This window comes from Streptomyces gilvus, assembly GCF_022513565.1.
Lineage (GTDB): Bacteria > Actinomycetota > Actinomycetes > Streptomycetales > Streptomycetaceae > Streptomyces > Streptomyces gilvus.
In genome coordinates, this window is the sequence record NZ_JAKWBE010000014.1 from 1 (window position 1) to 56,294 (window position 56,294).

At 70.5% G+C, this 56,294-nt stretch carries 51 protein-coding genes and 3 pseudogenes (1 of these 54 running past the window's edge); 21 read left to right on the top strand and 33 right to left on the bottom strand.

Annotation, left to right across the window (positions count from 1 at the left end; genetic code table 11):
- Positions 1-421: 421 nt before the first annotated feature.
- From MKW14_RS21820 to MKW14_RS21840, 5 genes are all read left to right on the top strand, one after another.
- Positions 422-1,666 carry an MFS transporter gene (locus MKW14_RS21820; protein WP_240864746.1) on the top strand — a complete coding sequence of 415 codons (1,245 nt, stop codon included), beginning with the start codon at positions 422-424 and terminating at the stop codon, positions 1,664-1,666.
- A 65-nt stretch (positions 1,667-1,731) separates the two neighbouring features.
- Positions 1,732-2,523, top strand: coding sequence for a M15 family metallopeptidase (locus MKW14_RS21825; RefSeq protein WP_240864747.1), 792 nt, complete (start codon positions 1,732-1,734; stop codon positions 2,521-2,523).
- Positions 2,524-2,641: 118 nt separating this feature from the next.
- Positions 2,642-3,796, top strand: coding sequence for a D-alanine--D-alanine ligase family protein (locus MKW14_RS21830; protein ID WP_240864749.1), 1,155 nt, complete (start codon positions 2,642-2,644; stop codon positions 3,794-3,796).
- The gene (locus tag MKW14_RS21835) at positions 3,793-4,755 is read left to right on the top strand and encodes a LysR family transcriptional regulator (RefSeq protein WP_240864752.1); all 963 of its coding nucleotides are present in this window, start codon (positions 3,793-3,795) and stop codon (positions 4,753-4,755) included. Before MKW14_RS21830 ends, MKW14_RS21835 begins: the two co-directional genes overlap by 4 nt.
- A gap of 106 nt (positions 4,756-4,861) precedes the next feature.
- Positions 4,862-6,367 carry a GMC family oxidoreductase gene (locus MKW14_RS21840; protein ID WP_240864754.1) on the top strand — a complete coding sequence of 502 codons (1,506 nt, stop codon included), beginning with the start codon at positions 4,862-4,864 and terminating at the stop codon, positions 6,365-6,367.
- A 162-nt stretch (positions 6,368-6,529) separates the two neighbouring features.
- Here MKW14_RS21840 and MKW14_RS21845 read toward each other — a convergent pair whose 3' ends face one another.
- The 6 genes from MKW14_RS21845 to MKW14_RS21870 all read right to left on the bottom strand — a co-directional run bounded on the left by MKW14_RS21845 (position 6,530) and on the right by MKW14_RS21870 (position 12,534).
- Positions 6,530-7,792 carry an MFS transporter gene (locus MKW14_RS21845; protein ID WP_240864756.1) on the bottom strand — a complete coding sequence of 421 codons (1,263 nt, stop codon included), beginning with the start codon at positions 7,790-7,792 and terminating at the stop codon, positions 6,530-6,532.
- 294 nt (positions 7,793-8,086) lie between these two features.
- Positions 8,087-8,323: a cytochrome C oxidase subunit IV family protein gene (locus MKW14_RS21850; RefSeq protein WP_240864758.1), complete on the bottom strand. Its 237-nt coding sequence runs from the start codon at positions 8,321-8,323 to the stop codon at positions 8,087-8,089.
- Positions 8,324-8,326: 3 nt separating this feature from the next.
- The gene (locus MKW14_RS21855) at positions 8,327-8,917 is read right to left on the bottom strand and encodes a cytochrome c oxidase subunit 3 (protein WP_240864760.1); all 591 of its coding nucleotides are present in this window, start codon (positions 8,915-8,917) and stop codon (positions 8,327-8,329) included.
- On the bottom strand, positions 8,914-9,630 hold the full coding sequence (locus MKW14_RS21860) for a hypothetical protein (protein ID WP_240864762.1): 717 nt from the start codon (positions 9,628-9,630) through the stop codon (positions 8,914-8,916). Before MKW14_RS21860 ends, MKW14_RS21855 begins: the two co-directional genes overlap by 4 nt.
- Positions 9,631-9,671: 41 nt before the next feature.
- On the bottom strand, positions 9,672-10,676 hold the full coding sequence (locus MKW14_RS21865) for a DUF4331 family protein (RefSeq protein WP_240864763.1): 1,005 nt from the start codon (positions 10,674-10,676) through the stop codon (positions 9,672-9,674).
- A 325-nt stretch (positions 10,677-11,001) separates the two neighbouring features.
- Positions 11,002-12,534, bottom strand: a complete 1,533-nt coding sequence (locus MKW14_RS21870) for a protein kinase domain-containing protein (RefSeq protein WP_240864765.1) — start codon at positions 12,532-12,534, stop codon at positions 11,002-11,004.
- Between the two features lie 388 nt (positions 12,535-12,922).
- On the opposite strand from MKW14_RS21870, the gene MKW14_RS21875 reads away from it, so the two are divergent.
- Positions 12,923-13,465 (top strand): RNA polymerase sigma factor, encoded by a 543-nt coding sequence (locus MKW14_RS21875; RefSeq protein WP_240864766.1) that lies wholly within the window; start codon positions 12,923-12,925, stop codon positions 13,463-13,465.
- Between the two features lie 83 nt (positions 13,466-13,548).
- Here the strand turns inward: MKW14_RS21875 and MKW14_RS21880 are convergent, their stop codons facing one another.
- The gene (locus MKW14_RS21880) at positions 13,549-13,791 is read right to left on the bottom strand and encodes a LysR family transcriptional regulator (protein ID WP_308314618.1); all 243 of its coding nucleotides are present in this window, start codon (positions 13,789-13,791) and stop codon (positions 13,549-13,551) included.
- A gap of 346 nt (positions 13,792-14,137) precedes the next feature.
- On the opposite strand from MKW14_RS21880, the gene MKW14_RS21885 reads away from it, so the two are divergent.
- The 3 genes from MKW14_RS21885 to MKW14_RS21895 all read left to right on the top strand — a co-directional run bounded on the left by MKW14_RS21885 (position 14,138) and on the right by MKW14_RS21895 (position 18,963).
- Positions 14,138-14,791, top strand: a complete 654-nt coding sequence (locus MKW14_RS21885) for a response regulator transcription factor (protein WP_240864767.1) — start codon at positions 14,138-14,140, stop codon at positions 14,789-14,791.
- Positions 14,792-16,481: 1,690 nt separating this feature from the next.
- Positions 16,482-16,784 carry a hypothetical protein gene (locus tag MKW14_RS21890; protein WP_240864768.1) on the top strand — a complete coding sequence of 101 codons (303 nt, stop codon included), beginning with the start codon at positions 16,482-16,484 and terminating at the stop codon, positions 16,782-16,784.
- Positions 16,785-17,685: 901 nt separating this feature from the next.
- Positions 17,686-18,963, top strand: coding sequence for a PucR family transcriptional regulator (locus MKW14_RS21895; RefSeq protein ID WP_502628180.1), 1,278 nt, complete (start codon positions 17,686-17,688; stop codon positions 18,961-18,963).
- 129 nt (positions 18,964-19,092) lie between these two features.
- Here the strand turns inward: MKW14_RS21895 and MKW14_RS21900 are convergent, their stop codons facing one another.
- The 5 genes from MKW14_RS21900 to MKW14_RS21920 all read right to left on the bottom strand — a co-directional run bounded on the left by MKW14_RS21900 (position 19,093) and on the right by MKW14_RS21920 (position 23,573).
- Positions 19,093-19,941 (bottom strand): alpha/beta hydrolase, encoded by an 849-nt coding sequence (locus MKW14_RS21900; protein ID WP_240864770.1) that lies wholly within the window; start codon positions 19,939-19,941, stop codon positions 19,093-19,095.
- 284 nt (positions 19,942-20,225) lie between these two features.
- Positions 20,226-20,600, bottom strand: coding sequence for an STAS domain-containing protein (locus tag MKW14_RS21905; RefSeq protein WP_240864771.1), 375 nt, complete (start codon positions 20,598-20,600; stop codon positions 20,226-20,228).
- 416 nt (positions 20,601-21,016) lie between these two features.
- On the bottom strand, positions 21,017-21,679 hold the full coding sequence (locus tag MKW14_RS21910) for a 3-oxoacid CoA-transferase subunit B (protein WP_240864772.1): 663 nt from the start codon (positions 21,677-21,679) through the stop codon (positions 21,017-21,019).
- A complete protein-coding gene (locus tag MKW14_RS21915) occupies positions 21,676-22,371 on the bottom strand; it encodes a 3-oxoacid CoA-transferase subunit A (RefSeq protein ID WP_240864773.1) in 696 nt (231 codons plus the stop codon). The genes MKW14_RS21910 and MKW14_RS21915 overlap by 4 nt, the downstream gene beginning before the upstream one ends.
- Positions 22,368-23,573 (bottom strand): thiolase family protein, encoded by a 1,206-nt coding sequence (locus MKW14_RS21920; protein WP_240864774.1) that lies wholly within the window; start codon positions 23,571-23,573, stop codon positions 22,368-22,370. The genes MKW14_RS21915 and MKW14_RS21920 overlap by 4 nt, the downstream gene beginning before the upstream one ends.
- A gap of 71 nt (positions 23,574-23,644) precedes the next feature.
- On the opposite strand from MKW14_RS21920, the gene MKW14_RS21925 reads away from it, so the two are divergent.
- Positions 23,645-24,526 (top strand): LysR substrate-binding domain-containing protein, encoded by an 882-nt coding sequence (locus tag MKW14_RS21925; RefSeq protein ID WP_240864775.1) that lies wholly within the window; start codon positions 23,645-23,647, stop codon positions 24,524-24,526.
- 390 nt (positions 24,527-24,916) lie between these two features.
- Positions 24,917-26,137: a metallophosphoesterase gene (locus MKW14_RS21930; RefSeq protein WP_240864776.1), complete on the top strand. Its 1,221-nt coding sequence runs from the start codon at positions 24,917-24,919 to the stop codon at positions 26,135-26,137.
- Positions 26,138-26,240: 103 nt separating this feature from the next.
- Here MKW14_RS21930 and MKW14_RS21935 read toward each other — a convergent pair whose 3' ends face one another.
- The 13 genes and pseudogenes from MKW14_RS21935 to MKW14_RS41310 form a co-directional block, all read right to left on the bottom strand.
- Positions 26,241-26,396, bottom strand: coding sequence for a hypothetical protein (locus tag MKW14_RS21935; protein WP_240864777.1), 156 nt, complete (start codon positions 26,394-26,396; stop codon positions 26,241-26,243).
- Between the two features lie 18 nt (positions 26,397-26,414).
- Positions 26,415-26,603: pseudogene (locus MKW14_RS41305) on the bottom strand (hypothetical protein); the annotation flags it as partial.
- Positions 26,525-27,070 (bottom strand): FG-GAP repeat protein, encoded by a 546-nt coding sequence (locus tag MKW14_RS21945; RefSeq protein WP_240864778.1) that lies wholly within the window; start codon positions 27,068-27,070, stop codon positions 26,525-26,527. The pseudogene MKW14_RS41305 and the gene MKW14_RS21945, both read right to left, overlap by 79 nt.
- A gap of 26 nt (positions 27,071-27,096) precedes the next feature.
- On the bottom strand, positions 27,097-28,977 hold the full coding sequence (locus MKW14_RS21950) for a DUF2264 domain-containing protein (protein ID WP_240864779.1): 1,881 nt from the start codon (positions 28,975-28,977) through the stop codon (positions 27,097-27,099).
- Positions 28,974-29,993 (bottom strand): hydroxyacid dehydrogenase, encoded by a 1,020-nt coding sequence (locus MKW14_RS21955; RefSeq protein ID WP_240864780.1) that lies wholly within the window; start codon positions 29,991-29,993, stop codon positions 28,974-28,976. Before MKW14_RS21955 ends, MKW14_RS21950 begins: the two co-directional genes overlap by 4 nt.
- A gap of 30 nt (positions 29,994-30,023) precedes the next feature.
- Positions 30,024-30,887 carry a carbohydrate ABC transporter permease gene (locus MKW14_RS21960; protein ID WP_240864781.1) on the bottom strand — a complete coding sequence of 288 codons (864 nt, stop codon included), beginning with the start codon at positions 30,885-30,887 and terminating at the stop codon, positions 30,024-30,026.
- A complete protein-coding gene (locus tag MKW14_RS21965) occupies positions 30,884-31,861 on the bottom strand; it encodes a carbohydrate ABC transporter permease (RefSeq protein ID WP_240864782.1) in 978 nt (325 codons plus the stop codon). The genes MKW14_RS21960 and MKW14_RS21965 overlap by 4 nt, the downstream gene beginning before the upstream one ends.
- An 87-nt stretch (positions 31,862-31,948) precedes the next feature.
- Positions 31,949-33,283 carry an ABC transporter substrate-binding protein gene (locus tag MKW14_RS21970; protein WP_240864783.1) on the bottom strand — a complete coding sequence of 445 codons (1,335 nt, stop codon included), beginning with the start codon at positions 33,281-33,283 and terminating at the stop codon, positions 31,949-31,951.
- Positions 33,284-33,439: 156 nt separating this feature from the next.
- Positions 33,440-34,522, bottom strand: coding sequence for a substrate-binding domain-containing protein (locus MKW14_RS21975; protein WP_240864784.1), 1,083 nt, complete (start codon positions 34,520-34,522; stop codon positions 33,440-33,442).
- A 232-nt stretch (positions 34,523-34,754) separates the two neighbouring features.
- Positions 34,755-35,246, bottom strand: coding sequence for a DUF1360 domain-containing protein (locus MKW14_RS21980; RefSeq protein ID WP_240864785.1), 492 nt, complete (start codon positions 35,244-35,246; stop codon positions 34,755-34,757).
- 78 nt (positions 35,247-35,324) lie between these two features.
- Entirely contained in the window at positions 35,325-38,699 is a 3,375-nt protein-coding gene (locus MKW14_RS21985) for a pyruvate carboxylase (protein ID WP_240864995.1), read from the bottom strand.
- 78 nt (positions 38,700-38,777) lie between these two features.
- Positions 38,778-39,137: pseudogene (locus MKW14_RS21990) on the bottom strand ((2Fe-2S)-binding protein); the annotation flags it as partial.
- Between the two features lie 61 nt (positions 39,138-39,198).
- Positions 39,199-39,843 (bottom strand): annotated as a pseudogene (locus MKW14_RS41310) (molybdopterin cofactor-binding domain-containing protein); the annotation flags it as partial.
- Here MKW14_RS41310 and MKW14_RS22000 point away from each other — a divergent pair.
- Together MKW14_RS22000 and MKW14_RS22005 are read left to right on the top strand one after the other, a co-directional pair.
- Entirely contained in the window at positions 39,751-40,110 is a 360-nt protein-coding gene (locus MKW14_RS22000; RefSeq protein WP_240864786.1) for a DUF779 domain-containing protein, read from the top strand. The pseudogene MKW14_RS41310 and the gene MKW14_RS22000 overlap by 93 nt on opposite strands.
- 75 nt (positions 40,111-40,185) lie before the next feature.
- Positions 40,186-41,433: a phosphodiester glycosidase family protein gene (locus MKW14_RS22005; RefSeq protein ID WP_240864787.1), complete on the top strand. Its 1,248-nt coding sequence runs from the start codon at positions 40,186-40,188 to the stop codon at positions 41,431-41,433.
- Between the two features lie 12 nt (positions 41,434-41,445).
- Here MKW14_RS22005 and MKW14_RS22010 read toward each other — a convergent pair whose 3' ends face one another.
- The 6 genes from MKW14_RS22010 to MKW14_RS22035 form a co-directional block, all read right to left on the bottom strand.
- Positions 41,446-41,640, bottom strand: coding sequence for a hypothetical protein (locus tag MKW14_RS22010; protein WP_240864788.1), 195 nt, complete (start codon positions 41,638-41,640; stop codon positions 41,446-41,448).
- Between the two features lie 110 nt (positions 41,641-41,750).
- Positions 41,751-42,614, bottom strand: a complete 864-nt coding sequence (locus tag MKW14_RS22015; RefSeq protein WP_240864789.1) for a phosphatidylinositol-specific phospholipase C/glycerophosphodiester phosphodiesterase family protein — start codon at positions 42,612-42,614, stop codon at positions 41,751-41,753.
- Between the two features lie 171 nt (positions 42,615-42,785).
- Positions 42,786-43,868, bottom strand: a complete 1,083-nt coding sequence (locus tag MKW14_RS22020; RefSeq protein ID WP_240864790.1) for an acyl-CoA dehydrogenase family protein — start codon at positions 43,866-43,868, stop codon at positions 42,786-42,788.
- Positions 43,865-45,046: an acyl-CoA dehydrogenase family protein gene (locus tag MKW14_RS22025; RefSeq protein WP_240864791.1), complete on the bottom strand. Its 1,182-nt coding sequence runs from the start codon at positions 45,044-45,046 to the stop codon at positions 43,865-43,867. Before MKW14_RS22025 ends, MKW14_RS22020 begins: the two co-directional genes overlap by 4 nt.
- Positions 45,043-46,020: an NADPH:quinone oxidoreductase family protein gene (locus MKW14_RS22030; RefSeq protein ID WP_240864792.1), complete on the bottom strand. Its 978-nt coding sequence runs from the start codon at positions 46,018-46,020 to the stop codon at positions 45,043-45,045. Before MKW14_RS22030 ends, MKW14_RS22025 begins: the two co-directional genes overlap by 4 nt.
- A gap of 107 nt (positions 46,021-46,127) precedes the next feature.
- On the bottom strand, positions 46,128-46,718 hold the full coding sequence (locus MKW14_RS22035) for a helix-turn-helix domain-containing protein (protein WP_240864793.1): 591 nt from the start codon (positions 46,716-46,718) through the stop codon (positions 46,128-46,130).
- Positions 46,719-46,797: 79 nt separating this feature from the next.
- Here MKW14_RS22035 and MKW14_RS22040 point away from each other — a divergent pair, with 79 nt between their 5' ends.
- The 5 genes from MKW14_RS22040 (at position 46,798) to MKW14_RS22060 (ending at position 51,549) form a co-directional block, all read left to right on the top strand.
- On the top strand, positions 46,798-47,721 hold the full coding sequence (locus MKW14_RS22040) for an NAD(P)/FAD-dependent oxidoreductase (RefSeq protein ID WP_240864794.1): 924 nt from the start codon (positions 46,798-46,800) through the stop codon (positions 47,719-47,721).
- Positions 47,722-47,813: 92 nt separating this feature from the next.
- A complete protein-coding gene (locus MKW14_RS22045) occupies positions 47,814-49,352 on the top strand; it encodes an ATP-dependent DNA ligase (protein WP_240864795.1) in 1,539 nt (512 codons plus the stop codon).
- Positions 49,349-49,816, top strand: a complete 468-nt coding sequence (locus tag MKW14_RS22050) for an NUDIX hydrolase (RefSeq protein ID WP_240864796.1) — start codon at positions 49,349-49,351, stop codon at positions 49,814-49,816. Before MKW14_RS22045 ends, MKW14_RS22050 begins: the two co-directional genes overlap by 4 nt.
- A 76-nt stretch (positions 49,817-49,892) precedes the next feature.
- Complete coding sequence (locus MKW14_RS22055; RefSeq protein WP_240864797.1) at positions 49,893-51,287, top strand: NADP-dependent succinic semialdehyde dehydrogenase; 1,395 nt, start codon at positions 49,893-49,895, stop codon at positions 51,285-51,287.
- 25 nt (positions 51,288-51,312) lie between these two features.
- A complete protein-coding gene (locus MKW14_RS22060) occupies positions 51,313-51,549 on the top strand; it encodes a DUF6213 family protein (protein WP_240864798.1) in 237 nt (78 codons plus the stop codon).
- A gap of 60 nt (positions 51,550-51,609) precedes the next feature.
- On the opposite strand, the gene MKW14_RS22065 is transcribed toward MKW14_RS22060, so the two are convergent.
- The gene (locus MKW14_RS22065; protein WP_240864799.1) at positions 51,610-52,836 is read right to left on the bottom strand and encodes an acyl-CoA dehydrogenase family protein; all 1,227 of its coding nucleotides are present in this window, start codon (positions 52,834-52,836) and stop codon (positions 51,610-51,612) included.
- Positions 52,837-53,008: 172 nt separating this feature from the next.
- Between MKW14_RS22065 and MKW14_RS22070 the strand changes: the two genes are divergently transcribed.
- A complete protein-coding gene (locus MKW14_RS22070; protein ID WP_240864800.1) occupies positions 53,009-53,653 on the top strand; it encodes a TetR/AcrR family transcriptional regulator in 645 nt (214 codons plus the stop codon).
- Here the strand turns inward: MKW14_RS22070 and def are convergent.
- The gene (def, locus tag MKW14_RS22075; RefSeq protein ID WP_240864801.1) at positions 53,650-54,204 is read right to left on the bottom strand and encodes a peptide deformylase; all 555 of its coding nucleotides are present in this window, start codon (positions 54,202-54,204) and stop codon (positions 53,650-53,652) included. The genes MKW14_RS22070 and def overlap by 4 nt on opposite strands.
- Before the next feature lie 122 nt (positions 54,205-54,326).
- Between def and MKW14_RS22080 the strand changes: the two genes are divergently transcribed.
- Together MKW14_RS22080 and MKW14_RS22085 are read left to right on the top strand one after the other, a co-directional pair.
- Positions 54,327-55,565, top strand: a complete 1,239-nt coding sequence (locus MKW14_RS22080) for a MurT ligase domain-containing protein (RefSeq protein WP_240864802.1) — start codon at positions 54,327-54,329, stop codon at positions 55,563-55,565.
- Positions 55,566-55,583: 18 nt separating this feature from the next.
- On the top strand, positions 55,584-56,294 hold the 5' portion of the coding sequence (locus MKW14_RS22085; protein WP_240864803.1) for a type 1 glutamine amidotransferase. It continues 18 nt past the right edge of the window; 711 of the gene's 729 nt are visible here — the first part of the coding sequence; its start codon is at positions 55,584-55,586; the stop codon falls past the right edge of the window.

Below are 56,294 nucleotides of genomic sequence, written 5' to 3' on the forward strand. Positions count from 1 at the left end.
GGCGCAGAAGGGCAGTTCAGCTGGCTGGTTGGGTCCCGGTGCCGAGGCGGATGCCGACCTGTGCGCCCGGGTGCCGGATAGTACTCGCGGTGGCGAGGTGTCTGTTCGGCCCCTGTCGAGGTCCCGTTGGTACCCGATGCGCTGCGACAGCCGTGAGCGCGTCCACCGGTCCCCTAGCGTGGTCCACGTCGGCCTCCCTCCGATCCCCTCAGAGGGAGGCCGTACCGACGTCCGTCGAGCCGCCCGCAGCGTTGGATCATGGAAAGTGCGGCCCGCCGGTGCGTACCGCACTCTGCGGGCGACCGTGGCCCGTCGCAGGGGCGATGACCACGGAAGACACCTACCGGCCAAGTGACGTGCGTCCTGTGGGTGCCGACCACGTGTTCCCCTTCGCCCCTCCGGTACAGAGAGCCGAACGACGATGCTCGAAGAGCTTCAGATCAAGTCCGAAGCAAGGGTCAGACCGCCCCGCTCGCGGGCCGACGGCGTGGTCACTCGCCGGAGGTCGGCTGTCTTCTTATCCGGCGTTCTCACCACGTTTCTCGTCGCCTCCAGTGCCCCCACCCCGCTCTACCGTGTCTACCGGGCAAGTTGGCACTTTTCCTCCGTCACGGTCACCGTGATCTACGGCGTGTACTGCCTGAGCGTCCTGGTCTCGCTCCTGACCGTCGGTTCGCTCTCCGACCATCTCGGCCGGCGGCCGGTCATCGGCGGCGCGCTCGCCCTCGAGGCACTGTCCATGCTGCTTTTTCTCCAGGCCGGCGACGTGACCTCGCTGATCCTCGCCCGCGCGCTCCAGGGGCTGGCGACAGGTGCCGCGACGAGTGCACTGGGCGCTGCCCTGCTCGACGTGGCCAAGCGGTGGGGCGCCCTGTTCGTCAGCATCGCTCCGCTCCTCGGTATGGCGTTGGGGACGCTCGGCACGAGCCTGCTCATGGACCTGGTTCCTGCTCACCTCGGCAGTGTGTACATCCTGCTGTTCAGCATGATGACCCTGCAGACGTTCGGCCTGGCGTTCCTTCCGGAGTCGAGGCCGCCGAGGCCGGGAGGCATGCCCTCCTTACGACCACGGATCCGCGCCCCCCGGTCGAGTCGCCGGGCACTCCTCGTCACCGCACCCGTGTTCGTGGCTGTCTGGGCCCTGGGCGGCTTCTATCTGTCTCTGGGGCCCGATCTGGTCCAGGGGATCACAGGATCGGGATCGGCGACCGCCGACGGCCTGGTTGTGTCCCTGCTGACCGCCAGCGCGGTCCCCGCCGTGCTGCTGGCCCGGGGCGCCGATGCCGGCCGAACAGCTTTGAGCGGCTCACTGCTTCTGACGTCGGGAGTGGCGGTCACGTTATTGGCCGTGCACCAGGACTCCCGCACTGCCCTGTACGTGGGCACCGCGGTGGCCGGTGCGGGATTCGGACCCGCTTTCCAGGGCGGCGTTCGTCTGGTGACAGCGAACGTACTCGCGACGGAACGGGCAGGGCTGATGTCCGCCATCTACACCATCACCTATACGGCGATGTGCGTCCCCGTCCTGGTCGCGGGCCTGCTCGTCAACGAATACGGCCTCCTGCACTGCACGCTGTTCTTCGGCCTTTTCGTCATTGCGCTCTCGCTGGCACCGTTCGCGGCTCTGGGAAAATTTTCCGCCCACTCATCGCGTAAAGATCTCTAAAAGACAGGTGACATTGTGTTCCGCATCATGTTCAGTTCGGGATCGTGATAATCAACAACGCGCGAATGCGCGTCCCAGTGGTGCTGGCCTTTCTGGTGGCCGTCCTTGCCGCAATGACAAAAGCATCCGTCACCGCGAGAGCCGACACCGAAAACAAGGCGCCCGCAGATTTCGTGGTGCTCCAGGATGTGGCCCCCGCGATTCTGCAGGACATCCGCTACAGCACGGCCCACAACTTCATCGGCACGCCGATAAACGGCTATGTCGAACCGCTGTGCATCGTCACCGCCCCGGCGGCAAAGGCTCTGGCAAAAGCCGAGCGCTACTTCCTCACGCAGGGCTACACGCTAAAGGTGTACGACTGCTACAGACCTCAGCGCGCGGTGGATCAGTTCGTCGAGTGGGCCAAGGACCTGACCGACCTGAAGATGAAGGACGAGTTCTACCCGCAGGTGGACAAGGCCAACCTGTTCACCGACGGGTACATCGCGGCGAAGTCGGGACACAGTCGTGGCAGCACGATCGATCTCACGCTCGTGAGGCTGCCGGCCTACCCGACACGTCCGTACGTTCCCGGGGAGAAGCTCAAGCCGTGCTATGCGCCGGCAGTGCAGCGGTTCCCGGACAACTCGATCGACATGGGCACCGGATTCGACTGCTTCGACACGCTTGCGCACACGCTCGACCCGCGCATCGTCGGAGCACAGCACAGCAACAGACTGCTGCTCAAGAACGAACTCGAGTCTCTCGGATTCGTGAATCTTGCCGAAGAATGGTGGCACTTCACCTTCGCCGCCGAGCCCTACCCGTCCACCTATTTCGACTTCCCCATCTCCCGCTCCTCCCTGACCAGCTGACCAGCTGACGGGACAACCGACGAATTCGGTCCACCGGCGTGCGGCGTCGTCTTTTCGTCCGGAGGGACGTCGCCGTACGCCTGCCGTCAGCAATATCGCCAGCGAAGGAAAAGACACCATGACCCAACAATCCACCCTTCCTCGGTCCGGATCGCGCCGCAGACCGCTCGTGGTGCTCCTCTTCGGCGGCCGGAGTTCCGAGCACGGCATTTCCGTCGTGACGGCGGGGGCCGTACTGCGGGCCATCGACCGGACGAAGTACGACGTGCTGCCCGTCGGGATCACACGGGACGGGCGTTGGGTTCTGACCGCGGACGATCCCGAGCGCATGGCGATGGCTGACCGGCAGCAGCCCACGGTCGAGCAGCTCATCGCTTCGGACCGGAGCACCATCGTCGTCTCCGTCGACCCGACCGATCGCACTGCCGTCAGCAGTGAACGCGGCGCGGAGCCCAAGGTCCTCGGCGAAGTGGACGTGGTCTTCCCCGTACTGCACGGACCGTACGGCGAGGACGGCACGGTGCAGGGTCTGCTGGAACTGTCCGGCATCCCCTATGTCGGCGCCGGCGTTCTTGCCTCGGCGATCGGCCAGGACAAGGAGTACATGAAGAGGGTGTTCAGCTCGTTCGGCCTGGCCGTCGGGCCGTACCTGGTGATCAGGCCCCGGGAGTGGCAGTCCGATCCTGCAGGTGCCCTCACGAGAATCAGCGGTTTCGCGGACGGATACGGCTGGCCGTTGTTCGTGAAACCGGCACGTGCCGGGTCGTCGATCGGTATCACCCGGGTCGACGGCCGAGAGGGGCTGGAGGACGCGATCGCGGAGGCGCACCGGCACGACGCGAAGATCATCGTGGAGGCCCTGGTGCGGGGACGTGAAATCGAGTGCGGCGTGCTCGAGTTCCCCGACGGCCCGCGCGCCAGCGTGCCTGCCGAGATCCCGGCACCCGACGCGAGCTCGTACTACGACTTCGAGGCGAAGTACCTCGACTCCACCCCCGGCATGGTGCCCGCGCCACTGACCGACACCCAGACCAGTGAGGTGCGTCGGCTCGCGCTCAAGGCGTTCGAGGCGGCTTCTTGCGAGGGCCTGGTCCGTGCGGACTTCTTCCTCACGGAGGAGGGACAGTTCGTGATCAACGAGATCAACACCATGCCCGGCTTCACTCCCGTCTCGATGTACCCACAGATGTGGCAAGCCACCGGCATTCGGTACGGAGACCTGGTGGATCGTCTGCTTCAGGCTGCGCTGCGACGGACCACCGGGCTCAGATGACGAAACAGTCCGAAAGGAAAATCGGCAGGGCCAACACTGACGTCATCGATATCGATCTCCGACGTCTGCGCTATTTCGTGACAGTTGCCGAAGAGCTCAGCTTTGTGCGTGCCGCCGAACGACTGGACATGACGCAGCCGGCATTGAGCCGGCAGATCCGCGCTCTTGAGGAGGATCTTCGAGCGTCACTGCTCCAGCGTGGCCCGCTGGGTACGGTGCTCACCCCGGCCGGTGGCCAGTTGCTGGAGGACGCACGGCCGCTGCTCGCTGCAGCGCTGGCTTTGCAGCGGCGGGTTCGCCGCGCAAGCCGTGCGGAACACGACTTTACCATCGGCTTGATGCCAGGCGTCATTGTCACGCCGATCCTCAGGCAATTCCGAGCGTTGGCGCCTGAGATCAATGTGCAGGTGCTGCACACGGCGCTCACCGACCAGGTCGACCACCTGCTCGACGGTCGGGTGGATGTCTGCTTTGTTCGGTTGCCCCTGTTGGTCGACACCTTCGAGATCGTGCCCCTGTTCCCGGAGCCGCGCGTCCTCGCGCTTGCCGACGGCCATCCGCTGGCGCAGGCACAGCTCGTCGACATCGACGAGCTGACGCCCTACCGCCTGCTGCAGGAACCCGGTGACGTACCGGAGTGGCGCGGCAGCGACTTCGACGCGACGCCAGCGCCTCACCGCCCGAAAGCCGGCCTGCCCGTCTCGATCGAGGAGAGCCTGGAAGCCGTCGCGTCCGGCACCGGGTTCATCGTCGTCCCGGCGGGCCTCGCCGACTTCTACCGTCGTCCCGACATCCGTTACGTCCAGCTCACGGGAGTTGCCCCGCGCTTGGTGGCGCTGGCGTACGCCAGGAATCGAAAGATGCCCTCCATCGACAAGTTCGTCAAAATCGTCATCGCGGCGCTCGGTTCGCAATGCTCAGCGGAATACGAAACTCGACTTGACAGAAATACTATTTGACAATGTGTCAGGCACTCAAAGCGTGTCGTCGTGGCTTGCGCTTGCATGACGTCGGAGCAGGACGGAGCCGGAGCTGGGCTTCCGGGCGGCGCTGGGCGGGAGAGAGATGACCGCCTACGACTATGTGGTGGTCGGTGGTGGGACGGCCGGTTGTGTCGTCGCGGCGCGTCTGTCCGAGGACCCGGCGGCTGAGGTGCTGTTGGTGGAGGCGGGCTCGGCGATCGGGCCGCCGGCCCTGCGTCGTCCGGTCGCGCTCCCGCTCCTTCCCGCCAAGGACATCGTCTGGTCGCGTTGGACGACACCACAGTCCGGGACGCTGTCGCGCAGCCACCACTGGCCCGGCGGGCGGGTTCTCGGTGGGTCGAGTTCGATCAACGCGATGATGCATGTGCGCGGGCACCGCGCCGTGTACGACGGTTGGGCGGACGACGGTGCCAAGGGTTGGAGCTACAGCGAGCTGCTGCCGTACTTCCGCCGGACGGAGACGGCGATGGGCCGCAACCCCGCTCTTCGCGGCGTCATCGGGCCGGTGTGGGCGGCGCCGACGACCCGGCTGGATCACGGGTCGTCGACCTTCCTCGACGCGCTCACCGAGGCTGGCCACGAACTCACCGACGACATCAACGGCGAACGCCGGCACGGCGCCTTCTGGTGTGACCTCGCGGGCGCGGGCGGCCGCAGGCAGAGCGCCGCGGACGCCTACCTGGTCCCGGTGCTCGACCGGCCCAACCTGCACCTGGCCACCGAGGCGAGCGTCAACCGCCTGCTCATCGAGCGCGGACGCTGCACGGGCGTGGAATTCACGTCCCTCGGCACGGTGGAACATGCCGAGGCGCGCGGCGAAGTGATCGTGACGGCCGGGACGGTGGCCTCCGCCCACCTGTTGCTGCTCTCCGGAATCGGTCCCGCCGCACACCTGCGGGACGTCGGCGTAGCGGTGCGGGCCGATCTGCCCGGCGTGGGCGCCAACCTGCACGACCACCTGCAGTGTCCCGTGGTCTACGAGACGGGGCGACAGCTGATCACCAGCCATGGCTTCAGCACCGTCAGCGCCCTGACGCACACCGGCGCGACGGCCGCTCCGGACGTTCAGCTGATGCTGCTCGACGCCCCTGCGGACATCGAGGACGTCCAGACGCCCGAGTACGGGCACACGCTCGCCTTCGCCCACACGGCGCCCGCGAGCCGCGGAACGGTTCGGCTCAGGAGCGCGAACCCGGGCCGGCTGCCGTTGATCGACCCGAACTACCTCGCCGACAGCGGCGACGTGTCCGCCATGCTCGCCGCCCTCGGTATCGCGCGAGACATCGGCCGCATGCCCGCCTGGCGTCCATGGGGTGCCCGGGAGACCGCTCCGGGAACGGCCAACGACCTCGTCACCTACATCCGCGGGAATGCAGCGACTTTCCACAACCCCGTCGGCACCTGCCGGATCGGGATGGACGACCTCGCTGTCGTCGACCCGGACCTGAGAGTGCACGGCATCGACGGTCTGCGTGTCGCGGACGCCTCGGTGATGCCGTCCATCCCCAACACCGGGGTAAACGCGACCGTCCTGGCCATCGCCGAACGGGCCGCCGACACCATCCGACGGGACGCGCCACGGCCCTGAGCACCCAATGATGGTCGGGAAGTCATCGACACACCCATCCCAACGCAGCCCCCGGCGCCCCGGTCCTTCGAGGGCCGGCGCAGTGAGTACCCCGGTTTCGGCGTCGGCGGTTGACCGCTCATCGGCGTCGAGGGTTGACCGCTGTCGGTAAAGTTCCTTGCACTACTGCGGGAGAAGCGTGGCGCTCTCGAGCTCCTCGGACGGGTCGCCTTGTCCGCGGAACGACAGCAGGCGTGCGGGGAGAAGCCAGAGACAGGCAAGTGTTCCGCCAACGGCGCCGATCCACAGCGCTGCGGGGATTCCCGCTGTCGCGGCGATGAGGGCGCCGACGACCGAGCCCAGCGGCCGGAGACCGAAACTCACGGTCTGGTACGCACCCCGGGTCTGCGACCGGAGGTGTGGGGGCACCACCAGTGCGAACACGGAGCCGACCGAGATGTCCTGGACGGACTCACCGCCGCCGCCCAGCAGTGTCGAGGCCACGACCAGGGCGAAGACGAGGCCTCCGGTGGTGCCGACGGCGGGGATCACCAGGAGCGGAGCATGCGACAGCACGCAACCGATCAGGAGCATCCGGCCCAGACCGATGCGGCGGGCCAGCCGGGGAGCCACGGCCGCGCCGACGAGTCCGCCGATGGCCTGCGCGGTGAATACGAACCCGATCTCGGCGCTGGTCAGGGACAGCTTGTGGACGTAGTACCAGACGAGAACCGACAAGAAGAGCATGTTGAAGAAGTTGCCGGTGGCGGTGACCGCGAGGGCCGTCCTGATCAGTGGATTCCGCCGGATGAAGGCCAGACCCGGCCGGCGGTCGCGGCTCTGCGGAGCGCTGGGCTCTTGGAGACGCTCGACCGGGCGCAGCCGGAGGAGGAACAGTGCGGCCGCGACGGCGGTGGCCGCGTCCACCCCGATCGCCGCCGGTACACCCGCGAGTTGGACCAGCAGTCCCCCGACGGCAGGTCCGGCCAGGAGCGCGGCGGTCTGCCCGGTGTAGGAGGCCGCCTGTCCAGCCACGTAGAGCTCGGATGGCAGGGTGGTGGCGAACAGGCCGCTCTCGCTGACATTGGACAGCACCGAGCACAGGCCGATGACGGCCAGGATGACGGCCAGCTGAGCAAGGGACAGCACGCCAAGGGCCGTCGCGATCGGCGCGCTGCTCAGGGCGGCGACCCGTAGAAGATTGGCGCCTGCCATGAGGCGGCGATGGTATCCCGTTCGGTCGGCGAAGGAGCCGGCCGGTATGGCCAGGAACAGGCTCGGGAGCCAGATCACGGCCGACAGGACGGCACTTTGTACGGCGTCGGCGCCGAGGACCGTGATCGCGGCCAGCGGCAGGGCGACCGAGGATATGGCATCGCCCAGGGCGGCCAGCGTGGTGGCGGACCAGAGCTTTCTGAACGCGGAGTGGCGCAGCGGCGTCGGCACCGAAGGACGTGGGGCCCGCAAGGTGATTGTTCCTGTTTCTCGCGATGGCGGATATTGCGCGGAATATGCGACCGCTCCGGCCTCAAAAAGACGAGGCCGGAGCGGTCGTTCGATTTACCAGGAGTGCTGCTTCTTCATTTTTTCACCTCCCCCGCTCACGGACTCCTTCCCGTAAGGGAGTCACGGGAAGAATTATTGAGGAACTCGTCGAATATCGCCAATGCCGATGTCGTCGTCACCCATGCCGAATCGGCATTCCACTGAAAGGCATTCCGTGATTCCCTGCGGACGGGATCAGAGGACGAGGTAGAGAGTGAGCAGAGTGGCGCCCGTGATCACGACGTAGATCTCGAAGGCCCCACGGAGGGCCGCCGGAGCGTTGCGCAACTCCATGAAATGCAGGCCGACCAGGCGTACCTTGATCAACGCGATCGCCACGACCGCGCAGCCGATCGAGGTCGACGTGCTGTCTTCGATGCCCAGCAGCCAGCTCGACAGTGTGGCCAGGACGAGTGCCGGAAAGACCCACATGTGTCACGCCACCAGGTAGAAGAGCGGGAAGAGGACGAGCCAGAGCAGATCCACCATGTGCCAGTAAGCGGCCGCCCCCTCGGCGACCAGCAGTTTGCCCCGGCTCAGGGCCGGCCGACGGGACAGGACGATGAGAACCGTCAGCGCGCCGATCCCGATGGCTAGGTGAGCCAGGTGAATGCCGGTGAACACGAAGTAATACATGAAGAAGTCGTTGCTGCTCGGTGTATGCCCGTCATGAATCACGAGCGCGTATTCGATGCCTTTGACGGCAGCGAACCCGAGTGCGCACAGAAGCGCCCATGGCAGTGTCCGTGCGGGTATGCCGGATCGCAGCTGCCGCAGCCCGCGGGCCACCAGCGCTGAGGCGGTCAGCAGGAGCAGTGTGTTCAGCAGCCCCAGGTCTGGATGAAGGGCCCGCTGCGAAGCCCGGAACATCATCGGGTGCCGGCCGTGCAGCACGGCGACGAAGCCGAAGAACACCGAGAACATGACCATGTCGCCGAGGAGAAAGATCCAGAGACCTGGCTCGCCGGGGATGTGGCGGTGGTGCTGGGGTGCCGAGTGCTCCGTCTCGGCCGCGGTGGCGGTCATACCGCGGCTTCGAGGACGGCCGGGGCCCGGTCGTCCTCCACCCGGCTCGCGGCCCGCACCATCAGGAACGTCATGACGAGGAACCAGGCGCCGAACGCGCCGGCTGCGACCCAGAACGAGAGGATGCCGTTCCAGGCGAAGGGACCGGTCTTGAAGAAGGTCAGCAGGATGCTCGGCAGGAAGAGGAAGGCCATCCAGAAGTTCAGGTACGCGGACCAGCGGGGCAGGAGCGGCGTGGGTCGCTTGTCCGCCAGGATCGCCACTCCGGCCACGGTGGCTTGCCCGATGGCTGGAAAGGCGTTCATGACCAGGGTGATCCAGGCCAGGTCGTTGAGCGCCATCGTGATGTCGGGCGAGCGGTCCGGCCGGTAGGCCGTCGCGGTGAAGATCAGGACCGGTACGAAGATCGCGGCCACGTTCGCGGCGCCACAGACGAGTTGTACGGCGGCCAACGGCGCCAGCCGCGAGTCGATACGCCGGATGAGGCTTGCCAGCGCCGCGACGAAAGGTGCGGTCGCCACGGCACCGACGAGCATGACCACGAGGCCGGTACGGATCGAGTTGGCGTGGTCCGTGTAGAAGGCCGCTACCCGTTCCGCCGACCAGCTCGGCGCCATCGGTGGTATCCAATGGGCGATCAACAGGGCTGCGAAGAACAGTGCGATGAACAGGTAACCGAAGCTCGCGCAGGCGATCAGGATTCGGCGGGACATGGTGGAATCTCCAGGTTGCGGAAGAGAGTTTGTCGGTCGCGTCATGCCGGTTCGCTCAGGTACGGGAACTCGGCGCGCAGCGTCCCCGTGGCGTCGCTCGCGTCCAGGGCCATGTCGACAGGAGCGTTCAGCACGATCTCGAACACCGCTTCGGGAGCGGACTCGGTGAGGCCCCTGCCGTTGCGGGCCTTCGCGCCGAAGCCGGCCTCCGTGCCCACCTGGTAGCGCAGGACATCCGGGAAGATGATGTCCCTCGTCGCGGCGCCGTGGCCCTCCGGGTCGGAATGCGTGTCATTGGCGGACACGAGTCCCGCGACCTTCCGGCGCACGAGCTCTCCGTAGTTGACGAGGTCATCACGTGGATCCGTGGCGTTGTAGTCGTCGAAGTCGGCCTCGGTGACATCGAACAACGTGCTGATGAGCGGCTTCGCGCACCGGTTGATCTGCAGCCAGCCGCCGTGGTGGTCGTCCAGCGCGGTGGTGGCCCAGAGACCGATCGTCTCCGATCCGATGAGCTCGTCGGGTACTTCGAGGACGATGGCGGTGACGTTGGTGCCGGCGAACAGGTTCGAGGCCCGTTGCGGGTCGAACGCCGAGAGGTCCACCGGAGCGCCGCTGCGCAGCGCGGTCAGAACCGCGGTGATGACGGTGCCGTCGAGGTAGAACGGGTCTCCGGCCCGGCCGACGAAGGCCTTGACGCCGTCCGGCGTGGTGACGATCTCCTCCGTCCGGCCGGTCGCGACGAGGGTTCCCGAGGCGTCGCGGTCGATGGCCGCGGCACCCGTGAGCCGGTCGAGCACCCAAGCCTGCCGGCCGCCCGGTTCGGCGGTGAGGAATCGGAACCGGAACGTCAGGTCCTGCACCGCGTCGTCGTCGGTGTCGATGTGGAACTCGTACAGCGCCTCGGGATGGAAGCCCTTGTCCGCCGACACCGGGTTGGTGTTCATGACGAAGACAGTGCCGTTGCGCCCCTTGAACACATAGACATCGCTGATGTCCAGGCGGGGATCCTGTTTGGCGGCGGCCGAATCCTGGTGGTGGGACATTGGATGACCTTTCATGAGGGCGAGCAGGGCAAGGCATGGCGATGCCGTGCCGGCTCGGCAGTCGTTGTGTGCAGCGCAATCGGGACATTCGGTTCTGTGAACCTGAGTGGGCTGCTGCGGTACCGGCCACCTCGATCAGTCGAGCGTGGCTCGTGGCGGGGTGACGTTCTGGGCCAGGCACGCCCGGGCCCCTGTGGGTCACGTCGAGCATTCTGACCCGGGCCGATGACACGTCGCCAATGCCTGTCCGGTGCTTCGGGATGCCGGTTCGGCATGACCAACCCCCGGAAAATGCCTGCAGCGGGGCATCACGGAGGGCGACCGGTCAGTGCTGGGTGCCGGCGGACCAGAGGGTGGTGCCCTGGTAGACCACGCTGACGTCGCCGTCGGTCCCGAGGTAGAGATAGGCGCCGTCGTGGCCGGAAGTGACGCTGCTCCAGACACCCCAGGTGTCTTTGTCGTAGACGACGAGGTTGCCGTCGGCCTGCATGATGGCGCGATAGCCGGTGCCCGAGGTGCCCGAGGACCAGCGGCGGTGGTGATCCTCGTCGTAGATGACGAGGTTGCCGTCGGTCTGCATCGTCATGGTCGTCCGGTTGGTCGCCCAGGACTCGCCCGGCATCAGCTGCTGGTCGTGCCGCACGGTCAACGTCGTCCACTTCGGCGAGGCCGACACCACCTTGCCCGAGCCCGAGTCCGAGTCCGAGTCCGTCTCCTTGCTGGAAGGGCCCGCTGTCTGCGTCGCTTTGGCGCCGGCCAGGGTTGAGGAGCTTGACGGCGGCGCGGCGGAACGGGTGGGTGAGGCCGACGAACCGGCCACGGCGGCTGATCGGTGCTTGGGCTGTGAAGCCGAGGCCGTGGTCGTCGCGTGTGGCTCGGCGGTCGTGGTGCTGCCGGCCCCCGCGCGGGGCTTCGTGTCCACTGCGGAGTCCGCGTCGAAGACCCCGCGTGTGGCCAACCCCGCGGTCACGATGACGGCGGTGCCGGCGAGAAGAGCCCCCACTCTCCTTCTGGAGGTGCCCCCGCCGGGTGCCACGGTCCGCAACAGTCGCCTGGGGAAGGTCATGGCATGGGCGGCTTCGAGTGCGTCCGCGAACGCGGTTGCGTTGTCCCAGCGCCGCTCCCGCTCCGGTTCGAGGGCGCGTCGCGTCACCCGCCGGACCGCCGCCGACACCTGGGGGTGCGGCGGCCCGGGCCAGTCGGCTTGCCCCGTGGAGCCCGGCAGGCTGCCGGTCAGCAGTTCGTAGGTGAGTACGCCCAGACCGTAGACGTCGGCCCGCTCGTCGACATCGACCAGGATGTCCTCGGGGACCTGCTCGGGGGCCATGTAGCCGGGTGATCCCACGCCCTGTGTCAGTCCGGAGGCCTGCGCCAGGCTCTTGGCCAGGCCGAGATCGGCCACCAGCAGCCGCTCACGGCCGCCCGACACCGTGTGGAGCAGGATGTTGGACGGCTTGATGTCACGGTGCACGATACCGGCCGCGTGCAGGTCGGCCACCCCCCGTGCGGCCTGCACCGCGAACCGCAGGGCCTGGTCGACGGACATGGGCCCCTGTTGCAGCCGGTCGGCAAGGGTTCCGCCGTCGGCGTAGGTCATGACGAAGTACGGGCGTCCGTCGGGCAGTTCCCCGATGTCATGCACTTGGACGACACGGTCCGACTGGGCCTGGCGCAGAAGCCGGGCCTCGTCGAGGAAACGCTCCCGGAGGTCGAGCCGGTGAACCCACTTCTCCGCCATGACCTTCACTGCGACCGGGGCTTCGAGCAGGTCGTCATAGGCGAGCCAGACCATGCCGAAGCCGCCTTGGCCCAGGAGCCGTTGCAGGCGATGACGTCCGACGGTGACGAGTGTTGACATGAGGGCGGAACTCCAACGCAATTGCCGTTCGACATTCGACCGGCCCGGGGGTGGTTGCGGCGGAGTCGGCACCTGCCAGCTGCGCCGCGCAGGAGCAACTACCGGTTCCGGTCACCGCCTCACACCGTCGAGACGGTGAGGGCACCTTGCCGGACGCCCGTCCGACATGCCGGGTCCTGCGACCGCAGATGCCTATGCGTCAGTGTCGACGCGTGGTGCAGTCGTACGCAATGTGCACAGGCCCAACATGATCTCCATTCTTTGAGCACCGGCCCAACGCCCTTGCCGATAGCGTGCGATGACCGATCACGTGCCTGCGTGCGTGCTGGGGGACGCGCACTGTGCGGCCCCGAGTCGTCCGAGACCCTGAACGCGAGGAATGCCTTCCGTGCCGCTCCCCCCTGACGCCGAACATCTCGCTGTCCTGGCCGTGGGGGGCGACCCGGCCTCGCTGGACGCCCTGTTACAGGCGATCCACCCGGAAGTACTGCGTCGCTGCGGACGGTTCCTGCCCAACCGCCAGGACGCCGAGGAAGCAGCGCAGGATGTGCTGCTGCAAGTGGCCCAGAACATCACCACGTTCGAGAAGCGCAGCCGCTTCAGCACCTGGCTGCACACGGTGGTCACCAACTGTGCTCGTCAGAAGTACCGCGAGCTGAAACGCCGGTGGGCCGAACTGCCCCTGGCCATAGAGGCCGTGTATCCGCCGGAACCGCGCAACACCAGCGTGATCGCCGGCCACCGCGTCGACCTGCTGGAGGCACTCGATCGTCTCGAGCGTGACTATCCTTCTCTGGCTCTGCCGCTGATCTACCGGGACATCTGTCACATGAGCTACGCGGAGATCGCCGAGCGCACCGAGCTGCCCTTGGGCACCGTCAAGTCCCGTATCAGCGCCGCGCGTCGCCATGTGCGCGAGTGGCTCGCCTGACCTGGACGAGACGCGCGGTCGTCCATAGCTTCGCGCCGGCGTTCCAGGCGGCCTGTCCCTGGTAGACGACCATCATGTTGCCGTCATGGCCGAGGCGTGCTGTTCATCTTCGTCCGGTAGTCCTCCAGCAACTGGTGTCCCGCCCGCGTAAGGACGGTGCCCTGCCGGTCCCGCAGGAAGAGGACCACGCCCAGATCCTCCTCCAGCGCCCGGATCTGACGGCTGAGTGCCGGCTGAGTCATGTACAGACGGCTCGCCGCTCGCACGAAGCTGCACTCCTCGGCCACCGCCACGAAGTAGCGCACCCGGCGCATCTCGAGATCCATGGCGGTCATGCTAACGGCGGCCATGACGCCGTATGCCGAAACGGCTTCAGATTCGAACAGATGGGCATTGGCGGGGTCGCCGCCGACCGGTCCACGATGGCCCGACCGGGCGTCGGCGTGGCGCGGGGTGGAGTTGGGCGAGATCTCCCGCGGTCAGACGGATGAAAATCGATGCGAACCAATTGGCTGCCGGCTGCATCCAACTGCGCTGACCCCACAGGTACTTCAATGCAGAAAGCGAGCAGCGATGAGCAGCCTTCCGATGGAAGCTCCGGCACGGCTGGTGCCGATGCAGCGCCAGATCGACACGGACCGGTGTCTTCCCATCGGTCCGATGGATCCGCCGGTGACCCGGTCTCACGCCGGCGCCGTCAGGCAACTTCCCTCCACCTCGGTGTCGGTGGCCGTGGACGCCGCGGACCCCATCACACAGGCCGGCCTGGCGGCCGGTCTGAGCCGCGGACCGAAGCTGGCGCTCACGACGGTGGCAGAGGCGGACGTGGTGGTCGCCGCGGTCCAGACCGCCGACAACTCCACACTGGAGGCCCTGCGGAGTCTGCCCATGCCACCCCCGGCACGCATCGTGCTGGTCGTCAACGACGGCTGGTACGCGGACCTGACGGTCGCGGCCGAAAGGGGAGTACGAGCCGTCCTCTGGCGGGCCGAGACTCAGCCGCAGCCCCTGATCCGCGCCGTACTGGCGGTCGCCGCCGGCGAAGCCCTGCTGCCGTCCGAGGTACAGGGCGAACTGCTCGACCAGGCCGACCGCCTCCAACGCAACGTACTGGTACCCAAGGGCCTGACACCGTCCGGCCTGACCACCCGCGAGATCGACGTGCTGCGACTCGTCGCGCAGGGCCTGGACCTCGCCGAGATAGCCGAGACGATGTGCTACTCCGAACGCAACATCAAAAAGATCCTCTACGGAGTCATCAACCGCCTCGGACTCCGCAACCGCGTGCACGCGGTCTCCTACGCCATCCGCAACAAACTCATATGACCCTGCACCCCGTCCTCTGGCCTCCGAATTCCGGATCGGCCATCGCTGTTGCTCACCCTCTCCCGGGCGCCTCGACAAGCCCCATGTATGTCGTACGCCCCCATTGGGCCGTGCAGTCGACCGATATGCCGTAAGGCAGAAGGCGTTCCTCGAGCCGTGTGATCCTGGCCTGCAACGCTCTGCGAGTCATCGGTTCCGCGGCCGTGCCGAGCATCAGACACAGGTCGTGACAGCACCACGGCCGTGATGCGGAACAGAGGAGGTCGAACAGCACCTGCTGGGAGCGGTGTTGTGGACGGAGCAGGTCGTACTCCCACGGATCCGTCGTCGCCCGCTGCCGTGCGGGCGGCCTCGCATCCAGCCACCGTCGTTCCGCAGCGATTCTGCTGCCGAGCTCTTTGGACGGTGTGTCGCGGGGAACGACGTTGACGGCTCCGGCCGACAGGAGTTCCGCGGGCCCTGTGCGGTCGGGTACGAGCACGACGACGGAGGAAATTCTGCTCAGCACGCGTACACGTTCTGCAAGGCCTTCGCTCCAGCGGCGACTCGGCACGTCCAGGACGGCGAGTGGAGTGCCGGTCTCGTGCAACAGGGCGTCATAAGCGTGTTCGGAGCCCCACACGTGGCTCAGGGGAGGCAGTAGATGCTGACTGCGCATGGCACGGAGCAGGGGCGCCGTCTCTTCTCGCCCGAGCGAGAGAACGACACTCACGGGATAGGTGACGTTCTCCTCGGACAAGGGGGAGCGAGTGGCCGTGTCTCGGATGTCAGCGATGAGCATGGCAGCACCTCCGACACACACGTCTCTCGTGCATTCCGGTCAAGGCGTGCCCACAGGCAGAGCGCTCCGCCCCGGCCGCACCACCCGCCGAGGGGGCAACCGCACCCGAGGGGGTAGGCGTAACCGTTCCTTCCCACATCTCCTTCTGGCCTCCGTCCGACAACTGACCCGGGCTTCGGTGCTCTGTCCGTAACCGGGAACCGCGCGATGCACGCGGCAGGTTCCGCTGCTGGGGACACATGCGTCCGTGCCCCGCCGCGTCAGGGAGACCGCCCGGCGAAGCGCCGGTGACGCCGCGGAACACGATGAACATCAGCCGGCCGCTCTCCACGGGTCCGAAGCCGTGAGCGGCTCGGCGGTCTTCAAGGTGTGGCCTCGTGAGAGGTCCCGCAGTGACCGACGCGAAACACCGTAGGGCGCTGAGCGATGCGATGCGGCTGCGGGAGTCCCGACCGGGCACGGACGGGAGCAATGCCGTCCCTTTTGTGCCCACCCGGTGCCGGTGGTCAGGGATCGCGCCGCCGGCGCTCATCGGTTTGTCCGCGGTCGGTACGAACGGGAAGCCTTGTGGGCCTTTTCCGTGCCTCACCAGCTCGACGACCGGCTTTGACCCATGAGCCCACTCCTAGAGTCGCCGATGGCGCCATCCAGGCAGCCCTTTCAGCGCGCCCCTCTCGGCGGGGCTGACACCACGTGTTTCCCCGTGCATCCCTGTATCTCCGAACCCTCATCAGGAGAACGCGAGGCCGGCCGAACGAGGACGACGGGCAGGAAGCTGCGTGGCCGGCCGCAAGCACGCTGGACGAATGGGAACGGATGACGTCCGGCCCTGAGACGGCGAGCCCGTCCACAACGCCGGTCTCTCCCACCATCGCCGGTCCGTGGGACCGATCTCCCGGACTGATCGTCATGCAGGCGCCCGACAGGCACCGGAAGCATGGGAACTACCCCTTCGTGACCAGGAAAGAGCAAATCAACGTGCGAATGGGCATGGACGAGCGGACAGCACCCCAGGACGACGACGCGGAACCGGAGGAGTCGAAGGAGGCGGTGCGGGCCGCGCTCCTGGACGCCTGGACGGCGGGGTTGACGGAAACGGACGGCCAACGGTGGCTCAACAGCGTCCGGTTCCCCGGCGTCCCCATCGGCGGGCTTCCTCATACAGACCGGCCTCTTTCATCCGTTGACCTGACCGGCCCGCCGCCCAACTGAGTACCGCAAGGACGTCTGGACGTACCTGTGTTCCGTGAAAGAACCGAGTGGCTCTCCTTCGTACCGACGGACATCGAGGCCGGCGGATCGTGAGGCCCCAAGCCGATCCGTTGACGCTGACGCTGACGCTGACGCTGACGGGCATGGTCGTCACCGTCGTATCCGTCTCCGCCACCGCACCGCTCACCGCCTACGCCAGCGCCTCACCGCTCGCCACGACCTTCTGGCGCAACGCACTCGGTTTCGCCACCCTCGGTCCGCTCCTCCTCCTGCTGTTACGTCGCCGCGAAGCACCGGCGGCCGGGCCGATCGGTGATCGTGGTACGTGCAAAATGGAGGGTGAGATGACACCGGCAGGAAGCCGACGGCGAACCGGTGCGCCCTCAGGCCCACCGTCCGCACCCGCTGCACGGCACTCATGGTGATCGCGGCCCAGAGGGCATATGCCGAAACGGCTTCAGAGTCGAACAGATAGGCATTAGCAGGGTCGCCTCTCCCCGAGCCACCATGGTGGGGCCGCTGCGAGGAGCCGAAACGGCCACCGCTGCCCGAGCGGCCAGGCACGACGTCGACACACCAGGACGGTCGGCGAGCGCCCAGAGTCGGAGGTGGGCACAACGTCGTCCTTATGTCATATACACACCATTCGCCGCGAGACCGGCAGCCATCGGAAGCGGTCCGCGACACGGTCACCCGAATGTCCAGCTGCGGAAGCAGGTCCGCGTTTGCGACATCGGCCTCGCATCCGGCCTGCGGGGCCGCCGCGCCCCACGAAAGGAACCATCATGGGATCACGCCGGCACCGGGGCAGGGGCACGTCGTGCACCGAGCACGCCCCGAGCTCCGTGGCACGCGACGGCGCGGCATCGAGCTCGTACCTCCCGGTTCTCGCCGGTACATCATGACCAACCGATCCGAGCGCGCTGCCGTCGAAGCAGCGGCATTGCGCGACACGCTGGAACGTCTCGACGCCGATGCCGTGGCACAGCGAATGCAATACGAACTTCGCCGATCACCTGAATACGTGAGCTTTGCACGGGACTTCGAGCCTTCCGTTCTTCACACGGCGCTGCGCCGGCACGCTCGCCTCATTCTCCGCTGGATGGTGAGCGGCACCCCACCGGACGCCTACGACCTGTCGGAGGTGTACGAGCGGGCGCGGGAGTGGGCCGCCGCAGGGCAGTCGCTGGACGGTGGACTGCTCCTCCATCGCCGGGGCGCGCGCGCCTTCTGGGACGCTGTGCTCGGCCTGACCGCCGAGGAGGGGCGAGCGCGGTTGGCTGACTGGGCCGACACGGGATGGCACCACCTCGACAGCTACCTCGACGTGGTCACGATGGTGTTCACGCAGGCCTACGCGGACCAGGCGGACCTGCCGTCCGCACAGGGCGACCGCCGGGCCCACACCCTCTTCGACCGTCTCTGCGCCCGCCTGCCGATCACCATGGAGGACCAGGAACGTGCCGCCCGGCTGGGCTTCGATCTGACGCCTCCGTACGTGCCTTTCGTCGCGCTGCTCGACACATCCGCCCCCACCGAGCGCGCCGAACTGGCGGGGCGCCTGCGCACCGCCGGGGCCCTGGCCTTCGTCGAGGACGTCCGCGTCACCGGACTCACCGGTCCCGCATTCGACTGGTCCGCGTTCCTGGCCGACAGGCGCCTGCTTTTGGCGCAGGACCTTCCGACCGGACGGACCGGCCTTCAGACGGCAGTCGACAACCTGCGTCTGCTGGTCGCCGTCGCGGCGCGGTCCCATCAGCGCGGAAGCGTCCGGGTCGAGGAATTCCTGCCCCAGCTGCTCCTGGCGAACTCTCCCGAACTGGCCGACGCGGTGACCCGGCGGGTCTTCGGCCCGCTGACGGGCGGGGACAACGGCGAGCTGACGGCCACCCTCACTTGCCTGGCCGAGAACCAGTTCGACAGTGCCTCGACCACAGCCGCCCTTCATATGCACCGCAACACCCTGCGGTACCGGATCAAGCAGATCGAGAAGCTCACCGACCTGGATCTGCAAAGCCACAGGGACCGCGAACTGGTGTGGCTCGCGGTGATCTGGGCGCAGGTCTCCGCCCAACCGCCCGGACCGCGATCCACAGGGAACAACCAGTCCTCGGCGGCATCGAGAGGCGACACCTCCCTCGGGCCCGACCAGTACAGCAAGAAGACAACGATGAGTTGATCCGATGGAAGACTTGCGGAAGGCCCGCCAAAGCGAGTGACCTTAGGTTGTGAGCTCGGCGGCCGGGAGCTTCACGCCTTTGTGCGACCGTGGCGCGCCCAGCTCACCATTGCGAGCGGCAGGCTGCGCTCAGTCCTCGGTGGGCCGCCACAGCCAGCGCAGCGCATCAGGTAGCAGGACGCCACCGTGGTTGGGGCTGTGGCCGCCGTCTCCTAGAACCAGGCGGAAGTCGTAGCCGGCTTCAGCGAGAGCGGCTGCCACGCGCAGGTTTTCGGCGAGCCAGTTCCGCTGCGGCTCGTTCCAGCGCAGGTCGCGGTGGCCGCCTTGCAGGAAGATACGCAGCGGCTTGCGGGGGATGCGTGAGATGAGGTCCGGGAAGGGATTGCCGTCCGGCATCTGCGCGAAGCTGGACAGGTACCCGATGACACGGCGGAACTTGTCCGGACGCAGCCACGCGGCGGTGAAGGCGCAGTTGCCGCCGCTGCTCCCACCGCAGATGCCCCACTGTTCGGGCGACTGGGCGATGGCATAGCGCGTCGCGACCTGCGGGATGATCTCGGTGAGGAGGAAGGTGACGTACCGGTCGTCGAAGGCGTCGTACTCGTTGTTGCGGTTCTTCGGGTTCTCCGCGTCGGGGAAGATGCCGGGCTCGACGAACACGCCGATGGTGACGGGGATGTCGCCGCGGTGCATGAGGTTGTCCAGGACGATCGCGCCGCGTACCTCCCCTGCGGGGTCCAGGTACCACCATCCGTCCTGGAACACCATCAAGGATGCCGGTACCGCTGGGTCGTACTGTGCAGGCACGTGCACCCAGAACTTCCGGAAGGTTCCCGGGTAGACCTCGCTGCTCCTCCACTCGAACTCGACCGTCTCGCCGGCGGGCACACCCGGTTGTGGAACGGAGTCGGGTCCGTGGACGTAGCGCACGTCAGTCTGGTCGAGCGGAAGTGGCTGGTAGGGCATCTCCGTGGTCACGGGGAACAACCGTAGGCCGATCACCACTCCTGACCGCAAGCGGTTTTCGCCCGGACGCTCCACCTCGTGCAACGGGCGTGTGGAGCGGTGTAGGTGACGATGTCGGGCAGCCTCACCGGGCCCGTACCGCCGGCTGCCCGACGAGGTAGTGGACGTCGCCCGCAGCACCGTCGCCCCCATCAACCCGGACGGCGCCCAGCTCCTCGCCCGTGCGACGCCACGTCCCGCGGCGCAGCAGCCCGGCGGCCGTCGGCGCTGCTGTTCGCGCGGTTCTGCCAAGGCGCCTACCCGACCAGGGCGTCCTCGACCGTTGCCCGGACATCCAGCACCTTGTCGGATCCGGTGAGCTCCAGTACGCGCCGCAGCTGCGGCGAGGGCGCAGCCACCCGCAGACTCGTCTGCCGGTGCACGCGCAGCAGCAAGGTCAACAACAGCGAGTCGGCGAACGTGACGCCGGCGGCGTCCAGTACCACGCGCGAATGCTCGCGAGCGGCTGCATGCAGGACGTCGGTCAACGGATCCGAGGTGTTCATGTCGAACTCGCCGCGGGCGACGACCACCGCGGTCTCTCCCAGCTCATACTGGATCACCGTCGCATCCGGCCGGTCGCGGCCGGGCGACGAATCCAGCGATCCAGGCCCGTCCGTCCCACCGGTCATGTGCCCCATTATGTCGGTCCCACCAGCCGGTGATCCATCCACGAAGACCGAAAGCATGGGCCCCGGAGCCCGTAGCCGTCGGTCGCCGGAGCCCGTCTCCCGCTGGGAGGCGAACCCCAGCGGACCCCGGCTCGTCCCCACGACCCACCCGGCGAGCGAGCGCTGGCAGCTGCACCGGTGCCCCGTCCACGAGGGCCCGCCCGAGCGGAGGTGGAGGCCGGTCGGCTCCCCCGTCGGGGGCGATGACCAGGATGCCGCCGGGTGCGGGGATCTGGGCGGGGGTGGTGGACAGCGCCAAGGTCACCGGCACCTACGACCACCGCAAGGTCACCGGCACCACCTACGTCGAGATGGGGTGACACCGAGGCCGTCGGCGACGCGGGGCTGCGCCGGCAGTGCGGGCTGCGCTGAAAGCCCTACGACGGCGTGAGTCCGAGTCGCTCCGTCAGTTCGCGGGCGCCGACGCCGTACGTCTCGCGGATCCGTACACCGCCGGGGCCGACGTCGAAGACCGCGTGGTCGGTGTAGACGCGGCTGACGCAGCCGAGGCCGGTGAGCGGGTAGGCGCACCGCGGTACGAGCTTGGGCTCTCCGGTGCGGGTGAAGAGGGTCATCATCACGTAGACGTCCTTGGCGCCGATGGCGAGGTCCATCGCGCCGCCGACGGCCGGGATGTCGTCGGGCCTGCCCGTGTGCCAGTTGGCGAGGTCGCCGTTGAAGGCGACCTGGTAGGCGCCGAGGACGCAGACGTCGAGGTGTCCGCCGCGCATCATGGCGAAGGAGTCGGCGTGGTGGAAGTACGCCGCTCCGGGCAGCTCGGTCACCGGGACCTTGCCGGCGTTGGTCAGGTCGGGGTCGATCGCGTCGCCCTCGGCCTTCGGGCCCATGTTGAGCATGCCGTTCTCGGTGTGCAGCACCACCCCGGAATCGGCCGGGAGATGGTCGGCGATCTTGGTGGGCTGTCCGATACCGAGGTTGACGAAGGAGCCGGCCGGGATGTCGCGGGCGATGACGGCGGCCAGTTCGTCCATGGAGAGCCGGTGGTCGGCACCGGTCGGCACCCCTGCGTACGTGGTCATCGTGCCCCCTGGACGGTGTACTGACGGGCCGTCACCTGGACGACGCGGTCGACGTAGATGGACGGGGTGACCACGGCCTCCGGATCGAGCGTGCCGGGTTCGACGACCTTGTCCACCTGCACGATCGTCGTCGTGGCGGCCGTGGCCATGACGGGGCCGAAGTTGCGGGCGGTCTTGCGGTAGACCAGGTTGCCCAGGGTGTCCGCGGCATGCGCGGCGATCAGCGCGTAGTCACCCTTGATGGGGTACTCCAGCAGGTAGGTGCGGCCGTCGATCTCCCGCACCTCCTTGCCCTCGGCCAGCGGCGTGCCCACCGCGGTCGGGCAGTAGAACGCGCCGATGCCGGCACCCGCCGCGCGCATCCTCTCGGCGAGGTTGCCCTGCGGCACCACCTCCAGCTCGATCTTCCCCGCGCGGTAGAGGTCGTCGAAGACCCAGGAGTCGGCCTGGCGCGGGAAGGAGCACAGCACCTTGCGCACCCGGCCGGCCGCCAGCAGCGCGGCCAGACCGACATCGCCGTTGCCGGCGTTGTTGGACACGATCGTGAGGTCCTTCGCTCCCTGCCGGATCAACGCGTCGATCAGGTCGAACGGCATTCCGGCCAGGCCGAATCCGCCGACCAGGACGGTGGAGCCGTCCTCGATCCCGGCGACCGCCGCGTCCGCGCTGTCGACGATCTCGGCCCGGCTCACCGGCCCGCTCCCGTCGTGTCGCAGTTCTCGAGGACTACGGCCAGGCCCTGGCCGACCCCGATGCAGATCGTGGCGACGCCGTAGCGCTGCCGCGTCTCCCGGAGCACCTTGGCGAGGGTGGCGAGGATGCGGCCGCCCGAGGCACCGAGCGGGTGGCCGATCGCGATGGCGCCGCCCTTCTGGTTGACGATCGCGGGGTCGATCTTCCAGGCGTCCAGGCAGGCGAGCGACTGCACGGCGAAGGCCTCGTTGAGCTCGACCGCGCCCACCTGGTCCCAGCCGATGCCCGCCCGGGCCAGCGCACGGTTGGCGGCCTCGACCGGGGCGTAACCGAAGGACTGCGGCTCCAGCGCCATCACCCCGCGGCCGGCGATACGGGCGAGCGGGTCGGCTCCGATCGCGGACGCGGCCTTCTCACTGCCCAACAGCACCGCGGAGGCACCGTCGTTGAGCGGGCTGGCGTTGCCCGCGGTGATGGTGCCGCCCTGGTCCGGTGTGCGGAAGACCGGCTTCAGCCCGGCCAGCACCTCGGGGGTGGAACCGGGCCGGATGCCCTCGTCGCGGGTGAGGTCGACGCCCTCGACCGGTGCCACGAGGTCGTCGTAGAAGCCCGACTCCCAGGCAGCGTGGGCGAGTTGGTGGGAGCGGGCGGCGAACTCGTCCTGCCCCTCGCGGGAGATCCCGAAGCGTTCCCGGAGCTGCTCGTTGGACTCGCCGAGGCTGACGGTCCACTCCTTGGGCATCCGGGGGTTGACCAGCCGCCAGCCGAGCGTGGTCGAAACGGCGGTGACATCGCCGGCCGGAAACGGTTTCGCCGACTTCGGCAGCACCCACGGCGCCCGTGTCATCGACTCGACGCCGCCGGTCAGCACCACCTCGGCATCGCCGGACTCGATGGTCCGGCTGGCCGTCATCGCCGCGTCCAGGCTGGAGCCGCACAGGCGGTTGACGGTGGTGCCGGGCACGCTCACCGGAAGCCCGGCGAGCAGCGCGGCCATGCGGCCGACATTGCGGTTCTCCTCGCCGGCGCCGTTGGCGTTGCCCCACACCACGTCGTCGATCGCGGCGGGGTCGAAGCGGGGCACGCGGGCCAGGGTGGAGGTGATCGCGGCGGCGGCGAGGTCATCGGGGCGTACCCCGGCCAACGCCCCGTTGAAGCGGCCGAACGGCGTCCGGGTCGCGGCGTAGAGGAAAGCACTCATGACAACGACGCTAAGCCCGCGGCCCGATATCCTGAAGTACTCATATCCATGACGATTGATATGGACCACATATGGATCTGCGCCACCTGCGGTACTTCGTGGCCGTGGCCGAGGAGCGCCACTTCGGCCGCGCGGCCGAGCGGCTGCACATGGCCCAGCCGCCGCTGTCCCAGCAGATCCGCCAGCTCGAGACGGAGCTGGGCGTCGAACTTCTCCACCGCACCACCCGCCGAGTCGACCTCACCGAGGCCGGCCGCGCCTACCTCGAGCGGGCGCGCGCGATCCTCGCCGACGTCGACGAAGCCGCCCACCACGCACGGCTCGTCGCCGCCGGCTCGGTCGGGCACCTCACCATCGGGTGCGTGGGCTCGGCGACGTACAGCCTCCTGCCCGCGCTCTCGCGCCGGCTCACGGAGGAACTGCCCGGCGTCGACTTCTCCTTCCGCGGTGAGATGCTCGCGCCCGACCAGGTGGAGGCGCTGCGCACCGGCGCGATCGACGTCGCGCTGTTGCGCCCGGTGGCCGCCGACCTCTCCCTCACCGTGCACACCCTGCGCCGGGACCGGCTCGTCGTGGCCGCACCGGTCGACCACCCCCTCGCGCACCGAAAGCGGCTGCGCGCCGCGGATCTCGCGGGTACCGACCTGATCGTCCATTCCGCGGGCCGCCGGTCGGTGATGTACGACGTCGTCCTGGGCCTGTTGCGCGAGGCCGGCGTCGAGCCGCACATCCGCCACGAGGTCGGCGAGACCTCGACGCTGATCACGCTCGTGGCCGGCGGTCTCGGCGTCGCCGTCGTCCCCGAGCCCGTGACCGCGCTGACGCTCGACGGAGTCGCCTATCTACCGCTGACCGGCGCCGACGCACGCGTGGAGCTGGCCGTCGCCCACCGAACCGACCGCGCCGAACCCCACCTGGCCCGGACGGTCAGGATCATCCGGGCGACTCTGTGAGCCGCCGCCCATGCGGCCGGCAGACCGGGCAACCCTGTCCAGTGGCGCATGCGGATGAACTCCGCCGGCTGGAACGCCTCGGGGCCGGCGACCTCCACCCGCCGTCCACAGGTGCGCCGACCGCGGCCGCGGAAGACGATGGGCTGGATCCTGGCGTCGGGCAGACGCACGCTGTCCCCCTCGGTGACACCGTCGGCGAACCCCTCGGCAGCCGGGCACGGCGGGCCGCGGCATGTCACGCTCGTGCCAGGCGTACGGCCGCGGCCATCATGCCGCTCATGGGGGGGGGACCGCAGTCCCGCGTACCGAGGCCGTCGCCCCCGATCACGGTCCATGCGGAGGTCGACCGGATACAGTGCGCGAAAGGGCAGCCCTGTCTGGAGGGGAAGCGTGACCGACACCAGCGACACCCGGCCCGCGGAGGGCGAGGCACAGGCACCGCGGCGGAGCCCGCTGTACCGCCTGATGCGCTACATACCCCTGATCGCCCCCGTCCTGCTGTGGACCGTGCCCTGCTGGGTGCTCCTGTACGCGGGCCAGCACTGGCCGCTGCCCGTCACGCTGACCGGCACCGCCCTGTTCGCCCTCGGCCTGGCCGGTATGCCGCTCGCGATGGTGCGCGGCCACGGCCGGCGCCAGCAGGACCGGATGGCGATCGTCGGGGACACCCTGCTGGGCGGCAGCTGGATCCTGTTCACCTGGTCGGTGCTGCTCGGCGTCCTCCTGCGGCTCGCCCTGACGGTGGCGGGCGTCGGCGAGAGCCAGGACCGGGCCCGGATCGTCACGTGGGCCGTCCTCGCCGTGGCCGCCGTACTGCTCGCCTGGGGGTACGCCGAGGCCCGCCGCGTGCCACGCGTGCGCCGACTCGACGTGCGACTCCCGCGGCTGGGCGCCGGGCTGGACGGGCTCCGGGTCGTCCTCATCACCGACACCCACTACGGCCCGCTCGATCGCGCCCGCTGGTCGGCACGGGTGTGCGAGACGGTGAACGCGCTGGAAGCCGACGTGGTCTGCCACACCGGCGACATCGCGGACGGCACGGCCGAACGCCGCCGCGCCCAGGCCGTCCCCCTGGGCACCGTGAAGGCCACCCGGGCCCGTGTGTACGTCACCGGCAACCACGAGTACTACAGCGAGGCCCAGGGCTGGGTCGACCTGATGGACGAACTGGGCTGGGAGCCGCTGCGCAACCGCCATCTGCTGCTCGAACGCGGAGGCGACACCCTCGTGCTCGCCGGCGTCGACGACGTCACCGCCGAGTCGTCCGGCCTGGCCGGCCACCGCGCGCACCTCGCCGGAGCGCTGGACGGCGCCGACCCCGACCTGCCCGTCCTGCTCCTGGCCCACCAGCCCAAGTTCGTCGACCGGGCGGCAGCCGCCGGTGTCGACCTCCAGCTCTCGGGCCACACCCACGGCGGCCAGATCTGGCCCTTCCACCACCTGGTCCGCCTCGACCAGCCCGCCCTCGCCGGCCTCACCCACCACGGCCCGCGCACCCTCCTCTACACCAGCCGCGGCACCGGCTTCTGGGGCCCACCGTTCCGCGTCTTCGCACCCAGCGAGATCACCCTGCTCGTCCTCCGCTCCCCGCACCGGCCCACCTCGCCGTAGCCGGGAACTGCGACGTCAGTCCGCCCACTGACCGAGTATCACTGTCAGGACGACGTACATGGCGATCCGGCTGGGAGGGCCGGCGGCGGGAACCGCCCCGGTGTCAGCCGCCGAGGGCCGCTCCGAAGGACGCCCCGGCCTCGTCGGCGCGCAGTGAGTCCGGGCCGAAGAGGATCGAGCGGTCGCCGGACGGGCCGTGGGCGCCGCCGTACAGCACGCCGACCGCTCCGACGCCCTTCCACTTGCCCGGAGCGCCCACGGCCAGGTCGGTCGTTCCGTCGCCGTCGTAGTCGCCGAGCGCCAGCGTCGAGCCGAACCGGTCCCCCGTCTCGGCGACGCCGACGACTCCTTCGGTGTCGGGGGAGATCGTCCGCGCCCGGGAGCCGTTCAGCTCGGAGCCGGTGCGTGGAAGGCGATGGCGCGGTGCGACAGGCCGGTCCGCGCGCCGAAGACCACGGTCACCGATCCGGCGCCCCGCACGTCGCCTGCCGTCGCACCGCTCGCGCCGACGACCAGGTCCGCGTGGCCGTCGCCGTCCATGTCGCCGAGCGCGAGGGCGGAACCGAACCGTTCGTGGGCCCGCGGCTCACCGGGGACACCGGGGTACGCCCGGCTGAGGACCTGGTGCCTGGCGACATGGACCCCCGTCTTCGAGCCGAAGGCCAATCCCACGTATCCCGCACCGTCCTTGCCCCGGACAGCCGCGCCCGGCGCCCCGACGGCGAGGTCGTCGTAGCCGTCACCGTCGACGTCGGCGGCCCTGCCGGAGCCCACGGTGGCCGCCGCCACGCTCACCCCGCCCGGCGTTCCCGTCCCCGCCGCCCACTGCCGGATCCCCGCCACGGCGGCCCCCGCGAGCAGGAGCCCCGCGACAAGGGCACGTAACGGGCGTCTGCGCATGTCCACCGCCTCTTCCACGGTCCGTCGTCTCACCGCCCGGGCCTCCGGCCACGGCCCCCCTACTCCACGAGCGACACCCTGAGCGGCTCCCACTCCACGCGTGTCCGCGCCCCGTCACGCGCCCAGGTGACCTCCACCCGGGAGTCGCTGACCTCCACACCGGAAACGGCCTCCCGCAGCGCGACCGGCTCCGTGGCGAGGGCGGCCAGGGACACATGGACGGTCGTACCGCCCGTGCGGCCGGTCAGGCGAGGGACCTGGGCCCAGCGGGTGCAGGCCGTCCCCTGGGGTGCGCGGATCGAGGTGGGCTCCTCGTCCCAGCCGTGCAGGGCGTGCAGGGCCGAGACGAGGGGTTCGTCCGGGCCGGTGGCCCAACCGGTCTGCGTGGCCCGCGAGTTGGCGGGCGCGCCGAGGACACGGTGGATGCGGAGTTCGTACGGCCCCCGGGCCACCGTCACGCTCTCCACGCGCAGTCCCGGCACCATCGGCGGGCCCCCGGCGTAGACCGGCCGGTGCCAGGAGGCGGCCCAGCCCCAGCCGCCACCACCGCCCGCTCCCAGCGGACGCACGCGGCACCGGACACTCCCCCGGCCGCCCACCTCGACGGACAGGTGGTTGTCGGCGGTGTTGCCCTTCGCCGTGGGTCCCGTGTGCGTCGAGTACGCCAACCGCCCGTAGTGCGGATCGTCCGCGTCCGCCGAGTCACCCTCGTGCGGCCGCACATGGTCGGTGCCGTGGTTGTGCAGTCGTACGATCCCGTCGGCGCGGGTCGACTGGAGCAGAAGGCCGGGTGCGGGCAGCGCGAGGACCCGGTCGGCCGTCTCGACCGGCGCGGGCTCCTCGGGGTCGGTCCACAGCGGATGGTTCGGCGGGGCGAGCAGGGCGACGAACGCCTTCGAGGCCCAGTACGGCGAGGAGGGGCCGGAGTAGGTCTGCAGGGTCGCCTCGTGCGGGCCGTACCAGCCCAGGCTCAGCAGGCCGTCCTCGGTGAGGGCGCCCCGGTCCAGGAAGTGCCGCAGGCTGCCGCTGATGAGGCGGCGGGAGGTGCCCGGGGTGAGCGGGGTGTGGCCGGTGACGGCGCCGAGGCCGACGGCGGCCGAGGCGGCGAAGCGGTAGGTGAGGGAGCGGCCGTAGTGCAGGGGGGCGCCGTTCGCGGCGAAGAACAGGGAGAAGGCGTCGAGGTGTTCGCGCAGGCGGGCGCCGTACACGGCGTCGTCCGTGCCGGCCAGATGGGCGTCCAGGACCGGATACAGGTGCAGGGCCCAGCCGTTGTAGTGGTCGAAGGCCCGGGCGTCGCCGTCGGTGTACCAGCCGTCGCCGACGTACCAGCCCTCCAGCAGCTCCCGTGCGCGCTGCCGTACGGCCGCCGTCTCGGCGTCGGCGCGGCCCACCGACTCCAGGAACCCGGCGACGGTGTAGGGGAAGAGGTACCAGTTGTTCGGGGCGGGCGTGTGCCGCAGCGCGCCGCGCAGCCATTCCTCGGCGCGGTCCTGTACGTCGGCGTCGAGGTTCTTCCACAGCCAGGGCGCGGTCAGGCGCAGGCCGAGCGCGATCGACGCCGACTCGACCATGGGCTGGCCCTGGACGTGGTGGTCGAGGATGAGCGGCCAGGACTCGGTGTCGTCGCGGCCGGGTGTCCGGGTGCCGGCGGTGACGCCGCTCGCGTAGCGGTCCAGCCAGCCGTGCGGGTCGGCGCCGCCCGCTCCGGCGACGCGGAAGGCGGCGGCGAGGAAGGTGCGGGCGTAGCCCTCCAGGCCGTCGGAGCGCACGCCCGAGCGGGAGGGCCGTCCGGGCAGGTCGAGCAGGGCGCTGCCCGGGGTGCTCCAGCGCCAGGCGGCGGCCAGCAGACCGTCGGCGACGGCTTCCCAGTGGGCTCGGGTGTATCCGGTGTACGGGCTCGACTCCCGGTCTTCCGGGAGGAGTTGGAAGGGAAGGGTCATGCCGTGTACGCCAGCCTCTCGCGTCGTACGGGATGCAGGAAACCGGCACCGGCGACCCAGCGGGCCGTCTCGGCGACGGCGAGTTCGGCCAGGCGCCGCCACTCGTTGCCCTGGGAACCGGCCAGGTGCGGGGTGATGAGAACGTTGTCGCAGTCCCACAACGGGTGCTGCGGCGGCAGGACTTCGGGGGCGGTGACGTCGAGGACGGCACGGATGCGGCCGGCCCGGGCGGCGTCGGTGAGCGCGCCCTGGTCGATGACGGCGCCGCGTGCGGTGTTGATCAGCACGGAGCCGGGCCGCATCGCGTCGATCAGGGTCCGGCTGACCAGGCCGCGCGTGGCGGGCAGCAGCGGGGTGTGCACGCTGACGGTGTCGCCGCGCACGAACAGTTCCTCCAACTCCACACGTTCGGCGCCGAGTTCGGCCGCCTCGGCGTCGGTGACGTACGGGTCGTGCAGGAGGACGTCGAGGTCGTGGGGGCGCAGCAGCTCCATCACGCGGCGGCCGGTGAGGGAGGCGGAGAGGATGCCGACGGTGCGGCGGTGGTTGCCGACGGTGCGCGGGGTGCGCAGCCAGGGGGCGCGGACCCGGGTGGTGCGGTACTCGCGGGCGCGTTCCAGGACGTGTTTGCCGGTCAGCAGGATCATGGCGAGGGTGTACTCGGCGACCGGCAGGGCGTTGGCGGCGGCGGCCGAGGAGACCTCGATGCCGCGCTCCCAGCAGGCCTCGGTGATGTGTGCGCGGACGCTGCCCGCGGTGTGGACCACCGCACGCAGCCGGGGCGCCGCCGCCAGCACGGCCGCGTCCAGCGGCGGGCAGCCCCAGCCGGTGATCAACAGGTCGACGCCGGCGAGGACTTCGCGGGCGCGCGCGGTGGTGAGGTCGTCGAGTGCCGGGGGTGGGGCGAGGTCGCAGATCGCGGCGAGGGCTTCGAGGGACTCGGGGTCGAGGACGGCCGCGGCCGCGTCCCGGGACATGGCGAGGGCGGCGCGTGGACGGAACGTCGAGTCGGTCATGGGGGTGCGTTAACTCCTCAGCGAGCCGGGCTACTTGACGGAGCCCGCCGTCAGTCCGCTGCGCCAGAAGCGCTGCAGCAGGACGAAGGCGAGGATGAGCGGGAGGACGGCCAGCAGGGAGCCCATGATCACCACCGGGTAGTAGTCGGGCTCGACGGTGGCCTGGCTGTTCCACGTGTACAGGCCCAGGCTGACGGGATACAGGTCCTGGTTGGAGAGCATCACCATCGGGAGGAAGAAGTTGTTCCAGATGGCGGTGAGCTGGAAGAGGAAGACGGTGACCAGTCCGGGGCCGAGCATGCGCAGCGCCACCCGGGCGTACGTGGTCAGCTCCCCCGCGCCGTCGATGCGCGCGGCCTCCAGGACCTCGTCGGGGACGTAGCCCTGGCTGAAGATGCGGCCGAGGTAGACGCCGAAGGGGTTGAACAGGACCGGGATGAACACCGCCCAGAAGGTGTTGACGAGCCCGGTGCCGGAGGCCATCAGGTACAGCGGCAGGGCGAGGACGGTCTGCGGGACCATGACGGCCGCCAGGACCAGCCCGAACAGCTTCTCCTTGTGCCGGAAGCGGTACTTGTCGAAGGCGTAGCCGCAGGCCACGCTCACCAGGGCGCCGAGCGCCGCGCCGAGGACGGCGTACAGAAGGCTGTTGAGGTACCAGCGGCCGTACTGGCCGCCGTCCATGGCGAACAGGTCGTGCAGGTTCCGGCCGAAGGAGAAGTCCTTCAGGGACAGGATGTTGCTGCCGAACAGAGCGTCGCGGGTCTTGCCGGCGGCGAGCACCAGCCAGAGCACGGGCAGCAGGGTGTAGAGGACGGAGAGGGCGACCACGACGTTGACCGTGGCCCGGCCCAGCGTCCGCGGGCGCGGCAGGGTGGTGTCGGCGGCGCTCATCGGGCCTCCTCCGTGCGGTCGAGCCGGCTGGTCCAGCGGGTGACGGCGTAGGACAGGGCGATGGTGCACAGCAGCAGGACGACCGAGGCGGCGGCGGCCAGGCTGTAGTTGTTGCGGGTGAAGGCCGCGTCGTAGATGTACATGCTCGGCGAGAAGCGGGAGCTGATCATCGGGGAGGACTGGCTGAGCAGCATCGGCTCGGTGAACAGCTGCAGGCCCCAGATCAGGGTGAACATGGCGACCATGACGATGGACGCGCGCACCAGCGGGGTCTTGACCTGCAGTGCCGTGCGTACGGGGCCGGCTCCGTCGACGACGGACGCCTCGATCACTTCTCGGGGCACGGCCTGCAGGGCGGCGTAGAAGACCACCATGTTGTAGCCGAGGTTGCTCCACAGGGCGATGTTCACGATCGACGGAAGCACGGTGTGCAGCCCCAGGAAGTCGATCGTGATGTCGGCCTTGGCGAACAGTTCGACGACCGGGCTGATGCCGGGCGTGTAGAGGTAGAGCCAGATCAGGGCGGCGATGATGCCGGGCACGGCGTGCGGCAGGAACAGGCCGAGCTGGGCCGAGGCCCGCAGCCGCACGACCCCGGAGTCCAGCAGCAGCGCCAGGGCCAGGGAGCCGATCACCATGAGCGGGATGTAGACCAGGCAGTACAGGGCGACCGTGCCGAGCCCGGACAGGAACGTCGGGTCGGTCAGGACGGCCGTGTAGCTGCGGAACCCGACGAAAATGGTGCGGGCGGCGCCGAAGCCGAGGCCGGGGTGGTCGTCGCCGTAGAAGCTGAGGTAGACGGCGGTGCCGACGGGGATCAGGAAGACGGTCACCAGCAGGGCGAAGAAGGGCGCCATCAGGACGCCGCAGGCGCCGAGTTGACGGCGCCGGGCCGCCTTGCGGGTGCGGTGGGCGGGGGCCGGCGCGGTGCCGGGGAGTGCGGCGGGCGGGGCGTGCTGGGTGGTCGCGGCCACGGGGTTCACCTGCCTTTCGGGCGGCTCAGGTGGGGTGCGGATGCCTTGCAGGTGGCTCGAATGCGGTACGGGGGCCTTGCCGGTGGCTCAGGTGCTGTGCTGGGTGGTGGACAGGCCGAGGGCCTTCAGGTCGGGCATCGTGCCGTCCTGGGCCGCGCGCACCGCGTCGATGAGGCTGCCCTGGCCGCCGCTGACACGGGCGAAGCCGTCCTGCATCACCTTGCCGGTGGCGGTCATCCGCGGGCCCCACACCCAGCCGTCGCGGATCTTGCGGGCCTCCTGGTCGAAGAGCGTGTAGATGTCCTGCCCGCCGTAGTAGGAGCGGTCGAAGGCCTTGCGGTCGACGGGGACCAGTCCGGGCACGGCCGGGTACTGGCTGCTCGCGCCGCTGGAGAGCCGGGCGCGCAGTGCGTCGGGGTGGGAGACCTGCCACTCGATGAACTCCATGGCGGCCTCGGGGTGCCGGCTGTCCTTGGTGACGGCGAAGGTGGAGCCGCCGTGGGTGCCGACGGCCGGCCGGCTCTCGTCCCACTGCGGCAGCGGCGCGATCCGCCACTTGCCCTTCAGACCGGGCTGCGCCTTCATCTGCGCGCCGGCGTCCCAGGCGCCGGTGAGCCGGGTCAGCACCAGCCCGTCGGCGACCTGTGCGTCGTACTGGCGGCTGTCCATGGCGTTGACGAACACGACGTCCTCGTCCATGAGTTTCTGCCAGTACGACGCCACGCGCCGGGTGGGCGCGTCGGCGAGGGAGACGTTCCAGGCGCCGTGGGAGGTGTCGAACCACTGGGCGCCGGCCTGCCAGCAGTAGGCCGCGAACGGGGTGGCGAGGCTGTCGGTGGGAAACAGCGCCAGCCGGCGCTTGGGCGCCTTGCGTCTGACCGTGTGCGCGAGCTCGGCGAACTCGTCCCAGGTGCGCGGGACGTGGAGGCCGTACTGCTCGAACAGGTCGGCGCGGTAGTGCATGACCATCGGCTCGACGTCGAGGGGGACGCTGAAGGTGCGGCCCTGGAAGGTGGTGAGGCCGAGGGCCTGCGGCAGGAGTTTGGCCTTGAGGGTGTCGCTGATCATGCCGCTGATGTCGCGGGCGACGCCGTCGATGGCGAAGCCCGGTATCTGCGGGTACTCGATGGTGGCCACGTCGGGCGCGTTGCCGGCCCGGGCGGCGTTGGAGAGCTTGGCGTAGCCGCCCTGGGTGCCGGACGGGATCTGCTGGAAGTCGACCTGGACACGGTCGTGGGTGCGGTTGAACGCGTCCACCACCTGCTGGCTGCCCCGCAGGGCGGACCAGAAGGTGATGCGCGTGGTCCCGCTGGTGCTGCCCGCCGTGGTGGCGCCCTGTCCGCTGCAGGCGCTCAGGGCACCGGTCAGCGGCAGGGCGGCCATCGCGGCGAGCACGGATCGACGGCTGCGTCGACCAGGCATCGGGCCTCCCGAGGCTCCTGCGTGCCCGGGTGGGCACGACCTGTTCGAGTCACCGGAATCCTCCGTGGCCCACGAGAAACGGTCAATAGATCGATCAGAAGAAAATAAAGCGGTCAAACGCTCATCAGCGCCGACACGGCCCCTCGGGCCCCCGAGTCACAGGGCCCGCGTCGAGCCGCGCACCGTGAGGGTCGGCAGCAGTTCGACGCGCTGCACCGAGCGCGTCCCCTCGCCCCGGGTGCCGTCCAGGCGCCGCAGCAGCAGCTCCGCGGCCACCCGGCCGACCTCGCCCTTGGGCGGTGACACGGCCGTCAGCGGCGGGCTGCCGAGACCGGCCACCACGTCGTCGTAGGCGACGACCGAGCAGTCCTCGGGGACGCGCACACCGTTCTCGGCGAGCTGCTGCACCAGCATCAGCGCGTCCACGTCGCCGTGCAGGACGGCGGCCGTCGCGCCCGCCTTGCGCAACAGCGCGGCCAGGTCCGGCACATCGGTGGGCTGCTGGTCGAGGGCGCCGCGGGAGGAGCTCAGCGCCCAGGCCCACTCCTCGACCAGCGGGTGATCGCCGGCGATCTCGGTGAGCGCGGCGCGCAGGGTGCGGGCGGTGGGGCTGTCGTCGCGGGTCGCGAAGACCAGGCGCCGGTGGCCGAGACCGACCAGGTGCTCGACGGCGAGGTGGGCGCCGTACCAGTGGTCGGAGCAGACCGAGTCCATGGCGTGCAGGGCGCTGCCCTTCGGGGGGCGGCGCTCCATCAGCACGGCCGGCACGTCCAGCGCGGCGAGCCAGCGGTAGTCGTCCTTCTCCGCGACCGGGCTGCGCCAGCGGGGCGCGAGCAGCACCGCGCGGGCCCCGTCCGCGAGCGCCCGCTCCACCTGGGGGCGTTCGGCGCCGGGCACCTGCGGGGCGATGTGCAGGGCGACCCGCAGGCCGGCGGCGTCCAGGACGGTGCGGGCGCCGTGCAGGGCCTCGTAGAGGTAGGAGTGCCGCTCGGGCACCACCACGGCCACGGTGTCGCCCTCGCCTGCGGCGCGCTCGGGCAGTTCCTGGGCGGGCAGCGTGGAGCGGACCACGCCGTGGCCGCGCCGCAGCCTGCCCTCCCGGGTCAGCTCCTCGACGTCCCGGCGGACGGTCACCACCGACACCTGCAGTTCGGCGGCGAGGTCGGCGACCCGTGCCGTACCGCGTGCCTGCACCGCGGCGAGGATCCGCCGCCGCCTGAGATCGACCGGCTCACGCATACGGCCTCCGCCCCGGGAATGTTCGTTTGAGCGATCCGGCCACCATCATACGATCGCCCGCGACCAGCACCATCCCCTGGAGCGACATGGCCTGCCTGTCCAGCCACCGCCCGCGACGGGCGGTGTCGATCAGTGCGCGACAGGCGTCAGCGGCGACGACCCCGGCCTGGACGCCTCGGTCGTTCTCACCGTGCCGATGCCCCCTCGGGGCGACTTCCGGCCACGGCGGCCCTCACTCGACGCTCTGCTGGGTCCAGGTCCAGGCGTACTGCAGCCAGTCCGCCAGGGTCACCGCGCCCAGGCCCGCGCAGACCAGCCGGGTGGCCCGGGGGGCGGTGGTGTACCCGCAGACCAAGGCGCCGGCCGCCCAGACGGAGACGCAGAACGGGCAGGACACCAGGTCACCCACGGCCCGGCGCACCCCCGTGCCGCGCGGCTCGTCGATGACCTCCGCGGCCTCGCCGTCCCCCTTGCGCTCGGTGAACGGCGCCCGCACAAAGCTGGTGATCCTGTCGTTGGCCAGCAGCCTGGAGACCTTGTAGGTGGCCGCTCCCATCAGGGCGACGTCCCACGGCGGCACGTCCTGGGGCGGCCGCACGCCGCGTGCCCGGACCGCCGCGGTGAAGGCCGCGAGGCCGGTCGTGAAGGCGCCGGCGAGCACCGCGTACCCCGTCAAGGGGGTGTCGTCCCGATCGTCGTGGCGTGCGGTGTCGGCAGCAGTCATGGCGCCCTCTCCTGCGGTTCCGATGGGCCGTACCGGGTTTCCCGATACGGCCCATCGGAATCGTCGCGAAGAAGGGCTTCAGCCGATCTCGACCAGCAGGTCGCCGCCCTCCACCTGCTGGATCCGGTTGATGGCGAGGCGGGTCACGCGGCCCGCCCTGGACGCGGTGATCGCGGCCTCCATCTTCATCGCCTCGATGGTGGCCACGGTCGCCCCGGCGTCCACCTCGTCGCCCTCGGCGACCGCGAGGGTGACCACACCGGCGAACGGCGCGGCGACATGGCCGGCGTTGCCCCGGTCGGCCTTCTCGGTGGCCGGGATGTCGGAGGCTGCGGACGTGTCCCGCACCTGGATGGGCCGGAGCTGCCCGTTCAGGGTCGACATCACCGTGCGCATACCGCGCTCGTCGGCCTCGCCGACCGCCTCCAGCTCGATCAGCAGCCGCACGCCCGGTTCCAGGTCGACGGAGTACTCCTTGCCCGGGCGCAGACCGTAGAAGAAGTCCTTGCTGTCCAGGACGCTGGTGTCGCCGTAGGCGGCGCGGTGGGCCTCGTACTCCCGCGTCGGGCCGGGGAACAGGAGGCGGTTGAGGGTGGCGCGGGGCTCCTTGGCCAGGCCCTCACGGTCCTCCGGCGTCAGCTGCTGCACCGGCTTGGCCGGGCCGCGCCCCTCGAGCGCCTTGCTGCGGAAGGGCTCGGGCCAGCCGCCGGGCGGGGTGCCCAGTTCACCGCGGAGGAAGCCGATGACCGAGTCGGGGATGTCGTAGCGGTTGGGGGCCGCCTCGAAGTCCTCGGGGGTGACGCCCGCGCCGACGAGGTGCAGGGCGAGGTCGCCGACCACCTTGGAGGACGGGGTGACCTTGACCAGCCGGCCCAGGATGCGGTCGGCGGCCGCGTACAGGTCCTCGATCTCCTCGAAGCGGTCGCCGAGACCGAGCGCGACGGCCTGGGTGCGCAGGTTGGAGAGCTGCCCGCCGGGGATCTCGTGGTGGTAGACGCGCCCGGTCGGGGAGGCGAGGCCCGCCTCGAAGGGGGCGTAGATCTTGCGGACGCTCTCCCAGTACGGCTCCAGGTCGCCGACCGCCTGCAGGTCCAGGCCGGTGGGCCGGTCGGAGTGGTCGGTCGCGGCGACGATCGCAGACAGGGAGGGCTGGGAGGTCGTACCGGCCATGGAGGCGACCGCGCCGTCCACCGCGTCCGCGCCCGCCTGGATCGCGGCCAGGTAGGTGCCGAGCTGGCCGCCCGCCGTGTCGTGGGTGTGCAGGTGCACCGGCAGGTCGAACTCGCGGCGCAGCGCGGAGACGAGCTTGGCGGCGGCCGGGGCGCGCAGCAGGCCGGCCATGTCCTTGACCGCCAGGACGTGGGCGCCGGCCTCGACGATCTGCTCGGCGAGGCGCAGGTAGTAGTCGAGCGTGTAGAGGCGCTCGTTCGGGTCGGACAGGTCCGAGGTGTAGCAGAGGGCGACCTCGGCGACGGCGGTGCCGGTCTCACGGACGGCGTCGATGGCGGGGCGCATCTGGCCGACGTCGTTGAGGGCGTCGAAGATGCGGAAGATGTCGATGCCGGTGGCCGCGGCCTCCTGCACGAAGGCGTCGGTCACCTCGGTCGGGTACGGGGTGTAGCCGACGGTGTTGCGGCCGCGGAGCAGCATCTGCAGACAGATGTTGGGCACGGCCTCGCGCAGGGCGGCCAGCCGCTCCCAGGGGTCCTCGGCGAGGAAGCGCAGCGCGACGTCGTAGGTGGCGCCGCCCCAGCACTCCAGGGAGAGCAGCTCGGGCAGGGTGCGGGCGACGACGGGCGCGACGGCGAGCAGGTCCTTGGTGCGCACCCGGGTGGCGAGCAGCGACTGGTGGGCGTCGCGGAAGGTGGTGTCGGTGATGCCGATGGTCGGCGACTCGCGCAGCCATCGGGCGAAGCCCTCGGGGCCGAGCTCCACGAGCTTCTGGCGGGAGCCGGCGGGCGGCTCGCCCTCGGACAGCGGGGGCAACTTGGTGGTCGGCTCGATCAGGTCGGGACGCTCGCCGTGCGGCTTGTTGACCGTGACGTCGGCGAGGTAGGTCAGCAGCTTGGTGCCCCGGTCCGCCGAGGAACGCGCCGTCAGCAGATGCGGGCGCTCCTCGATGAACGAGGTCGTCACCCGCCCCGCCTGGAAGTCCGGGTCGTCCAGCACCGCCTGCAGGAAGGGGATGTTGGTGGCCACACCGCGGATGCGGAACTCGGCGACGGCACGCCGGGCCCGTCCGATGGCGGCCTTGAAGTCCCGGCCCCGGCAGGTGAGTTTCACCAGCATGGAGTCGAAGTGCGCGCTGATCTCCGTACCGGCGTGGGTGGTTCCGCCGTCGAGGCGGATTCCGGAGCCGCCGGGCGAGCGGTAGGCGCTGATGCGGCCGGTGTCGGGGCGGAAGCCGTTGGCGGGGTCCTCGGTGGTGATACGGCACTGCAGGGCCGCGCCGTGCAGCTTCACCGTCTCCTGGGACAGGCCGAGGTCGGCGAGGGTCTGGCCGGAGGCGATGCGCAGCTGGGCCTGGACCAGGTCGACGTCGGTGACCTCCTCGGTGACCGTGTGCTCGACCTGGATGCGCGGGTTCATCTCGATGAAGACGTGGTTGCCGTCCCGGTCGAGGAGGAACTCGACGGTGCCGGCGTTGCGGTAGCCGATCTCGCGGGCGAAGCGGACGGCGTCGGCGCAGATGCGGTCGCGCAGGGCCGGGTCCAGGTTGGGCGCCGGGGCCAGCTCGATGACCTTCTGGTGGCGGCGCTGGAGGGAGCAGTCGCGCTCGAAGAGGTGGATGACGTTGCCCTCGCCGTCGGCGAGGATCTGCACCTCGATGTGGCGGGGGTCGACGACGGCCTTCTCCAGGAAGACGGTCGGGTCGCCGAACGCGGACGCGGCCTCACGGGAGGCGGCCTCGATGGACTCGCGCAGCGCGGCCGGGTCCTCGACCCGGCGCATGCCACGGCCGCCACCGCCGGCGACGGCCTTCACGAACACCGGGAAGCCGATCTCCTCGGCCGCGCGCACCAGCTCGTCGACGTCGTTGGAGGGCTGGGAGGAGCCGAGCACCGGGACGCCGGCCGCGCGGGCGGCGGCGACGGCACGGGCCTTGTTGCCGGTCAGCTCCAGGGTCTGCGCGCTGGGCCCGACGAAGGTGATGCCCGCGTCCTCGCAGGCCTTGGCCAGCTCCGGGTTCTCCGACAGGAAGCCGTAGCCGGGGTAGACGGCGTCGGCGCCGGCCTTGCGGGCCGCACGGACGATCTCCTCCACCGACAGATAGGCCCGCACGGGATGGCCGGGCTGGCCGATCTCGTACGCCTCGTCGGCTTTGAGCCGGTGCAGCGAGTTGCGGTCCTCGTGCGGGAAGACGGCGACCGTCCTGGCACCCAGCTCGTAGCCGGCACGGAATGCCCTGATCGCGATCTCACCACGGTTGGCGACCAGCACCTTGCGGAACATCGCCGCTCCCTTCAGCCTGCCGATGACGTCCCCCATGGTGTCGGTGACATGCCTGGATGGCCATGTGAGGCGGGCCACTCAAGGGGTGATTTTCGGCGTCGCCGTGCTGATCTCCGCCGCGGCCTTCTCGATGGCTTCCCGGATCCGGCTGTAGGTGCCGCACCGGCAGACGCTCTCGATGCCGTCGATGTCGGCGTCCGTGGGGCGGGCTGTCCGCTTCAGCAGGGCGACCGCGGCCATGATCTGACCCGGCTGGCAGAAGCCGCACTGGGCGAGGTCGCGCTCCAGCCACGCCTGCTGCACGGGGTACAGGGTGTCGCCGTCGGCCAGGACCTCGATGGTGGTGACCCTCCGGCCCGCGCAGTCCTCGACCCTGACGACGCAGGGCTGGATCTCGTCGCCGTCGAGGTGGCTGGTGCAGGCGCGGCAGACGCCGGGTGTGCAGGCTCCGGGCGGGCAGGTGCCGGCGGTGCGCGGCCGCCGTCACCAGCCTCGCGCGGGCCGTGGCGGCGAGCCGGCGTGCGGGGTCGTAGAGCGACCGGACGGAACTGGAGCCGCCGGAAGACTGGTTGCCCTTGGCACGGGCGTCCGCCAGGGGGATGTCGACGTCGGCGAGCCGGGCGTCCAGCTCCTCGGCGATCATCATGGCGACGGCGGTGGTGACGCCCTGGCCCACCTCGACCCGGGGCAGCCGCACGACCACCCGGTTCGCCTGGGTGACCTCCAGGACCAGCAGCTCGTCGTCGTCACCGGCGGCCACCGCGCCGGCGGACTCGGAGCCCCGTGCCCTGGAGGTGTCGCAGGCGAGCGGGGCGGCGACGGTGAGGGTGGCGGCGGACAGGGAGTAGACCCTGAACCTGCGGCGGGAGACCGCGCGGGGTTCGGGAGGGGAGGACTCGACGCGGTCCAACGGACACTCCTCGGGTGCGTCGCCCACTACGTCAACCGGTGGGAGGGGGCGGCCGTTCTGCGGGTTGCCCGAGAGGTACGTACGCAGGCGTCCCCCGGGGGTGCAACCCTCTCGCAACCTCCGGTGTGCTGCCCTGGCCCCATGGACGAGGAGACCCCGCGTGTCGAGCTCACCCCCGCGGCCGCCGACCTGCTGCGCCGACTGCGGGCCACGCACGGACCGCTGATGTTCCACCAGTCCGGCGGCTGCTGCGACGGCAGCGCGCCCATGTGCTACCCGGACGGCGAGTTCCGCACCGGCGGCTCGGACGTGCTGCTGGCGGAGCTGGAGGTCGAGGGCGTGCCGGAGCCGGTGACGTTCTGGATGGCGCGAAGCCAGTACGAGGCCTGGAGCCACACCCGGCTGATCGTGGACGTCGTGGCGGGCCGCGGCAGCGGTTTCTCGCTGGAGGCACCCGAGGGGGTGCGTTTTCTCACCCGTTCTCGTGTAGTCGACGCCTAGCCACCCCGCCGGTCCTCGTCTTCTGCTGCACTTCCTTTGTTGTTCCGGGCAGTTGACGAGACCTCAGGGGACAGTGTGACGCATCGTCAGAGGCGTTTTCCGGCAGGCGGATCCCACAGATCCGTACTCGCTCTTCTCACGGCGTTCGGCGCGCTGGCCGGTGCCGCCCTGGTGGGGGCGGCACCGGCCGGCGCCGTACCCGCCGGCACCGTGGTCGCGAAGGGCGTCACCTACCGGCAGTTCGACATCCAGGGGGCGAAGGGGCGCACCCGCGCCCATCTGGTGACCGTCGACCTGCGCGACACACACGTCCGGCTCGACCTGCTGTACCCGGGCGCGGTGGCCGCCAGGGCACCCGTCTCCCGGCTCGCCGACGCGCAGGGCGCGGTCGCGGGCGTCAACGGCGACTTCTTCAACATCGCCGAGACCCAGCACCCGGGCGTCGAGGCCACCGGCTCCACGGACGGACCGGCGATCGCGCACGGTCGCCCGCTGAAGGCGTCCGTGCCGGACGGCCAGCGCTTCGGCCCGGCGCTGCCGCCCGGCACCATTACCGGGGACGTGCTCGGGGTGGGCACCGACCGCAGGGCCCGACTGGACCACCTGACCCTCCAGGGGACGGTCCGCACACCGGTGGGGCGCCTGCCGCTCGGCGGGTTCAACCAGTTCGCGCTGCCGGTGAACTCGGTCGGCGCGTTCACCTCGGACTGGGGCGGCGTCTCCCGGGTGCGCGCCACCTGCGGCACGGACACCGACCGGGCGGCCGCGTGCAGCACGGACACCTACGAGGTGACGGTCCGGCACGGCCGGGTGGTGTCGACGGCGACCGCGCCCGGCGCGGGCCCCATCGCGGCAGGCAGCACGGTCCTGGTCGGCCGGGAGACGGGCGCGGACCGGCTGCGCAGGCTCGTGAAGGGCGAGCGGGTGACGGTGACGCACCGTCTGGTCGGGGCCACGTCCAGGATCCCGTACCGCTTCGCCCTCGGCGGCTACCCGGTGCTCAGGGGCGGACGGCCGGTGACCGGGCTGGACGACAGCACGGCGGCCGTGCGGACGGCCGTCGGCATCGCGGACGGCGGCAGACGGGTCCTGCTGTTCGCCCTCGACGGCGCGCCCAGGTACCGCAAGGGCCTGACGATCGCCGAAGTGGCCTCCGAGCTGCGGGCGTTGGGCTCGGTGGACGCCTTCAGCCTGGACGGCGGCGGCTCGACGACGTTGGTCGCCCGGGCACCGGGAGCGAGCGGCGTGACCGTACGCAACCATCCGTCCGGCGGCGCGGAGCGCCCGGTCCCCAACGGCATCGGGGTCTTCCTCGCGCGGTGACCGCGCACGGCCTCACGGACGCAGGCTGCTGACGATGTCGGCGGTCGCCGTGAGGCCGCTGTGGATGGTGGGCGCCATGCTGGTGCCGGCCAGGAAGAAGCCGAGCAGCATGCAGACCAGGGCGTGCGAGAACTTCAGCCCGCCGCTGCGCAGGAAGATCACCGCCAGGATCAGGAACAGCAGCACCACAGAGATGGAAATCGCCATCGTCAACCTCCTCCGCCACGCCGCACGCGCGGTTCGCGGCTTTCGGCCGTAAGTGTGGCGCAGCGGGGGGTTCGTCCGGGCGGCTGACCTGTCCTCCGAACGTGTGGTTCTCAGGCCGCCTTGTGGGTGTCCAGGAAGGACTCCAGTCCGGCGAGGTCGTCGGTGTTGACGTAGTCGACGCCGGCGGTGAGCAGTTCGGTCCTCAGCGCGTCCCGGGCGGGTCCGGCCAGGTCGGGGGTGTTCCAGAACCGCACCTTCTGCCCGGCCTTGTGCGCCTGGCCGATGATGCCGCGCAGCCTCCGCCGCTCGGCGTCGGGGAAGGCGCCCTCGCCCAGCCAGGTGAAGGTGAGCTGCCAGTTGTCGCTGACCAGCGGGACGAAGGAGGCGGGCGCCGGGGTGCCGAGGTCGGTGAGGCGGCCGTCGTAGAAGGCGCGGCGCACGCTCTGCGCCTCCATGGGGACGCGGGCGGCCCGGTCGCCGGAGATGACGTTGGTGACCGCGCCGGGGTGGACACGTCCGTGGGCGTAGGTCGTGAACAAGTGCGGGTAGCGCCGCAGATGGCGGTCGAGTTCGAGGTAGGTCGAGGAGCCCTCGGTCTTGATGTCGATGAGCAGCTGCAGCGGCCGGCGCCAACCCCGGTACACGGAGCCGTGGTTGGCCTTGACGATGCGGGACAGCGGGTCGAGGTAGAGGGACTCCAGGGTGCGGGTCGGGTCGAGGTCGTCGACCGTGTGCCCGATCAGCAGCTGGTCGCCGACGAGGAAGATGTCGGCCTCGACGCTGCCGAACCGGTGGTCGAGCGCGTCGAAGAGGGGGCGGGGGTGCTCGTAGTCGTTGTGGGCGTGGGCGCGCCACAACGGGCGCCTGGTGTGCTCGCGTCCGTCCGCGAACGCGCTGCCGGCCGGCGGGGCGAGCACGGCGGCGAGCGTGGCGCCGAAGGTGGTGAGGGCTCTGCGGCGGGTGACGAGGGCCATGTTCTGCCTCCCTGTGGGGCGGGTCGGAACCACAGGGAGTATGAGGCGCGTTGGCACCCTATGAACCTGTACATGCCAGGAGTTGGCCGGACCGCCGTCACCCGTTCACTCCTTCGGCACGGGCACACGAAGAAGCCCGCCCCAGGTGGGGCGGGCTTCACCGAGTGACCGTCAGGGGGCCCGCAGGTCGACGAGTTCGGCCACCGCGCCGCGGTGGGCGCCCGCCGTGCCGTAGGCGATCGAGTCGGCCTTGGCCCGCTTGAGGTAGAGGTGGACGGGGTGTTCCCAGGTCATACCGATGCCGGCGTGCAACTGCAGCGCCTCCTCGGCGGCATGGACGGCGACGGGCGACGCGTAGGCCTGGGCGACGGCCACCGCGAGGTCGGTGTCCTCGCCGGTGGCGAGCGCGTCGGCCGCGTTGCGGGCCGCGGCACGCAGGCTCGCGACCTCCAGCCACAGCTGGGCGAGCCGGTGCTTGAGCGCCTGGAAGCCGCCGACGGGCCGGTTGAACTGCTTGCGCTCCTTCAGATAGCGCACGGTCTGAGTCAACGTCCATTCCGCGACCCCGAGTTGCTCGGAGGCGAGCAGTCCGGCACCGGCCCGCAGCGCCCGCCGGACGGCGGGTTGGGCGTCACCGAGGCGGCGGCCCCGGGCGCCGTCGAGTGTGACGGTGGCCAGCGGCCGGGTGAGGTCGAGGGACACCTGAGGGGTGACGGTCGCGTCGTCGGCTTCCACCGCGTACAGCCCGCCGTCCTCGGCCGGCACCAGCAGTACGTCCGCCACGGCGGCGTCCGCGATGCCGGTCAACTCCCCGTGCAGGGCGGCGCTTTCCAGCCGTACGGCGGGAAACGCGGTGCCGGGAGCGCGGTGCAGACCGACCGCGAGCACCCCGATGGCCCGTCCGGAGGCCAGCCGGCCCAGCAGTTCCTCGTCCCCGCACTCCAGCAGCGCCTCGGTGGCGACGACGGCGCCGGCGAGGTAGGGCACGGGGGCGACCGCGCGGCCCAACTCCTCCAGGACGACGGCGACTTCGCGGTGGGTGGCGCCCTGGCCGCCCTGCGCCTCGGGCACCAGCAGCCCCGCGAGGCCCATGCCGTCCGCGAGGGCCTTCCAGGCGGCGAGGTCGTGCGGGGCGTCGGACTCGGTGCGGGCGATGACGCCGGGGGCGTCGCAGTGGTCGGCGAGCAGGTCCCGTACGGCCGCCCGCAGCGCCTCTTCCTCCTCCGAGTACAGCAGGTCGGGCGCCTTCCTCATCGGGCCAGGTCCTTCCATGCGACGTCCTTGTCTGTGCGCGGCTCGGCGGGCAGGCCCAGGACCCGCTCGGCGACGATGTTCAGCAGGACCTCGCTGGTCCCGCCCTCGATGCTGTTGCCCTTGGAGCGCAGATAGCGGTAACCGGCCTCGCGGCCCGTGAAGTCCACCAGCTCCGGTCGCCGCATGGTCCAGTCGTCGTACAACAGGCCCTCCTCGCCGAGGAGTTCGACCTCGAGACCGCTGATCTCCTGGTTGAGGCGGGCGAAGGCGAGTTTCATGCCGGCGCCCTCGGGGCCGGGCTGGCCGGCGACCAGCTGCTGGCGCAGGCGCTCGGCGGTGAGCCGGGAGACCTCGGACTCCACCCAGAGCTTGAGCAGCCGCTGGTGCAGGTCGTGGGTGCGCAGCTCGGGCCGCTCGCGCCAGGCCTTCGAGACGGGGCCGATCATGCCGCCCTCGCGGGGCAGCCGCATGCCGCCGATGGCGACGCGCTCGTTGTTCAGCGTGGTCTGCGCGACCCGCCAGCCGTCGCCGACCTCGCCGAGGCGCCGGGAGTCCGGGATGCGGACGTCGGTCAGGAAGACCTCGTTGAACTCCGCCTCGCCGGTGATCTGCCGCAGCGGACGGACCTCGACGCCGGGGTCGGTCATGTCGCAGATGAAGTACGTGATGCCCGCGTGCTTGGGCACGTCCGGGTCGGTGCGGGCGATGAGGATGGCCCAGCGGGCGAGATGGGCGCTGGACGTCCAGACCTTCTGCCCGTTGACCACCCAGTCGTCGCCCTCGCGCACGGCCCGCGTGCTGAGCGCGGCCAGGTCGGAGCCGGCGCCCGGTTCGCTGAAGAGCTGGCACCAGACCTCCTCCCCCACCCACAGGGGCCGCAGATAGCGCTGCTTCTGCTCCTCGGTCCCGTACTTCAGGATGGTCGGCGCGGCCATGCCCAGCCCGATGCCGATGCGCCGGGGATCGTTGTCGGGAGCCCCGGCGGCCTCCAGCTCGGCGTCCACGACGGCCTGCAGGGACCGGGGCGCTCCCAGGCCGCCGAGGCCCTCGGGGTAGTGCACCCAGGCCAGCCCCGCGTCGAAGCGGGCCTTGAGGAAGTCCAGGCGGTCGGTGCCGGCCGGCGGATGCGCGGCCAGCAACTCCTGTGTACGGCGCCGCAGTTCGGCTGCGTCGGTCATGCGGCGGCTCCCTTCTGGAGCGACGGGACGACGACCACCCGGCCGGTGGTCACCCCGTCGGCGACGCGCTGCACGGCCGCCGCGCCCTCCCGCAGCGGCACCCGCTCGCTGACCAGCGGCTTGATGGCGCCCCGGGCGGCGAGTTCGGTGAGTTGTTCGTGGCAGTGCTGGACCAGCTTGGGGTTCTTGGTGTTGTACAGGCCCCAGTGCAGCCCGAGGATCGAGTAGTTCTTCACCAGCGCGTGGTTGAGGCCGGGCGCGGGGATGTTCCCGCTGGCGAAGCCGACGACCACGATCCGCCCCTCGAAGGCGACGACCTTGGTCGACTGCGCGTAGGCCTCGCCGCCGACCGGGTCGTAGATCACGTCGGCGCCGCGGCCCCCGGTGGCCTCCTTGACCGCGCCCACGACGTCCTCACCGCGCCGGTCGATGACGACGTCGCAGCCCAGCTCCCTGGCCACGGCCGCCTTTTCGGTGCCGCCCACGACACCGATGACCCGTGCCCCGGCGGCCTTGCCGAGCTGGACGGCCGCGCTGCCGACCCCTCCCGCGGCGGCGTGGACCAGCAGCGTCTCCCCGGCCTCCAGGCGCGCCCGGCGGTGCAGGCCGAACCAGCCCGTCTGGTAGCCGATGTGCAGCGCGGCGGCCTCGGCGTCGTCCAGCGAGTCCGGCGCGGTCAGCACGGCGGCGGCGTCCGCGACGGCGTACTCGGCGAAGCCGCCGTACGGCAGCGCGGGGTTCGCGATCACGCGGCGCCCCTCCTCGGTCTCGCCGCAGATCTCCACGCCCGGCGTGAAGGGCAGCGGCGGGCGGACCTGGTACTGGCCGCGGGCCATCAGCACGTCCGGGAAGTTGATGTTGGCGGCACGCACCTTCAGCAGCACCTGGCCCTCGCCGGGCGTGGGCAGCGCCACCTCCGCGAGGCGCATCACCTCACTCGGCTCGCCGTTCTCGTGCACTTGCCATGCCTGCATGCGGTGCCTCCACGGGACTGCGTCGACTGCGTCGTCCAACCGGGTCACTCGCATACTAAGCGGTCGCTTGCCCACCTGTGAACCCGCGGACCGACCCCGCGGCGCCATTACGACCGCTTCGGCCGCGCCCGTACGTGCATCCGCTCCCCCTGCGCGCCGAACAGGCTCAGGCACTCCACCGGCCCCTCCCCCGTCGACCCGAACCAGTGCGGCACCCGGGTGTCGAACTCGGCCACCTCTCCCGGCCCGAGCACCAGATCGTGCTCGCCCAGCACCAGGCGCAGCCGCCCGGACAGCACATACAGCCACTCGTAGCCCTCGTGCGTCCGCGGATCCGGCTCGCGCCTGCCGGGCGAGGTGAGGATCTTGTACGCCTGGAGCCCGCCGGGCTGCCTGCTGAGCGGCCAGAACGTGTGCCCGCCCCGCTCCAGCGGCTTGGCCCGCACCCGTGGATCGCCGACCGGCGGGGCGCCGACCAGCTCGTCCAGGGGCACCTGGTGCGCCCGCGCGATCGGCAGCAGCAGCTCCAGGCTCGGCCTGCGCAGCCCGGACTCCAGCCGGGACAGCGTGCTCACCGAGATGCCGGTGGCCGCCGAGAGCCCGGCGAGCGTGGCGCCGCGCTCCTTGCGGATCCGCCTCAGCCGGGGCCCGACCTCGGCCAGGACCTCGTCGGTGTCGTCGCTCGTGGAGTCATTCATGACGTCATTGCAGTTTCGGCAAACGGGTTTGTCAATGCTGCAGTGCTCGGGCGACCGTCGGGAACGGAGGTGGTCCCCCATGACCGAGAAGTACGAAGTGGTCGTCGTCGGCGGCGGTGCGGCCGGGCTCTCCGCCGCACTGGTCCTGGGCCGCGCCCGGCGCCGCACCCTGGTCGTCGACGCCGGCGAACCCCGTAACGCGCCCGCCGCCCATATGCAGGGCTATCTCTCCCGCGACGGCATGCCGCCCGCCGAGTTCCTGGCGATCGGCCGCGAGGAGATCGCCCGGTACGGCGTCGAGCTGGTCCGCGACCGCGCGGTGGACGCCTCGCGGGGCGACGGCTTCGCGGTGGCCCTGGAGAGCGGCCGTACCGTCGCCGCGCGGGCCCTGGTCGTCGCCACCGGCCTGAAGGACGAGCTGCCCGCCGTGCCCGGGGTCGCCGAGCGCTTCGGCCGGGACGTGCTGCACTGCCCGTACTGCCACGGCTGGGAGGTCCGCGACCAGGCCTTCGGCGTGCTCGCCACGACCCCGCTGAGCGCCCATCAGGCGCTGATGGTGTCGCAGTGGTCGAAGGACGTGACGTTCTTCCTGCACACGGTCGCCGAGTCCGAGCTGTCGGACGACGATCCGCGCCGCCTCGCCGCGGCCGGTGTCGAGGTCGTGCCGGGCGAGGTCGCGGGTCTGGTCGTCGAGGAGGACCGGCTGAGAGGGGTACGGCTCGCGGACGGGACGGTCCACGACCGGTCGGTGCTGTTCGTCGCGCCGCGTGCCGTCCCGCGGACAGGACTGCTGGAGCGGCTGGGCGCCGAGATGAGCGAGACGCCCTTCGGCGCCTACCCCGTCATCGACGAACGGGGCAAGACGAGCGTGCCGGGCCTGTGGGCGGCGGGCAACGCCTCCGGTTTCGCCGAGCAGGTGGTCAACGCGGCGAGCCGCGGCTACCGGGTCGGCGCCACCATCAACGGAGAACTGCTGATGGCGGACCTCGACGCGGCGCTCTGAGGCACGGCGCGGCTGGTTCCAGCGCGCCCTCGCCCGATGCGGGGCCCCTTCGTCCGGGTGTAACCCGGCCCGACGCGTTGCACCATGGCAGCATGCTGCTTGCCCGGCTGGCCCATGTGTCCCAGGAGGTCGCCGCCACCTCCGCGCGGTCCCGGAAGATCGCTCTGCTCGCCGAGTTGTTCCGGGACGCCGAGGCGGACGACGTACCGATCGTGATCCCGTATCTGGCGGGACGGCTGCCCCAGGGGCGGCTCGGAGTCGGCTGGAAGGTGCTCAGCCGCCCGGTCGCCCCCGCCGCCGACCCCACGCTCACCGTCCGCGAGGTCGACGCCCGCCTCACCGAGCTCGGCAAGGTCTCCGGCTCCGGCTCACAGGCCGAACGGACCCGGCTGGTCGGTGAGTTGATGGGCGCGGCGACCACGGAGGAACAGCGCTTCCTGTTCGGCCTGCTCACCGGCGAGGTACGGCAGGGCGCCCTGGACGCCGTCGCCGTCGAGGGACTGGCGGAGGCGACCGGGGCGCCGCCCGCGGACGTGCGCCGGGCCGTGATGCTCGCGGGCTCGCTCCAGACCGTCGCGCGGACGCTGCTCGCCGACGGCCCCGGGGCCCTGGAGCAGTTCCGGCTCACCGTGGGCCGTCCGGTGCTGCCGATGCTGGCGCACACCGCCTCCTCGGTGACCGAGGCGGTGGAAAAGCTCGGCGCCTGCGCCGTCGAGGAGAAGCTGGACGGCATCCGCGTCCAGGTCCACCGCACCGGCGACAGCGTACGGATCTACACCCGCACCCTCGACGACATCACCGACCGTCTGCCCGAGGTGACCGGGGCCGCGCTGCGGCTGCGGGGGAACCGTTTCGTCCTGGACGGCGAGGTCATCTCCTTCGACGCCGACGGGCGGCCCCGCACCTTCCAGGAGACCGCCGGCCGCGTCGGCTCCCGCGTCGACGTGGCCACGGCCGCCAAGTCCGTCCCCGTCTCCCCCGTCTTCTTCGACGCCCTCTCCGTCGACGACCGCGACCTGCTCGACCTGCCCTTCGCCGAGCGGCACGCCGAGCTGGCCCGGCTGGTCCCCGAGCCGATGCGGGTACGGCGCGTCGTGGTCGCCGGGCCCGAGGACGCGGGCAGGGGCGAGGACTTCCTCGCCGAGACCCTCAAGCGGGGCCACGAGGGCGTGGTGGTCAAGGGCCTCGACGCCGCCTACAGCGCGGGCCGGCGCGGCGCGTCCTGGCTGAAGGTCAAGCCCGTGCACACCCTGGACCTCGTGGTGCTGGCCGCCGAGTGGGGCCACGGCCGCCGCACCGGCAAGCTCTCCAACCTGCACCTGGGCGCGCGCACGGCGGACGGCGGGTTCGCCATGCTCGGCAAGACCTTCAAGGGCATGACCGACGCGATGCTGACCTGGCAGACCGAGCGGCTGCGGGAGATCGCCGTGGCGGAGAACGACCACGTGGTGACCGTACGCCCGGAACTCGTCGTCGAGATCGCCTACGACGGTCTGCAGCGGTCCACCCGCTACCCGGCCGGCGTCACCCTGCGCTTCGCCCGCGTGGTCCGCTACCGCGAGGACAAGCGCCCCGCGGACGCCGACACCGTGGAGACACTCCTCGCCGCCCACCCGGAGGTGCACCCGTGACGACGGGCAGGCGCAGCGCGGGTCTGTTGTTGTACCGGCACACCGATCACGGCCTGGAGGTGTTGTTGGGCCATATGGGCGGACCGTTCTTCGCGAAGAGGGACGCCGGGGCGTGGAGCGTCCCCAAGGGCGAGTACGAGCCCGACGAGCCCGCCTGGGACGCGGCCCGCCGGGAGTTCCGCGAGGAACTGGGCCTGGAGCCGCCGGACGGCGAGGCCGTACCGCTCGGTGAGGTGCGCCAGACCAACGGCAAGATCGTCACGGCGTGGGCGGTCGAGGCCGACCTCGACCCGGCGACCGTCAGCCCCGGCCTGTTCACGATGGAGTGGCCCCCGAAGTCCGGACGGACCAAGGAGTTCCCGGAACTGGACCGCGTGGAGTGGCTCGGCCTCGACCGGGCCCGCGAGGTGATCGTCAAGGCCCAGTCGGCGTTTCTCGAGCGCCTGGCGGAGTACTCGCCCTGAGCAGACGCACACGCGTTGCGGTCGCCCGCGTCGCGCGGGAAGGTCGTAACACCAAGCCGCCCCAGGGAGGTCAGCCATGCCCATCGCGACGGTGAACCCGGCGAACGGCGAGACGCTCAAGACGTACGAGGCCATGGGCGAGGAGGAGATCGAGCGCCGGCTCCAGCTCGCGGAGGCGACGTTCCGTACGTACCGGACGACGACCTTCGCCGAGCGGGCCCGTCTGCTGAACCGGGCCGCCGAGCTGCTCGACGGGTTGCAGCAGGACGTCGGCCGTGTGATGACCACCGAGATGGGCAAGCCGATCAAGCAGGCCCGTGCCGAGGTGGCCAAGTGTGCCAAGGCGATGCGCTGGTACGCCGAGCACGCCGAGGAACTGCTCGCCGACGAGGAGCCCTCCGACTTCGACGTCAAGGACTCCGGCGCCTCACGGGTGCGGGTCCGCTACCGGCCCCTCGGCCCCGTCCTCGCCGTCATGCCGTGGAACTTCCCGCTCTGGCAGGTCGTCCGGTTCGCCGCGCCCGCGCTGATGGCGGGCAACGTGGGCCTGCTCAAGCACGCCTCCAACGTCCCGCAGACCGCGCTGTTCCTGGAGGACCTCTTCCGTCAGGCGGGCTACCCCGAGGGCTGCTTCCAGACCCTGCTCATCGGCTCCGCCGCGGTCGACGACATCCTGCGCGACGACCGCGTCAAGGCGGCGACGCTCACGGGCAGTGAGCCCGCGGGGCGGGCGGTCGCGTCCTCGTCCGGCGAGATGATCAAGAAGACCGTCCTGGAGCTGGGCGGCAGCGATCCGTACGTCGTGATGCCGTCGGCCGACATCGACCGCGCCGCGCGTATCGCGGTGACCGCGCGGGTGCAGAACAACGGGCAGTCGTGCATCGCCGCCAAGCGGTTCATCGTGCACGCGGACGCGTACGACCGGTTCGCCGAGCGGTTCGTCGAGGGCATGAAGGCCCTCAAGGTCGGCGACCCGATGGAGGAGGACACCGAGGTCGGGCCGCTGTCGAGCGAGCAGGGCCGGGCCGATCTGGAGGAACTGGTCGAGGACGCGAAGCACAGCGGGGCCGAGGTGCTGTGCGGCGGTCACCGGCTGCGCAGGCCGGAGCTGCCCGGCTGGTACTACCCGCCGACCGTGCTCGCCGGGATCACCCGCGAGATGCGGATCCACCGGGAGGAGGCGTTCGGACCGGTCGCCACGCTGTACCGCGCCGCCGATCTGGACGAGGCCGTGCTGATCGCCAACGACTCGCCGTTCGGCCTGAGTTCGAACGTGTGGACGCGGGACGAGGCCGAGGTCGACCGGTTCGTGCGGGACCTGGAGGCCGGCGGTGTGTTCTTCAACGGCATGACCGCCTCCCATCCGGCGTTCCCGTTCGGCGGGGTCAAGCGGTCCGGTTACGGGCGTGAGCTGTCCGGGCACGGAATCCGCGAGTTCTGCAACATCACGACGGTTTGGCACGGAGCGTGACGCCCGCGCGGCTAACATCCCCGGTGTGAACCGCGAAGTGACTCTCCCTCTGATCGTCGACGACCGCGGGACCCTGCAGGTGGCCGCGGCCGACGTCAGCAAGTTGTTGCGGACCGTGGGCGGGCGGTGGCTGCACCTCGTCGAGGCCGGGGAGGGCGGGCTCGACGAGGACACCGTGGCGGCTCTGACCATCGAGCTGGCCAAGCTCGCCGACCGCATCGACGTGGCGTGCATCGCGCACAGCAGCGGGGGCACGCCGTGACCGACCCGGACCAGTGATCGCCGGGCACGGCGGCATCACCCCCACCGCACCCCCGCGGCGCTACCGGATCGGCATTCCCGACAAGGTCCGCGCGATCACCAGCCGCTGGATCTCACTCGTCCCCTCGAAGATCGTGTAGATCGCCGCGTCCCGGTGCATCCGCTCCACCGGGTACTCCCGCGTGTAGCCGTTGCCACCCAGGATCTGGATCGCCTGGGCCGTGACCTTCTTCGCCGTCTCGCTCGCGAACAGCTTGGACATCGAGCCCTCCGCCGCCGTGAACTGCTTGCCGTTGATCGCCATCCACGAGGCACGCCAGACCAGCAGCCGAGCGGCGTCCACGGACGTACGCATGTCGGCGAGCTGGAAGGCGACGCCCTGGTTGTCGATGATCGGCCGGCCGAACTGCTCACGGGTCTTGGCGTAGTCGAGGGCGACCTCGTACGCGGCACGGGCCGTGCCCACGGCCATCGCACCGACCGCCGGCCGCGAGGCCTCGAACGTGGCCATCGCCGCGTTCTTCACCCGCTCCCCGCCCTGCCTGGCCTTCTCACGGGCCCGCGCGAGCCGCTCGTCGAGCTTCTCCTTGCCGCCGAGCAGGCAGGAGCCGGGCACGCGTACGTTGTCGAGGACGACCTCGGCGGTGTGCGAGGCACGGATGCCGTGCTTCTTGAACTTCTGGCCCTGCGCCAGCCCCGGCGTGTTCGGCGGGACGATGAAGGACGCGTGGCCCTTGGAGCCCAGGTCGGGGTCGACGGACGCGACGACGACGTGGACGTTGGCGATACCGCCGTTGGTCGCCCAGGTCTTCGTGCCGTTGATCACCCACTCGTCCTTGGCCTCGTCGTACACGGCGCGGGTGCGCATGGAGGCCACGTCGGAGCCGGCGTCGGGCTCGGAGGAGCAGAACGCGGCGACCTTGACGTCGTTGGCGTCGCCGTACATCTGCGGGATCCAGGTGCCGATCTGTTCCTCGGTTCCGTTGGCGAGAACGCCCACGGCGGCCAGACCTGTGCCTACGATCGACAGGGCGATGCCCGCGTCGCCCCAGAAGAGCTCCTCCATGGCCATCGGAATGCCCAGGCCGGTGGGGTCGAAGTACTGCTGGGCATAGAAGTCGAGGGAGTAGATGCCGACCTTCGCGGCCTCCTGGATGACCGGCCAGGGAGTCTCCTCACGCTCGTCCCATTCGGCGGCCGCGGGGCGGATGACGTCGGCGGCGAAGCCGTGCAGCCAGTCCCGGACCTCCTTCTGTTCGTCGTTGAGCTCCATGGTGAACTCGGCCATGTCCCCTCCAGCGGCGGCGCACATACGTGTTACTAGCGGTAACACCAGTCTGTTACCCACGGGTAGGAAAAGTCAACTCCCGATGACGCCTCGGCAGCCAGTTCGATGCAGAGGGCATGCTGAGTGTTAGTTTGCGCTGGCGTTACCGATTAAGCACGGGTGGGGAGAGCTCATGGACACCACACAGCGGACCGATCAGCAGCGGTCCGCCGACCGCCGTCGGCGCGAGCTGCTGGAGGCCGCGGACCGAGTGGTGCTGCGCGACGGCCCGCAGGCCTCGATGAACGCCATCGCGGCGGAGGCGGGCATCACGAAGCCGATTCTCTACCGGCACTTCGGCGACAAGGGGGGACTGTACGCGGCGCTGGCCAAGCGGCACACCGACGCGCTGCTCGACTCGCTGCGGGCGGCGCTGGACGCGCCGGCCGAGCGGCGCGAGCGGGTGGAGGCCACGCTGGACACCTACCTCGCGGCGATCGAGGCGCGGCCCCAGGTGTACCGGTTCCTGATGCATCCGGCGGAGGGCGGTACGGCGACGGAGCAGGGCTTCGACGTCGGCAAGCACTCGGCGCCGCTGCTGCGCAGGATGGGCGAGGAACTGGCCCAGGTCATCGAGGACCGGCTGGACCTCGGACCGGAGAGCCAGCAGCTCGCCCGGGTGTGGGGCCACGGCATCGTCGGCATGATGCACGCGGCCGGCGACTGGTGGCTGGGCGAACGCCCCTGCTCCCGGGCCGAGTTGGTCCGCTGCCTGGCCGACCTCCTGTGGGGCCGCCTCGCGGCGGCCGGCGACCGGGTGGGCGGCCCCGGGTTCTAGGACTTTTGGCCCCGGGTGCTCCAGGAGGCCTTGGCCGCCTGGCGGAGCAGCTTGCGTCTGCGCCGGCCGATGAGGCGGTCCACGTAGACGCGGCCCTCCAGATGGTCCGTCTCGTGCTGCAAACACCTCGCAAAGAAACCCGTGCCGTGCACGGTGACCGGATCCCCGGTCACCGTGAACCCCTCGACCACCGCGTGGTCGTGACGTTCGGTCCCGGCCTCCAGGCCCGGCAGGGACAGACAGCCCTCGGGACCTCGCACTACCACCCCGTCGGCCTCGACGAGACGGGGGTTGACCACATGGCCCACGTGCCGGACCTCCTCGTCGTCGGGGCAGTCGTACACGAACACGCGCAAAGATTCACCGACCTGGTTGGCCGCCAGGCCCACCCCCCGCGCCGCGTACATCGTCGCGAACAAGTCCTCCACGAGCAGGGCCAGTTGGGGACCGAAGTCGGTGACCTCGGCGCATGGGGCGTGCAGGACCGGGTCCCCCAGCAGGGTGAGAGGCCGGACACGACCGCGGGTGCCCGGGATGGAGCCGTTTCGCATGGCCGCAAGGGTACGGCGGTGCGGGAGCGTGAACAGATCTCGATAGGCTGAGGTCCACACCACGTTGCCGTAAGGCTTAGAGGCTTCAGGCGCGGCGCGTACGCAAGGAGGATCGAGAACTGATGGCAGGCAACTCGGACCCGCTCACGCCGCGGGCCAAGCTGGCCGTTACCGCGGGCAAGGCGGTCGCGGCCGCATCGCGTGCCGCGGGGCGCGGCAGCGGTTCGGTGATCGGCGGCCGGGTCGCGCTCAAGCTCGACCCCGACCTCCTCGCCCGGCTCGCCCAGAGCCTGGACGTCGTCCTGGTCTCGGCGACCAACGGCAAGACCACCACCACCCGGCTCATCGCGGAGGCGCTGCGGGCCGCCGGCCCCGTCGTCTCCAACGCCCTCGGCGCCAACATGCCCGCCGGCATCACCTCCGCCCTCGCGGGCGGCTCGGACGCCAGGTACGGCGTGATCGAGGTCGACGAGAAGTACCTCGCGGGTGTGGCCCGGGACACCGCCCCCAAGTGCATCGCCCTGCTCAACCTCTCCCGCGACCAGCTCGACCGCGCCGCCGAGACCCGGATGCTGGCGGAGAACTGGCGCGAGGGGCTGGCCGGTTCGAAGGCCGTCGTCGTAGCCAACGCGGACGACCCGCTGGTGGTGTGGGCGGCCTCCTCCTCCCCCAACGTGATCTGGGTCGCCGCCGGGCAGATGTGGAAGGACGACGCCTGGTCCTGCCCGTCCTGCGGTGGTGTGATGCAGCGGCCCGGCGACGACTGGTTCTGCGGGGAGTGCGGCTTCCGCCGACCGACGCCCAGCTGGGCCCTGTCCGGCGACCACGTCCTCGACCCGCACGGCTCCGCCTGGCCGATCCACCTCCAGCTGCCGGGCCGCGCCAACAAGGCCAACGCCGCCTCCTCGGCCGCCGTGGCCGCCGTCTTCGGTGTGCCGCCGCAGGTCGCCCTGGAACGCATGTACCAGGTGCAGGCCGTCGCCGGCCGCTATGACGTGGTCCAGTTCCAGGGCCGTGACCTGCGACTGCTGCTGGCGAAGAACCCCGCGGGCTGGCTCGAGACGTTCAGCCTGATCGATCCTCCGCCCACCCCGGTGATCCTCTCGGTGAACGCGCGCGGCGCCGACGGCACCGACACCTCCTGGCTCTGGGACGTCGACTACACCCGGCTGACCGGCCACCCGATCTGTGTGATCGGCGACCGCAAGCTGGACCTCGCGGTGCGCCTGGAGGTCGCGAACCAGCACTTCCAGGTCTGCGAGAACCTCGACCAGGCCGTGCAGCTGAGCCCGCCGGGCCGCATCGAGGTCATCGCCAACTACACCGCGTTCCAGGACCTGCGCCGCCGCGTCGGCAACTGACAAACTCAGGGGACATCAGTGAGTGACAACAGCCTGCGGGTCGTCTGGATCTACCCCGACCTGCTCAGCACCTACGGCGACCAGGGCAACGTCCTCGTCGTGGAGCGCCGGGCCCGCCAGCGCGGCCTCGACGTGGCCCGGCTCGACGTGCGCAGCGACCAGCCGATCCCGACCTCCGGGGACATCTACCTCATCGGCGGCGGCGAGGACCGTCCGCAGCGGCTCGCGGCCGAGCGGCTGCGCCGGGACGGGGGCCTGCACCGGGCGGTGGGGAACGGCGCGATCGTCTTCTCCGTCTGCGCCGGCTACCAGATCCTCGGCCACGAGTTCATCAACGACCTCGGCCAGCGCGAGCCCGGCCTCGGGCTGCTGGACGTGGTGTCGGTGCGCGGCGAGGGCGAGCGGTGCGTCGGTGACGTGCTCGCCGACATCGACCCGCGCCTGGGCCTGCCCCAGCTGACCGGCTTCGAGAACCACCAGGGCGTCACCCACCTCGGCCCGACCGCCCGCCCCTTCGCGAACGTGCGGCTGGGCAACGGCAACGGCACGGGGGACGGCACGGAGGGCGCGTACAACGACACGGTCTTCGGTACGTACATGCACGGGCCGGTGCTGGCGCGCAACCCGCTCATCGCCGATCTGCTGCTGAAGCTGGCGCTCGACGTCAACGCGCTGCCGCCGACCGACGACCGGTGGTACGAGGCGCTGCGCGGCGAGCGCATCGCGGCG

What these genes read in the sequence shown, in the direction of transcription:
- MKW14_RS21820 (WP_240864746.1), top strand. Translation starts at nt 422, where the DNA reads ATGCTCGAAGAGCTTCAGATCAAGTCCGAAGCAAGGGTCAGACCGCCC.
- MKW14_RS21825 (WP_240864747.1), top strand. Translation starts at nt 1,732, where the DNA reads ATGCGCGTCCCAGTGGTGCTGGCCTTTCTGGTGGCCGTCCTTGCCGCA.
- MKW14_RS21830 (WP_240864749.1), top strand. Translation starts at nt 2,642, where the DNA reads ATGACCCAACAATCCACCCTTCCTCGGTCCGGATCGCGCCGCAGACCG.
- MKW14_RS21835 (WP_240864752.1), top strand. Translation starts at nt 3,793, where the DNA reads ATGACGAAACAGTCCGAAAGGAAAATCGGCAGGGCCAACACTGACGTC.
- MKW14_RS21840 (WP_240864754.1), top strand. Translation starts at nt 4,862, where the DNA reads ATGACCGCCTACGACTATGTGGTGGTCGGTGGTGGGACGGCCGGTTGT.
- MKW14_RS21850 (WP_240864758.1), bottom strand. Translation starts at nt 8,323, where the DNA reads ATGTGGGTCTTTCCGGCACTCGTCCTGGCCACACTGTCGAGCTGGCTG.
- MKW14_RS21855 (WP_240864760.1), bottom strand. Translation starts at nt 8,917, where the DNA reads ATGACCGCCACCGCGGCCGAGACGGAGCACTCGGCACCCCAGCACCAC.
- MKW14_RS21860 (WP_240864762.1), bottom strand. Translation starts at nt 9,630, where the DNA reads ATGTCCCGCCGAATCCTGATCGCCTGCGCGAGCTTCGGTTACCTGTTC.
- MKW14_RS21865 (WP_240864763.1), bottom strand. Translation starts at nt 10,676, where the DNA reads ATGTCCCACCACCAGGATTCGGCCGCCGCCAAACAGGATCCCCGCCTG.
- MKW14_RS21870 (WP_240864765.1), bottom strand. Translation starts at nt 12,534, where the DNA reads ATGTCAACACTCGTCACCGTCGGACGTCATCGCCTGCAACGGCTCCTG.
- MKW14_RS21880 (WP_308314618.1), bottom strand. Translation starts at nt 13,791, where the DNA reads ATGGATCTCGAGATGCGCCGGGTGCGCTACTTCGTGGCGGTGGCCGAG.
- MKW14_RS21890 (WP_240864768.1), top strand. Translation starts at nt 16,482, where the DNA reads ATGCAGGCGCCCGACAGGCACCGGAAGCATGGGAACTACCCCTTCGTG.
- MKW14_RS21895 (WP_502628180.1), top strand. Translation starts at nt 17,686, where the DNA reads ATGACCAACCGATCCGAGCGCGCTGCCGTCGAAGCAGCGGCATTGCGC.
- MKW14_RS21905 (WP_240864771.1), bottom strand. Translation starts at nt 20,600, where the DNA reads ATGACCGGTGGGACGGACGGGCCTGGATCGCTGGATTCGTCGCCCGGC.
- MKW14_RS21910 (WP_240864772.1), bottom strand. Translation starts at nt 21,679, where the DNA reads ATGACCACGTACGCAGGGGTGCCGACCGGTGCCGACCACCGGCTCTCC.
- MKW14_RS21920 (WP_240864774.1), bottom strand. Translation starts at nt 23,573, where the DNA reads ATGAGTGCTTTCCTCTACGCCGCGACCCGGACGCCGTTCGGCCGCTTC.
- MKW14_RS21925 (WP_240864775.1), top strand. Translation starts at nt 23,645, where the DNA reads ATGGATCTGCGCCACCTGCGGTACTTCGTGGCCGTGGCCGAGGAGCGC.
- MKW14_RS21950 (WP_240864779.1), bottom strand. Translation starts at nt 28,977, where the DNA reads ATGACCCTTCCCTTCCAACTCCTCCCGGAAGACCGGGAGTCGAGCCCG.
- MKW14_RS21955 (WP_240864780.1), bottom strand. Translation starts at nt 29,993, where the DNA reads ATGACCGACTCGACGTTCCGTCCACGCGCCGCCCTCGCCATGTCCCGG.
- MKW14_RS21960 (WP_240864781.1), bottom strand. Translation starts at nt 30,887, where the DNA reads ATGAGCGCCGCCGACACCACCCTGCCGCGCCCGCGGACGCTGGGCCGG.
- MKW14_RS21970 (WP_240864783.1), bottom strand. Translation starts at nt 33,283, where the DNA reads ATGCCTGGTCGACGCAGCCGTCGATCCGTGCTCGCCGCGATGGCCGCC.
- MKW14_RS21975 (WP_240864784.1), bottom strand. Translation starts at nt 34,522, where the DNA reads ATGCGTGAGCCGGTCGATCTCAGGCGGCGGCGGATCCTCGCCGCGGTG.
- MKW14_RS21980 (WP_240864785.1), bottom strand. Translation starts at nt 35,246, where the DNA reads ATGACTGCTGCCGACACCGCACGCCACGACGATCGGGACGACACCCCC.
- MKW14_RS21985 (WP_240864995.1), bottom strand. Translation starts at nt 38,699, where the DNA reads ATGTTCCGCAAGGTGCTGGTCGCCAACCGTGGTGAGATCGCGATCAGG.
- MKW14_RS22000 (WP_240864786.1), top strand. Translation starts at nt 39,751, where the DNA reads ATGGACGAGGAGACCCCGCGTGTCGAGCTCACCCCCGCGGCCGCCGAC.
- MKW14_RS22010 (WP_240864788.1), bottom strand. Translation starts at nt 41,640, where the DNA reads ATGGCGATTTCCATCTCTGTGGTGCTGCTGTTCCTGATCCTGGCGGTG.
- MKW14_RS22015 (WP_240864789.1), bottom strand. Translation starts at nt 42,614, where the DNA reads ATGGCCCTCGTCACCCGCCGCAGAGCCCTCACCACCTTCGGCGCCACG.
- MKW14_RS22020 (WP_240864790.1), bottom strand. Translation starts at nt 43,868, where the DNA reads ATGAGGAAGGCGCCCGACCTGCTGTACTCGGAGGAGGAAGAGGCGCTG.
- MKW14_RS22025 (WP_240864791.1), bottom strand. Translation starts at nt 45,046, where the DNA reads ATGACCGACGCAGCCGAACTGCGGCGCCGTACACAGGAGTTGCTGGCC.
- MKW14_RS22030 (WP_240864792.1), bottom strand. Translation starts at nt 46,020, where the DNA reads ATGCAGGCATGGCAAGTGCACGAGAACGGCGAGCCGAGTGAGGTGATG.
- MKW14_RS22035 (WP_240864793.1), bottom strand. Translation starts at nt 46,718, where the DNA reads ATGAATGACTCCACGAGCGACGACACCGACGAGGTCCTGGCCGAGGTC.
- MKW14_RS22040 (WP_240864794.1), top strand. Translation starts at nt 46,798, where the DNA reads ATGACCGAGAAGTACGAAGTGGTCGTCGTCGGCGGCGGTGCGGCCGGG.
- MKW14_RS22045 (WP_240864795.1), top strand. Translation starts at nt 47,814, where the DNA reads ATGCTGCTTGCCCGGCTGGCCCATGTGTCCCAGGAGGTCGCCGCCACC.
- MKW14_RS22055 (WP_240864797.1), top strand. Translation starts at nt 49,893, where the DNA reads ATGCCCATCGCGACGGTGAACCCGGCGAACGGCGAGACGCTCAAGACG.
- MKW14_RS22065 (WP_240864799.1), bottom strand. Translation starts at nt 52,836, where the DNA reads ATGGCCGAGTTCACCATGGAGCTCAACGACGAACAGAAGGAGGTCCGG.
- MKW14_RS22070 (WP_240864800.1), top strand. Translation starts at nt 53,009, where the DNA reads ATGGACACCACACAGCGGACCGATCAGCAGCGGTCCGCCGACCGCCGT.
- def (WP_240864801.1), bottom strand. Translation starts at nt 54,204, where the DNA reads ATGCGAAACGGCTCCATCCCGGGCACCCGCGGTCGTGTCCGGCCTCTC.
- MKW14_RS22080 (WP_240864802.1), top strand. Translation starts at nt 54,327, where the DNA reads ATGGCAGGCAACTCGGACCCGCTCACGCCGCGGGCCAAGCTGGCCGTT.